The organism is Mucilaginibacter rigui (genome assembly GCF_014773275.1).
GTDB lineage: Bacteria > Bacteroidota > Bacteroidia > Sphingobacteriales > Sphingobacteriaceae > Mucilaginibacter > Mucilaginibacter rigui_A.
Genome location: NZ_JACWMW010000004.1, coordinates 57,672 through 115,342 on the forward strand (window position 1 = coordinate 57,672; position 57,671 = coordinate 115,342).

47 protein-coding genes and 1 pseudogene (2 of these 48 cut by a window edge) are annotated in these 57,671 nt (G+C 42.3%); 32 read left to right on the forward strand and 16 right to left on the reverse strand.

Features of this window, described 5'->3' with window-relative positions; all coding sequences use genetic code 11:
• Together IDJ75_RS16955 and rlmN are read right to left on the reverse strand one after the other, a co-directional pair.
• A protein-coding gene (locus IDJ75_RS16955) for a ComF family protein (RefSeq protein ID WP_191176843.1) crosses the window boundary here: on the reverse strand, window positions 1-357 show its 5' portion. The gene continues 342 nt to the left of window position 1, outside the view; only the first 357 of its 699 coding nucleotides appear in the window; the start codon lies at window positions 355-357; the stop codon falls past the left edge of the window.
• Window positions 358-525: 168 nt separating this feature from the next.
• Window positions 526-1,596: a 23S rRNA (adenine(2503)-C(2))-methyltransferase RlmN gene (rlmN, locus tag IDJ75_RS16960; RefSeq protein ID WP_191176844.1), complete on the reverse strand. Its 1,071-nt coding sequence runs from the start codon at window positions 1,594-1,596 to the stop codon at window positions 526-528.
• A 144-nt stretch (window positions 1,597-1,740) separates the two neighbouring features.
• On the opposite strand from rlmN, the gene IDJ75_RS16965 reads away from it, so the two are divergent.
• From IDJ75_RS16965 to IDJ75_RS17040, 16 genes are all read left to right on the forward strand, one after another.
• A complete protein-coding gene (locus IDJ75_RS16965) occupies window positions 1,741-2,910 on the forward strand; it encodes an amidohydrolase family protein (RefSeq protein WP_191176845.1) in 1,170 nt (389 codons plus the stop codon).
• Window positions 2,911-3,025: 115 nt separating this feature from the next.
• The gene (locus IDJ75_RS16970; protein WP_191176846.1) at window positions 3,026-3,304 is read left to right on the forward strand and encodes an acylphosphatase; all 279 of its coding nucleotides are present in this window, start codon (window positions 3,026-3,028) and stop codon (window positions 3,302-3,304) included.
• Window positions 3,305-3,325: 21 nt separating this feature from the next.
• Window positions 3,326-4,828, forward strand: coding sequence for an oligosaccharide flippase family protein (locus IDJ75_RS16975; protein WP_191176847.1), 1,503 nt, complete (start codon window positions 3,326-3,328; stop codon window positions 4,826-4,828).
• Between the two features lie 17 nt (window positions 4,829-4,845).
• Entirely contained in the window at window positions 4,846-6,582 is a 1,737-nt protein-coding gene (locus IDJ75_RS16980) for a tetratricopeptide repeat protein (RefSeq protein WP_191176848.1), read from the forward strand.
• Window positions 6,560-7,360, forward strand: a complete 801-nt coding sequence (locus tag IDJ75_RS16985) for a DUF4292 domain-containing protein (RefSeq protein WP_191176849.1) — start codon at window positions 6,560-6,562, stop codon at window positions 7,358-7,360. Before IDJ75_RS16980 ends, IDJ75_RS16985 begins: the two co-directional genes overlap by 23 nt.
• 16 nt (window positions 7,361-7,376) lie before the next feature.
• Complete coding sequence (locus IDJ75_RS16990) at window positions 7,377-8,669, forward strand: murein hydrolase activator EnvC family protein (protein ID WP_191176850.1); 1,293 nt, start codon at window positions 7,377-7,379, stop codon at window positions 8,667-8,669.
• Between the two features lie 53 nt (window positions 8,670-8,722).
• Window positions 8,723-9,220: a Sec-independent protein translocase subunit TatA/TatB gene (locus IDJ75_RS16995; protein ID WP_191176851.1), complete on the forward strand. Its 498-nt coding sequence runs from the start codon at window positions 8,723-8,725 to the stop codon at window positions 9,218-9,220.
• A 22-nt stretch (window positions 9,221-9,242) separates the two neighbouring features.
• On the forward strand, window positions 9,243-9,428 hold the full coding sequence (locus IDJ75_RS17000) for a Sec-independent protein translocase subunit TatA/TatB (RefSeq protein ID WP_191176852.1): 186 nt from the start codon (window positions 9,243-9,245) through the stop codon (window positions 9,426-9,428).
• Window positions 9,429-9,532: 104 nt separating this feature from the next.
• A complete protein-coding gene (gatA, locus tag IDJ75_RS17005) occupies window positions 9,533-10,957 on the forward strand; it encodes an Asp-tRNA(Asn)/Glu-tRNA(Gln) amidotransferase subunit GatA (RefSeq protein ID WP_191176853.1) in 1,425 nt (474 codons plus the stop codon).
• A 131-nt stretch (window positions 10,958-11,088) separates the two neighbouring features.
• The gene (locus tag IDJ75_RS17010; RefSeq protein WP_191176854.1) at window positions 11,089-12,702 is read left to right on the forward strand and encodes a hypothetical protein; all 1,614 of its coding nucleotides are present in this window, start codon (window positions 11,089-11,091) and stop codon (window positions 12,700-12,702) included.
• Window position 12,703: 1 nt separating this feature from the next.
• The gene (locus IDJ75_RS17015) at window positions 12,704-13,189 is read left to right on the forward strand and encodes a DUF6705 family protein (RefSeq protein WP_191176855.1); all 486 of its coding nucleotides are present in this window, start codon (window positions 12,704-12,706) and stop codon (window positions 13,187-13,189) included.
• A gap of 218 nt (window positions 13,190-13,407) precedes the next feature.
• The gene (locus IDJ75_RS17020; protein WP_191176856.1) at window positions 13,408-14,658 is read left to right on the forward strand and encodes a lytic transglycosylase domain-containing protein; all 1,251 of its coding nucleotides are present in this window, start codon (window positions 13,408-13,410) and stop codon (window positions 14,656-14,658) included.
• A gap of 106 nt (window positions 14,659-14,764) precedes the next feature.
• Window positions 14,765-17,065, forward strand: coding sequence for an NADP-dependent malic enzyme (locus tag IDJ75_RS17025; RefSeq protein WP_191176857.1), 2,301 nt, complete (start codon window positions 14,765-14,767; stop codon window positions 17,063-17,065).
• Between the two features lie 3 nt (window positions 17,066-17,068).
• Window positions 17,069-17,653 carry a Holliday junction branch migration protein RuvA gene (gene ruvA, locus IDJ75_RS17030; protein ID WP_191176858.1) on the forward strand — a complete coding sequence of 195 codons (585 nt, stop codon included), beginning with the start codon at window positions 17,069-17,071 and terminating at the stop codon, window positions 17,651-17,653.
• Window positions 17,654-17,739: 86 nt separating this feature from the next.
• Window positions 17,740-24,906, forward strand: a complete 7,167-nt coding sequence (gene sov, locus IDJ75_RS17035) for a T9SS outer membrane translocon Sov/SprA (RefSeq protein WP_317173792.1) — start codon at window positions 17,740-17,742, stop codon at window positions 24,904-24,906.
• Window positions 24,907-24,955: 49 nt separating this feature from the next.
• On the forward strand, window positions 24,956-25,579 hold the full coding sequence (locus tag IDJ75_RS17040; RefSeq protein ID WP_224746651.1) for an REP-associated tyrosine transposase: 624 nt from the start codon (window positions 24,956-24,958) through the stop codon (window positions 25,577-25,579).
• A 94-nt stretch (window positions 25,580-25,673) separates the two neighbouring features.
• Here IDJ75_RS17040 and IDJ75_RS17045 read toward each other — a convergent pair whose 3' ends face one another.
• Window positions 25,674-27,482: a hypothetical protein gene (locus IDJ75_RS17045; protein ID WP_191176859.1), complete on the reverse strand. Its 1,809-nt coding sequence runs from the start codon at window positions 27,480-27,482 to the stop codon at window positions 25,674-25,676.
• A 151-nt stretch (window positions 27,483-27,633) separates the two neighbouring features.
• On the opposite strand from IDJ75_RS17045, the gene miaB reads away from it, so the two are divergent.
• The 10 genes and pseudogenes from miaB to IDJ75_RS17095 all read left to right on the forward strand — a co-directional run bounded on the left by miaB (window position 27,634) and on the right by IDJ75_RS17095 (window position 38,040).
• Window positions 27,634-29,082 (forward strand): tRNA (N6-isopentenyl adenosine(37)-C2)-methylthiotransferase MiaB, encoded by a 1,449-nt coding sequence (gene miaB, locus IDJ75_RS17050; protein WP_191176860.1) that lies wholly within the window; start codon window positions 27,634-27,636, stop codon window positions 29,080-29,082.
• A gap of 60 nt (window positions 29,083-29,142) precedes the next feature.
• A pseudogene (locus IDJ75_RS17055) lies at window positions 29,143-29,481 on the forward strand (four helix bundle protein); the annotation flags it as partial.
• 34 nt (window positions 29,482-29,515) lie between these two features.
• Entirely contained in the window at window positions 29,516-30,769 is a 1,254-nt protein-coding gene (locus IDJ75_RS17060; protein ID WP_191176862.1) for a sigma-54 interaction domain-containing protein, read from the forward strand.
• 7 nt (window positions 30,770-30,776) lie between these two features.
• Window positions 30,777-31,304 carry an LPS assembly lipoprotein LptE gene (gene lptE, locus IDJ75_RS17065; RefSeq protein WP_191176863.1) on the forward strand — a complete coding sequence of 176 codons (528 nt, stop codon included), beginning with the start codon at window positions 30,777-30,779 and terminating at the stop codon, window positions 31,302-31,304.
• 21 nt (window positions 31,305-31,325) lie between these two features.
• Window positions 31,326-32,945, forward strand: a complete 1,620-nt coding sequence (locus IDJ75_RS17070) for a hypothetical protein (RefSeq protein WP_191176864.1) — start codon at window positions 31,326-31,328, stop codon at window positions 32,943-32,945.
• A gap of 12 nt (window positions 32,946-32,957) precedes the next feature.
• Window positions 32,958-33,317, forward strand: coding sequence for a preprotein translocase subunit SecG (gene secG / locus IDJ75_RS17075; RefSeq protein WP_191176865.1), 360 nt, complete (start codon window positions 32,958-32,960; stop codon window positions 33,315-33,317).
• Between the two features lie 660 nt (window positions 33,318-33,977).
• Complete coding sequence (locus IDJ75_RS17080) at window positions 33,978-34,505, forward strand: hypothetical protein (RefSeq protein ID WP_191176866.1); 528 nt, start codon at window positions 33,978-33,980, stop codon at window positions 34,503-34,505.
• Between the two features lie 336 nt (window positions 34,506-34,841).
• Window positions 34,842-35,135, forward strand: a complete 294-nt coding sequence (locus tag IDJ75_RS17085; RefSeq protein ID WP_191176867.1) for a co-chaperone GroES — start codon at window positions 34,842-34,844, stop codon at window positions 35,133-35,135.
• Between the two features lie 141 nt (window positions 35,136-35,276).
• Window positions 35,277-36,914 carry a chaperonin GroEL gene (gene groL, locus IDJ75_RS17090; RefSeq protein WP_191176868.1) on the forward strand — a complete coding sequence of 546 codons (1,638 nt, stop codon included), beginning with the start codon at window positions 35,277-35,279 and terminating at the stop codon, window positions 36,912-36,914.
• Between the two features lie 337 nt (window positions 36,915-37,251).
• Complete coding sequence (locus IDJ75_RS17095; protein WP_191176869.1) at window positions 37,252-38,040, forward strand: mechanosensitive ion channel family protein; 789 nt, start codon at window positions 37,252-37,254, stop codon at window positions 38,038-38,040.
• A gap of 67 nt (window positions 38,041-38,107) precedes the next feature.
• On the opposite strand, the gene IDJ75_RS17100 is transcribed toward IDJ75_RS17095, so the two are convergent.
• The 6 genes from IDJ75_RS17100 to IDJ75_RS17125 are packed head-to-tail and all read right to left on the reverse strand — an operon-like array spanning window position 38,108 to window position 44,197.
• Entirely contained in the window at window positions 38,108-39,454 is a 1,347-nt protein-coding gene (locus IDJ75_RS17100; protein ID WP_191176870.1) for a DUF58 domain-containing protein, read from the reverse strand.
• Between the two features lie 5 nt (window positions 39,455-39,459).
• A complete protein-coding gene (locus IDJ75_RS17105) occupies window positions 39,460-40,437 on the reverse strand; it encodes an AAA family ATPase (protein ID WP_191176871.1) in 978 nt (325 codons plus the stop codon).
• On the reverse strand, window positions 40,427-41,611 hold the full coding sequence (locus tag IDJ75_RS17110) for a DUF4350 domain-containing protein (RefSeq protein ID WP_191176872.1): 1,185 nt from the start codon (window positions 41,609-41,611) through the stop codon (window positions 40,427-40,429). Before IDJ75_RS17110 ends, IDJ75_RS17105 begins: the two co-directional genes overlap by 11 nt.
• Window positions 41,608-42,330: a hypothetical protein gene (locus IDJ75_RS17115; protein WP_191176873.1), complete on the reverse strand. Its 723-nt coding sequence runs from the start codon at window positions 42,328-42,330 to the stop codon at window positions 41,608-41,610. The genes IDJ75_RS17110 and IDJ75_RS17115 overlap by 4 nt, the downstream gene beginning before the upstream one ends.
• Before the next feature lie 30 nt (window positions 42,331-42,360).
• Window positions 42,361-43,254: a hypothetical protein gene (locus tag IDJ75_RS17120; RefSeq protein WP_191176874.1), complete on the reverse strand. Its 894-nt coding sequence runs from the start codon at window positions 43,252-43,254 to the stop codon at window positions 42,361-42,363.
• The gene (locus IDJ75_RS17125) at window positions 43,238-44,197 is read right to left on the reverse strand and encodes a stage II sporulation protein M (protein ID WP_191176875.1); all 960 of its coding nucleotides are present in this window, start codon (window positions 44,195-44,197) and stop codon (window positions 43,238-43,240) included. Before IDJ75_RS17125 ends, IDJ75_RS17120 begins: the two co-directional genes overlap by 17 nt.
• Before the next feature lie 96 nt (window positions 44,198-44,293).
• Here IDJ75_RS17125 and IDJ75_RS17130 point away from each other — a divergent pair, with 96 nt between their 5' ends.
• Window positions 44,294-45,025 (forward strand): RDD family protein, encoded by a 732-nt coding sequence (locus tag IDJ75_RS17130; protein ID WP_191176876.1) that lies wholly within the window; start codon window positions 44,294-44,296, stop codon window positions 45,023-45,025.
• A gap of 2 nt (window positions 45,026-45,027) precedes the next feature.
• On the opposite strand, the gene IDJ75_RS17135 is transcribed toward IDJ75_RS17130, so the two are convergent.
• Window positions 45,028-45,357: a DUF2752 domain-containing protein gene (locus IDJ75_RS17135; protein ID WP_191176877.1), complete on the reverse strand. Its 330-nt coding sequence runs from the start codon at window positions 45,355-45,357 to the stop codon at window positions 45,028-45,030.
• Window positions 45,357-45,821, reverse strand: a complete 465-nt coding sequence (locus IDJ75_RS17140; protein WP_191176878.1) for a DUF5684 domain-containing protein — start codon at window positions 45,819-45,821, stop codon at window positions 45,357-45,359. The genes IDJ75_RS17135 and IDJ75_RS17140 overlap by 1 nt, the downstream gene beginning before the upstream one ends.
• 104 nt (window positions 45,822-45,925) lie before the next feature.
• Here IDJ75_RS17140 and IDJ75_RS17145 point away from each other — a divergent pair, with 104 nt between their 5' ends.
• Together IDJ75_RS17145 and IDJ75_RS17150 are read left to right on the forward strand one after the other, a co-directional pair.
• Window positions 45,926-47,356 (forward strand): L-serine ammonia-lyase, encoded by a 1,431-nt coding sequence (locus IDJ75_RS17145; RefSeq protein WP_191176879.1) that lies wholly within the window; start codon window positions 45,926-45,928, stop codon window positions 47,354-47,356.
• 154 nt (window positions 47,357-47,510) lie between these two features.
• Entirely contained in the window at window positions 47,511-49,223 is a 1,713-nt protein-coding gene (locus IDJ75_RS17150; RefSeq protein WP_191176880.1) for a pentapeptide repeat-containing protein, read from the forward strand.
• Window positions 49,224-49,318: 95 nt separating this feature from the next.
• Here IDJ75_RS17150 and IDJ75_RS17155 read toward each other — a convergent pair whose 3' ends face one another.
• From IDJ75_RS17155 to IDJ75_RS17170, 4 genes are all read right to left on the reverse strand, one after another.
• A complete protein-coding gene (locus tag IDJ75_RS17155; protein WP_191176881.1) occupies window positions 49,319-49,675 on the reverse strand; it encodes a DUF488 domain-containing protein in 357 nt (118 codons plus the stop codon).
• 335 nt (window positions 49,676-50,010) lie between these two features.
• Entirely contained in the window at window positions 50,011-50,733 is a 723-nt protein-coding gene (locus IDJ75_RS17160) for an SGNH/GDSL hydrolase family protein (protein ID WP_191176882.1), read from the reverse strand.
• Window positions 50,730-51,464 carry a lipoyl(octanoyl) transferase LipB gene (lipB, locus tag IDJ75_RS17165; protein ID WP_191176883.1) on the reverse strand — a complete coding sequence of 245 codons (735 nt, stop codon included), beginning with the start codon at window positions 51,462-51,464 and terminating at the stop codon, window positions 50,730-50,732. Before lipB ends, IDJ75_RS17160 begins: the two co-directional genes overlap by 4 nt.
• Before the next feature lie 3 nt (window positions 51,465-51,467).
• A complete protein-coding gene (locus tag IDJ75_RS17170) occupies window positions 51,468-52,106 on the reverse strand; it encodes a 4'-phosphopantetheinyl transferase family protein (protein WP_191176884.1) in 639 nt (212 codons plus the stop codon).
• Window positions 52,107-52,504: 398 nt separating this feature from the next.
• Here IDJ75_RS17170 and dcd point away from each other — a divergent pair, with 398 nt between their 5' ends.
• The 3 genes from dcd (at window position 52,505) to IDJ75_RS21415 (ending at window position 57,261) form a co-directional block, all read left to right on the forward strand.
• Window positions 52,505-53,041 carry a dCTP deaminase gene (gene dcd / locus IDJ75_RS17175; protein WP_067053137.1) on the forward strand — a complete coding sequence of 179 codons (537 nt, stop codon included), beginning with the start codon at window positions 52,505-52,507 and terminating at the stop codon, window positions 53,039-53,041.
• Window positions 53,042-53,102: 61 nt separating this feature from the next.
• Complete coding sequence (locus IDJ75_RS17180) at window positions 53,103-55,796, forward strand: carboxypeptidase regulatory-like domain-containing protein (RefSeq protein WP_191176885.1); 2,694 nt, start codon at window positions 53,103-53,105, stop codon at window positions 55,794-55,796.
• A 190-nt stretch (window positions 55,797-55,986) separates the two neighbouring features.
• Entirely contained in the window at window positions 55,987-57,261 is a 1,275-nt protein-coding gene (locus IDJ75_RS21415) for a TonB-dependent receptor plug domain-containing protein (RefSeq protein ID WP_191176886.1), read from the forward strand.
• Between the two features lie 48 nt (window positions 57,262-57,309).
• On the opposite strand, the gene IDJ75_RS17190 is transcribed toward IDJ75_RS21415, so the two are convergent.
• Window positions 57,310-57,671 carry the final stretch of a hypothetical protein gene (locus tag IDJ75_RS17190; RefSeq protein ID WP_191176887.1) on the reverse strand. The gene runs 469 nt beyond the window's last position, so only the last 362 of its 831 coding nucleotides appear in the window; the start codon falls outside the window, past its right edge; the stop codon is at window positions 57,310-57,312.

The window sequence follows — 57,671 nt, forward strand, 5'->3', positions numbered from 1 at the left end:
AATGTAATCAACTGTTGTAAACACCGGGTTTTGTATGAGTTGTTTCCCTGCCATATTACCCAGCAAATTTCCAATAAGCTGCATGCCATTGTACTTAAACTCATGTACCATATTCTGTACCTTACCGCCCTTGTTAAAATAATATAAGGCATAAGCACCTTCAATATTTAATTTACCCCAAAACTGGCGGGCAACAATATTATCGGGCTGTTGATGAAAATTGGTAAATGGCAGGTTATACAGGCAATCGGTACACAAAATATCCTCATTAGCCATCAGGCTGGCGCGGCAAGCCGGGCAAAGCTGCGGGAATATCAGCGAAACAAAATCGGCCAGGTAAGTACGGAGGGCTTGCATGAGTTTAAGGTAAAGAGAAATTATGAATAGTCCACTAACTTACTTTCCCTTACTGGTCAACTTTTTTGCGCAAAGAGAAGGTGAGGAAATTAAAAAAGAAATCCCTCTATGCAGCGCAAAGAGGGGGGGCTGGGGTGAGCCAACTCACCAATATGTTCAATATGGCTTCTACTCCTGAATGCCTTCTTTTTCTTTCTCGTTTATAGCTAACTGTCCGCAAGCGGCATCAATATCTTTACCGCGGCTACGGCGCAGGTTGGTGTTTATACCATGGCTGCGCAAGTGATCGGCAAAAGCCTCTACCTTATCTTCACCGGCATTGATAAAGCTGGCCATTGATATTGGGTTGTATTCAATAATATTAACCTTGCAGGGCAGGTGCTTGCAAAATTTTGCCAGTTCCATAGCGTCCTGTATATTGTCGTTTACACCGTCAAAAATAATGTACTCGTAGGTTACAGCATTTTTGGTTTTGGCGTAGTAGTATTTTAAAGCATCGGCTAAAGCCTTTAATGAGTTTTGCTCATTTATAGGCATTATTGTGTTGCGTTTTTCGTCGTTAGCGGCGTGCAGGGAAAGTGCCAGGTTAAATTTTACCTGGTCATCGCCCAGTTTACGTATCATTTTGGCAATACCTGCTGTTGATACTGTAATGCGTTTGGGCGACATGTTAAGTCCATCCTCTGCCGTGATGCGCTCTATCGATTTCATTACGTTGGCGTAATTTAGCAAAGGTTCGCCCATACCCATGTACACAATATTTGATAGCGGGATGCCGTAATTTTCACGTGCCTGTTTGTCTATAAGCACCACCTGGTCGTAAATTTCATCGGGGTTTAGGTTGCGTTTGCGGTCCATGTATCCCGTAGCGCAAAACTTACAAGTAAGGCTGCAACCCACTTGAGACGATACACAGGCCGTCATTCTGTCGGTTGTTGGAATTAAAACACCCTCAATTAAGTGACTATCATGTAATATAAAAGAATTTTTTATAGTTTTATCAGCACTAATCTGTGAAGTATTTATTTTAACGTTGTTGATTACAAATTTTTCATCAAGTTTAGTACGAAGTTCTTTTGAAATATTGCTCATTTCATCAAACGAGATGCATGATTTTTCCCAAAGCCATTCGTAAACCTGCTTAGCCCTAAAGCCTTTTTCATCCATATCGATGAAATGCTGCTTTATTGCTTCGGGGCTTAGGCTGCGGATATCAATTTTATCTTTTTTGTTGTTCACAATACAAAAGTACTTAATTTTAAAAATTCTGTTCTTTTTTTAAAGTCATTCTTTTCTAACATTAAAAACAATAACTAAAAGTTAATTGTAATGATATAGATTATTGGATTTAAAAAAAACATTGCTGATGCTAAGTTATATTTAATGAAAAGTTTTAAAGCCGATTACGTTTTCCCTGTTTGTGCCGATCCTGTAAAGAATGGAATTGTTACTGTAGATGATTTTGGAAAGATCGTATCAGTTACTGACGACAATTCACCCCCAACACAAACACCTATCGAAACAGTAAGCGGTATAATTGTGCCGGGCTTTATAAATACACACTGCCATACTGAGCTTTCGCACATAAAAGATAAAATAAGTGCCGGTGGTGGGCTGATCAATTTTATAAAAGACATCCTCTCTTTCAGAAGCGCCGGGCCGGGCGAAATATTGGAGGCAGCACAAGCAGCCGATCAGCAGATGTTTGATAATGGGATAGTTGCCGTTGGCGATATTTCTAATAACAGTATCACGGCACCCATCAAAGCAAAAAGCAAGTTATATTATCATACTTTTATTGAAATATTGGGGTTTTTGCCTGCAAACGCCGAGGAACTTTTTAATAAAGCCCTTGCTACGGCCGAAGAGTTTAAACCGCAATCAACATCAATAACCGCGCACGCGCCCTATTCGGTATCGAAAGAATTATTTAAGCTGATCAAACAGCATAGCGAAACCGGTACTAACCTGCTAAGTATCCATAACCAGGAGTGCGAAGACGAGAATAAATTTTACCGCTATAAATTAGGCGGGTTTATTGACCTTTATAAGCATTTAGGGGTTGATATTGGTTACTTCAGGCCGCAGGCACGTAATTCCCTGCAATCAATTATCCCGTTGTTAACCAATCGGCAAAAGGTATTGCTGGTACATAATACTTGTACCAACTTAAAGGATATTTATTTTATCAAACGGTTTGATCGTAAGGTAAACTGGTGCTTTTGCCCTAATGCCAACATCTATATTGAAAAGCGTTTACCCAAAATAGAGCTTTTTATAAACCAGGGATTCAATATTACCCTGGGTACCGATAGCCTTGCATCTAACAGTAAACTGTGCATTTTAAGCGAAATGCGCACTATACAGCAGCACTTCCCGTCTATCGGTATTGATACCTTGCTAAAATGGGGTACCATTAACGGTGCGCAATTTTTAGGTATTGATGATGAAAAAGGAACTATTGAGGCTGGTAAAACGCCCGGACTTAACCTTATTACCGGTATGGACGGCTTTAAACTAACCCCCGATACAAAGGTTAAAAGGCTGGTTTAATAATTGATTAGGTTGATTGCGTTGCATTACCTTATTTTTGTATCCAATAAATATAAGGTGTGTGCGTTTTTATAATGCATTCACCGGTAAACATAATCAACCACTTTCCAGTTAAATGAAACATCTTGATATTACGGTAAAGGGCAAAGTACAGGGCGTATATTTCAGGGCCGGTGCAAAAGCCGTTGCCGACCAGCTTGGCGTAAAAGGTATTGTAGCAAACCAGCCCAACGGCGATGTATTTATTGAGGCCGAAGCTGACGATTTAATGATGGAAATGTTTTTGGATTATTGCCACGAAGGCGCCGAACATGCTGTTGTAACCGGTGTTGAAACCCGTGAAGGCGAATTGAAAAACTATCGTAATTTTGAGATAGTAAAAAAGAGTTTATAAACCATTTTATCCTCTCTCTGATTGTCAACTGCTAAAAAATTTGCCGGACAAACCGCATTATATGGTATAAGTACCATAGCCGGTAGGGTGCTTGGTTTTTTCCTAACCCCGATATATACGCGTACATACGCCACAAAAACCTACGGTATTTTTGGTAATATGTTTAGCTATGCTTCAATGCTGAACGCCCTGCTTGCATTTGGTATGGAAACTACATATTTCAGATATTTGAATAAACATGCTGATAACAAACAGGCGGTTTACAATAATACATTCGGAGCAATATTAAGTATAGCGGTAGTGTTTTTCCTGCTTACCTTCCCTTTTGCTGGCAGCATAACCAATTGGATCCGCGTTGATAATACTACGCCAGTAGATCAGTACATATTATACACCAAATATTTTATTGGCATTTTAATTTTTGATGCCCTGTGCGTGATACCTTTTGCGAAGGTACGTGCCGATGGCCGGCCGGGGCGTTATGGTCTTATAAAACTGGCTAACGTAGTAATATTTGTTGGGTTAAACCTGTTTTTTATATACGCTGTCCCTTTTATTATAAAGCATAATTTACCGGGTGTTAATCTTATTACCCCATGGTTCATAAAGGGTTGGCTGGGTTACGTTTTTCTGTCAAATTTAATTGCCAGTATTGCTACCTTTTTAATGCTGATGCCCGAGTTGTTACAGCTGAGGCCAAAATTTAACCGCGCGCTTTTTGCCGAAATGCTGATATATAGCTGGCCGGTTTTGATAGCCAACTTCTCATACCTGGTAAATGAAAATCTTGATAAAATTTTATTAGGTAAATTATTACCCGAAGATGTAAGCGCTACACAAGTTGGTATTTATACTGCCTGCGCTAAAATATCTATCTTCCTTAGCATTTTTGTAAATGCATTTAGGCTTGGAGCCGAACCTTTCTTTTTTAGCCATGCCAAAAATAAAAATGCAACGCAAACCTACGCACGTATCATGACATACTTTGTAATTGCCGTATGCCTGATCTTCGTGGCACTGGTAGCAAATATCCAACTGCTGAAATATTTTATAAAGGGTAAGGATGCAGAGCAAACTAATTTATATTGGTCAGGTATACAAGTGGTCCCTGTATTATTGTTTGGTTATGTAAGCCTGGGTATTTATATGAACTTATCTGTTTGGTATAAACTTACCGATCAGACCAAATATGGATTATACATATCTGGCATAGGTGCTTTGCTTACAATCGTGCTTAACATTATTTTTATCCCTTACTATGGCTACATAGCTTCGGCTTGGATCTCATTAGCTGCTTATGCCAGCATGATGATCATGTCGTACATCTGGGGGCAAAAAAATTATCCTATCCCGTATGATATTAAAAAGAACCTGACCTATATTATATTATCAGCTGCACTCGTTTATATATCGTTCACAGTTTTTAAGCGCAATATATTTATTGGCAATGGCTTGTTAATACTGTTTGGATTGGGCGCGTTGTACACCGAACGTAAAGAACTAAAAGCTATCTTTAACAGATAAAAGCATTGGGCAGATAAATGAAATTAGCCGCAGCCATTATATTACTTACAGGGGTATCATTTACCTGCCTGGCGCAAAACAAGCCGGGGAAGGCTAATAGTGCCATAGTAAGTGCCGCAAAACCAATGACAGCCGCCGATAGCGGTATGGTAAAACAACTCTTCTTTTCGGCCCTGCGCGAAAAAACGGTGGAGAACACCAAACTGGCTGCCGAGCTTTTTAACCGCATTTTGCAGATAGACCCCACAAATGATGCCACTATGTTTGAGTTGGCTAACCTGGAGAAAGCGCAGAATAACTACCCGGTTATGCAAAACCTGCTGGAGCGGGCAGTTACTGTAAACCCTAATAATGAATGGTACTGGATAGCCCTTGCCGGTAGCTATGAAAAAAGCAACGACCTGGATAAGCTGGAGAATGTTTTTAACGAACTTATTCGCCTTGACCCAAGTAAGCCCGACTACTATTACGATAAGGCCAACGCCCTGTTCATCCAAAAAAGGTACGACGAGGCATTGGCCATGTATGATAAAGTAGAAGAACTTGCCGGCCCAAGCGAAGACCTGCTGCTTAATCGCCAAAAAAATTATATCAGGCAGGGTAATATTAAAAAGGCCATTGCCGCGCTTGATGAATTAATATTGGTTAACCCATTACAGGTAAAATATTACCTGATGCAAGCCGAGATATACAACACCAATAATTTAAATGATAAAGCACTCGCGGTATTGCAAAAAGCAAAAGCGATCGATTCGAAAAACGGGTTGATACATCTGGCGCTTTCAGATATCTACCGCGAAAAAAACAACATTGAGGCAAGCTATGACGAATTGATAGCAGCTTTTGCTATTCCCGACCTGGACATCGATCAAAAGATCAGGATAATTTTGGGCTATGTTCCTAAATTCCCCGATGCAAATGCAAAGGCCAGCGCGCTTGAACTGAGCCGCATCCTCACCGTTGCACATCCTGCCGAAAGTAAAGCATTTGCCATATACGGCGATATGCTGCTGCAAAGCGAAAAAATAAGTGATGCCAAAACAGCCTATAAAAAAGCCATTAGTTTAGATAACCAGGCCTACAGCGTGCAGGAGCAACTGGTGAGGATAGATCTTGGCGAAAACGACCTGGACGCAGCCATTAAAGATGGTGAAAGCTCACTCTCGTTTTTTCCTAATCAGGCATGGATGAATTATATGGTAGGTGTGGCCTGGCAGCAAAAACGCGATTATAACAAAGCCATATCCTATTTACGCACAGCCACAGTTTTAGAAACGCAGGACAAAGACCTGCTTTCGCAAAGTTTTTCGGCCCTGGGCGATTGTTACCACTCACTTGGCGATAATAAAAGCTCGGATAGCGCCTATGAAAAAGCCATCGCCATAAACCCTGATAATGCGTTTACACTGAACAATTACGCCTACTATTTGTCGTTAAGGAATGAACGCTTAGAAAACGCGGCGCAAATGTCAAAGCATAGCACCGACCTGCAGCCCAACACAGCATCGTTTGAAGATACGTATGCCTGGATCCTGTTTAAGCAGAAAAAATATACCGAAGCTAAACTTTGGATAGAAAAATCACTCCTACATGATAAAGGAGCCAGCGCCACAAAAACAGAACATTATGGCGACATCCTGTTTTTTTTAGGAGATACCGACGGCGCCCTGCAAAACTGGACAAAAGCAAAAACGCAGGGTGGTAAGTCGCCGGTTTTAGAACGAAAGATAAATGAAAAGAAATATTCTGAATAAAATAGCCGTTGTTTTTTGCATCCTGGCACTGGTTGCCTGTAAATCGAAAAAGCTGGTTGTTGTAAACCGCCCTACCACCGCAGTAGATTCTGCCGCAATTAATAAAGAGAATAGTATTCATGCAAGGCTGGCTGCTATCCAGTCGCAGCAGGTTTCGTTTAATACCTTCTCGGGCAAGGCAAAAACCAAATTGGATATAAACGGCAACAGTAATGATGTTACGCTAAACATCCGCGTAGCGCGCGACCAAAAGATCTGGATCTCGGTAACCGCTATTATTGGTATAGAAGTAGCCCGTGCGCAAATCACGCCCGATAGTATTATTGTCGTGAACCGGTTGCAAAGTGTTTATCTTAAGAAACCGTTTAGCTATGTGTACACCTATGCCAGCAGGCAAATTACCTTTAAAACACTGCAAGCATTACTGGTTGGCAATGCCATCCCCGAGGTGCTGAACAGCAAGCCTGATTTTGATGCCGAGGGTAATAATACTGTACTAAGCGGCACTTTGCAGGATCTGGTATACAAGCTTTTGTTAGGCCCTGATATGAAAGTTACGCAAACCAACCTGTCAAACCAGTTTGGTGGTAAATCCTTACAGGTGGCCAATAATGTTTTTATACAGGCCGATAACCGGGTTATCCCTTCGCAGATAGATATTTCATCAACAGCGGGCGATAAAAAGATCAGGTTAAACCTGCGTTATACACAGGCCGAGTTTGATAAGCAACTCGATTATCCTTTTAGTATCCCAAAAAGTTACGAACCTGCTAATTAAATTATATTTTTGGTGAATGAAATTTTTTAGAGCCGCATTATTTCTTGTTTGCGTATTTGCAGCTACCGGTGTTTTTGCACAAAGCAGTGCCGAGCTTAAACGCAGGCGCGATAAATTAACCGATGAGTTAGAGCAACTTAACCGCGAGTACCAGGAAACGGCAAGCAATAAAAAAGTATCATTAAAACAGCTTAACATACTTAAAGCACAAATAAACCTGCGCGAAGAAAAGATAACCAATATCAATTCAGAGGTAAGAAACTTAGATAATCAAATCTCTGAGAGCAATAATACCGTACGTAGTTTACAAAGCCAGTTAGACCAGCTTAAAAAAGAATACGCAGGCATGGTTCTTTTTGCTTATCGTAACCAAAGTGCCTACAATAAACTGATGTTTATTTTTGCATCAAAAGACTTTAACCAGGCATACAGGCGTTTAAAGTATTTACAGCAGTTTGGTACTTATCGCGAGCGGCAGGCCGGTTATATACAGGGCACACAAAAAGATCTGCATGTTAAGATAGTTGAGCTGGATAAGAACAAAAAAGAAAAAAGCGACCTGCTGCAAAGCCAGGAAAAAGAGAAAGAAGAGTTAGGAAAAGCTAAAAATAACCAGGTAAAAGTAATTACCGACCTGTCTAAACATCAGGGAGAGCTAAAGCAGCAGCAAAAAGACGTACGTAAAAGGATAGCTGCGGCTAACCGCGAGATACAGAATACGATAAGGCGCGAAATTGAAGAGTTAAGGCGCAAGGCCGAAGCAGAAGAGAGGGAAAGGGCCCGCATAGCCGCCGCGAAAGCGAAAGCCGAAAACCGTGAGGTAGTAGCCCCAACCAAAAAAGCGATAACCAAAAACTCAACAACAAGTGAGATCTTGAACTCGACACCTGAAGCGGCTAAACTGTCTAACGACTTTTTAGGCAACAGGGGGCGTTTGCCATGGCCGGTAGCAACAGGCCAGTTAATTCATGGGTTTGGTAGCTATAAAGAAGATGGTATAAGCATTGATAACACCGGGTACGAGATAAGGACCAATAATGGGGCACCGGTTAGGGCCGTATTTGACGGAACGGTGAAAACCATTGTTGATTTAGGCGGCAGTTATTTGGTGATCATTATACATGGGGAGTACTTTACATCTTACCAGAATTTAAGAACGGTTAACGTTACTAAAGGGCAAAAAGTAAGTACTAAACAAACTATTGGTACTGCAGCGCTTGATCAGTTATCGGGCGATGCAACCATCATATTCTCTATCAATAAGGGCAGGGATTCGGTAGATCCTAAAATGTGGCTTGCACCAAATTGATTTTAAACCTTATAGTACTAATTGTTTATATTTGTAACCTTAATTTATAAAAGATGTTAAGTTCAGTGCTTTTATTTTTGAACATAGGTAGCGGTGAGATGATTTTGATCCTGTTTGCTGCTCTAATGCTTTTTGGTGGTAATAAGCTGCCTGAGCTTGCGCGCGGGTTGGGTAAAGGTATTCGCGATTTTAAGGATGCATCAGAAGATGTTAAACGAGAAATAAATAACCAGATAAACAATTACGAAGAAAAGAAACCCGAAAAAAAGGAAGAAGTTGCGGCTGAAATACCAGCCACTACCGAGCCTGAGCATACTTATGAACCGGTAGAAGGTACCATAGCTGCGTATAAGGGGTATATTGCCGGTGCCGATGCTATTGAAGAGCCGGAAGTGGCTAAAACAGCCGAAGATGCTACTTATGAGCATAATGCGGAAGTAGAGCATCCCGAAGCAGAAAAAGTACACAGCCCTATCAATTTAACCAAAACAGAAGAAGAACCGGTTAAAAAAACTGCTGAAGAAGAATATAATAAAAACAAAAATATTTAACATAACATAAAACTTAAAAATCATGGGTGGATTAGGCGCACCAGAAATCATTCTGATCATCGTTGCAATATTAATTATGTTCGGCGGTAAAAAAATTCCTGAACTAATGAAAGGATTAGGCAGGGGCGTTAAAGAATTTAAAGACGCGCAGAACGGTGAAAGCAATACTGCAAATACTACTACTACAGAAGATAAAACCAAGGTTTAATTTTCTGCCCTTTTATTGTACAGCTAAACTTTAGCTGTTTAAACGTGTAAACTTATCTGTTGAAATAGTTATGCTTCAACGGATAAGTTTTTTATTTTAGGCCCATGGCTAAAAACTATACCTCTTATATAGAAATTAAGAGCGGGTTGAAAAGTGGGGAGATCACGGCTGAAAGCCTGGTAAAAGGTTACCTTCAGCAGATAAAAACCAACACACATTTAAACGTGTTTAACGAGGTTTTTGAAGATGAGGCACTTGCCTCTGCAAAAAAAATTGATGCACGCATTAGCAACGGCACTGCCGGTAAGCTTGCCGGGATGGTTATCGCTATTAAAGATAACATTTGCTATAAAGGGCACAAGGTTTCCGCATCATCCAAAATTTTAGAAAATTTTACATCTATATATTCAGCAACTGTTGTTGAGCGCTTGCTTGCGCAGGATGCCATTATTATTGGCCGCTGTAACTGTGATGAATTTGCTATGGGCGCCGCTAACGAGAATTCGTTTTTTGGCCCGGTAAAAAATTATGCTGATGTAACCCGTGTTTCGGGTGGTTCATCGGGCGGCTCGGCAGTGGCGGTACAAGCCGGCATGTGCCACGCCGCTCTCGGTACAGATACAGGTGGTTCGGTAAGACAACCCGCATCGTTTTGCGGGGTTGTCGGTTTAAAACCTACTTATGGCCGTATCTCGCGCCATGGTGTAATCAGCTACGCCTCGTCATTTGACCAGGTAGGCCCGTTAACCAAATCAGTATCAGATGCGGCATTACTGCTTGAGGTTTTATCCGGGGTAGATGAATACGACAGCACGCTGTCGCAACACACCGTACCTGCTTCTGCCGATCTCAAAAAAGAAACAGGTAAAAAAAATATCGCCTATTTACAGGAAGCCTTATCAAGCCCGGGTGTTGACGCGGATGTAAAAGCCACCCTTACAACTTACATAGAAAAACTGCGTGCCGATGGCCACACGGTAAAGCCTATAACATTTGAATACCTTGAATACCTGGTACCAACTTATTATATATTGGCCATGGCCGAGGCTTCATCAAACCTTGCCCGGTACGATGGTGTACATTACGGCTATCGTAGCCCCAACGCTACCGACCTGCAATCAACCTACAAACTAAGCCGGTCCGAAGGTTTCGGTAAGGAAGTGAAACGCCGCATTATGCTGGGTACGTTTGTACTAAGCGCCGGGTATTACGATGCGTATTATGCCAAAGCCCAAAAAGTGCGCAGGCTTATCCAAAATAAAACCAACGAGATTTTAAAAGACTTTGATTTTATACTGACACCCACTGCGCCCGAACCTGCCTTTGCGCTTGGTGTAAAAGAAAAAGACCCTGTGGTTACTTACCTGCACGATATTTTTACAGTGCAGGCCTCGTTGGTGGGCATGCCTGCCATTTCGCTTCCGGCAGGCAATAACAATAAAGGTTTGCCGTTAGGGTTACAATTATTAACTAAAAGTTTCGACGAGCAGGCGCTGCTTAATTTTTCCGAATATTTTATGCAGCTATAATTTTATTGTGGTGAATTAAATTTTGTGGATAATACTAAAAAAACATAGAGTGTTTTAACCTCTTAAGTTTTACTTGTTTTCATTTGTATTTAATGATATATTCACTTCGTTAAAAATATTTACCTGTCACAATGAAAAAACTTTATCCTAAGCAACAGTGCTTTTTTAAGCTATGTATTGTATTACTTATCGCAGTTGTTGCTGTAATTTATGGTTGCCGTAAGGATATTTCCAAGCCTGGGGATAATCCCACTGCAACTATTACCGATCCTAAAATTGCCAAAGCAAAAAGCTGGTACGAAACTAACTACTCAAAACCCGGAGTAAAACCTTCATCGCAAAACACCAATGCCGTAGGCGATGACTTTGACCTGAGCCAATTTTTTAGTCCCGACTGGACAGCAGCCAAAAACTATACCCGCTTTAATGACGATGTTATAGAAATGCCGGTGGATGCCGCTTCGGCAATAGGGCTTAAAGTGGGTTCTGCATCGCAAAGTAACAGCCGTAGTTCGGTATTGATATTAAAGCGGGGCGATACTTACAAAGCCTATGTAATGACGATTGTTGGCTACCCCGAATATCTTAACGCCGATACATCAAAACTGGCGAATAACAGCTATGGCAAGCACGACGCTAACTTTAGCGGTATGGTATACTATACCACCCCGCAGGGCGAATTTGTAGACGGCTATACTTACAAAAACGGCGTTATTAAAGGGCAATTAGTAGATAACTATACTGCTACAACTACAGGGGGGCAGGCCATACAGAGCATAACCCCCAACTCGTACCAGGCAATTCAGGTTTGTACGGCATGGTACCAAAAAGTTGGCGAAGTTTGGGTATACTTAGATACACAATGCCATACAGAAGTTATTGAAGTGCCTGATCCAAGTACCCCTCTGCCACCAATTACCCCACCAAGTAGCGGTGGCGGCGGCGGCGGAGATTCACCAGGCAACCCGAATCCAGATTGTCCCCCGGGCAGTACGATACAAAGCGTAAAAGGCGGTAATGTTATCAACACCTTAAAAATAATGTTACGCCCGCCGGGCGATGGTGGTTTCCCGCCACCTGGTGGAGGAGATAATCCATGTACAATAAAACCGGTTGAAGACCCTTGTGATAAAATTAAGAGACAAAAAGCAAATGCTGATCTTAAAAGTCAATTAACAGATTTAAAAAACAAACTTAATCTTAATTATGAAGCGGGATACGTGAAATTATCTAATTCCGCTCCACAGTATATAACAGGAACACCAAACACCCTTTCATGGAATGCGCCACAATTAGCAACTATTGTAAACGGTTCAATGGAGTATATAAATCATAATCACTACACAGCCCCTCAGTCATTGTCAACCTTTAGTGAAGATGATATAAAGGCGTTTTATCAGTATATTCATTATAATAAAGTAGTTAATGAAAATACGTTTACATTTTCGGTTGTTACCAGCCAAGGAATGTCGTATTCTTTAGTATTAAATGATAAGCAAAAATTCGATTCGTTTTATAATACCTATTTTTCAGACGCTATTGGTCAAAATCTTTTTAATGGCCTTTATAATAGTTATATTAGTGCAACAAATTCGCCAACAACTAATGAAGCAAATTTACTTTCAATGGTAAACTTACTTAATATGGGAGTGTCAGTAATGAAAGGCAATACAGATTTCTCGAATTGGGTCGTTTCGTCGTATGACCCTATAACTAACACCATAACCTTTAAAAATTGTAACTAATATGAAAACCCTTTTAATAATATTATCAATCATATTTTGTGGCTGTGCAAATGCACAAATAAAAACATTAGACTTAAATCATGGTAAATATCTTGAAAATTCGTTTAAGGATGATTTTTTAGGTAAATGGAAAGCCAATAAAAATGATTTCAAGGTCAGTATCAGTAAAGAAAAAAAGCATATTAAAAGAGGAACTATGGATGTTTACATAGATTTCTTAAATATCAGGATCACACATTTTTTAAGCAACGGGGTACAAGTAGCTAATAGATTTACTTCGGAAATGTCCTTAATCTCTGTTGGAAATAGCGACAGCTTTACAGGTACTTTTAGAGATACAATATCTGGAAACAATATTAAAATAAACTTAAAACGTATAAATAGTAATGAACTTTTGTTTACTGCAAGTCTACCCGAAATAGATTTTACAAACCATCCAGAAAATGGCACTATTTTTCCAAGAAAAGTAAATTTAGTAAGGGATTAATTTACGGGGTCACAAAATGTCTCTTTTGCCGCGAGCTTTTAGCTCATGGTGCACATAACAATAACAATAAAGGTTTGCCGTTAGGGTTACAATTATTAACTAAAAGTTTCGACGAGCAGGCGCTGCTTAATTTTTCCGAATATTTTATGCAGCTATAATTATTTAATATATTAGTAAATAATTGTCAGAAAACTTTTTTTGAGAGTTTACCCTAAAATATGAAGAGACTGTTTCCTTTTATTATTTGTGCATTATTTATACAAATAGTTAAAGCAGATACCAAAGCCGTGTTTAATATGGCACCGGCAGATATAGTGCAGCAAGATACTAACGTGCTTTTGCCTGTTATACAGGCGCCGGTATCTATTTACCAAAACAATATTTTTAAACGCCGGCTCGATTCTATTCAGCACGAAGTGCCGTTAGATTATAATGGTTACGTACAAGCTTATATAGACAATTATATGCGCCGCCGCGATGAAATGGGCCGCATGTTGGGCTTATCCAGATATTACTTCCCTATTTATGAGAAAGCGTTTCACGATGCAGGTATCCCCGATGAGATCAAATACCTGTCGATAGTAGAGTCGGCGCTTAACCCGAATGCTATTTCGAGGGTAGGGGCAGCTGGTCCGTGGCAGTTCATGTCAGAAACAGCCAAGATCTACGGCCTTAGCATGACCGATTATGTTGACGACCGCCGCGACCCTATCCAGGCAAGCGCTGCCGCTGCTGCATATCTAAAAGATGCTTACCTGCAATTTGGCGATTGGCTGCTGGCCATAGCATCATACAACTGTGGTAAAAGCAACGTGTTGCACGCGCTTGAGCAAACCGGCACACACGATTACTGGTCGATCCGCGAACTGCTGCCTGCCGAAACACGCGGTTATGTGCCTGCATTTATCGCCATAAATTATGTGATGAAATATCACAAATACCATTACATAGTTCCGCAAACGGGTAATTTAGCTATTGTTACCGATACCATTATGGTAAACAAGTTTGTATCGCTAAACCGCGTAGCACAGGCACTGGGTATGCCATTAAAGGATGTTTGTACGTTGAATCCATCTTACAGGCAGCAACTGGTAAACGGTACAGCCGCCATTCCGCGCCGCATAGTTATCCCTAAAATTGATAAAGAGCGCGATAATATTTTGCGCAATGCCATAGCCGATTTAAATGCGCCTATACCGGTGCTAAGGCCAATACAATATGTGGCAATTGTACCACCACCGCCGCCAATGCCTGTTAAACCGCCGGTAATGGCCGTGCAGCAGGCCGTTGTTGAGGGTAAAGTGGTTGCCCCAACTATACATACTACAAAAAAAGGCGAAACACTTACCAGTATTGCCACCATGTATGGTGTAAAGGTTGAGCAATTGATGCAATGGAACAGGGCCTTAGGTAATAATGCAACACTGCCGCTATTGCCGGGCTTAGCTGTTAATATAGGCAGGGGATAAAGATATTTTTGTGAAGCCCGGTTTTGATGTATTTCGAGACCGGGCTTTTTTTATTAGCCACTTCAGGAAAACTAATTGTAATTTTGGGGGCTGAATTATTGAGACCATGAACAAACCCAATCGTAAACAGGACGCCTTAAACTATCACTCCAAAGGCCGCCCCGGTAAAATACAGGTAGTACCCACAAAGCCTACCAATTCTCAACGCGACTTAACTTTAGCCTATTCCCCTGGTGTTGCCGAGCCATGCCTGCGTATAGCCGATAATGTTGAAGATGTATATAAATACACCGCTAAAGGCAACCTGGTAGCGGTTATCAGCAATGGTACGGCGGTACTTGGCCTGGGCAATATTGGCCCCGAAGCCAGTAAACCGGTTATGGAGGGTAAGGGCCTTCTGTTTAAGATCTATGCGGATATTGATGTGTTCGATCTGGAGATAAACGCCAAAACGGTTGATGAATTTGTAAATATTGTAAAGGCGCTTGAGCCAACTTTCGGGGGTGTTAACCTCGAAGATATATCTGCCCCAACCTGCTTTGAAATTGAGCGCAGGTTAAAGGCCGAAATGAAGATCCCGGTGATGCACGATGACCAGCACGGTACGGCAATCATATCGGGCGCGGCGTTGATGAATGCCTGCGAGATACAGGGGAAAAAACTTGACAAAATAAAAATGGTTGTGAACGGTGCCGGCGCGGCAGCTGTGTCATGTACAAAAATGTACCTTTCTCTTGGGGTAAAAAAAGAGAACCTGGTAATGTTTGATATTAATGGGTTATTGACCCCTAATCGTACCGACCTGGATGAAATGCGCCTGCAATTTGCCACAAACCGTAAAGATATTACCACCCTTGCCGATGCAATGAAAAATGCCGACGTATTTGTTGGCCTATCGGCAGGTAATGTGGTTACACAGGCAATGCTGGTAAGCATGGCTAAAAACCCAATTGTTTTTGCCATGGCCAACCCCGAGCCGGAAATAACCTACGATTTGGCTACAGCCGCACGTAAGGATATTATTATGGCCACCGGCCGTTCCGATTATCCTAACCAGGTTAACAATGTATTGGGTTTCCCGTACATTTTCCGTGGGGCGCTTGATGTAAGGGCTACTGCCATAAACGAAGAAATGAAGATAGCGGCGGTAAAGGCAATTGCCGAGATGGCTAAAAAGCCCGTACCCGAAGCCGTTAACTTAGCATATAATATTACCAACCTAAAGTTTGGGCGCGATTACATCATCCCTAAACCTATGGATCAGCGCCTCATCACCGAGGTGTCTTCGGCAGTTGCAAAAGCGGCCATCGATTCGGGCGTTGCCCGCAAAACCATCACCGATTGGGATGCCTATAATGAGGAGTTACTATCACGCTTAGGTAACAACAATAAGTTGCTGCGCGACATTACCAATAAGGCTAAACAGAACCCTAAACGTGTAGTATTTGCAGAGGCTGATACTTATAAAATACTGCGTGCTGCACAAATTGTGAAGGATGAGGGGATTGCCACACCAATTTTATTGGGTAATGCAGAGAAGATAAGGACAATAATGCGCGAGAATGAGCTTGATTTGGGCGATGTACAGATTATCGATCCAAGAATTGAGACCGAGCGAACGCTTGAGTTTGCGCAATTCCTGTTCAAAAAACGCCAGCGTAAAGGGGTAACCTTGTTCGAAGCTAAAAAACTAATGATGGTTGACCGTAACTATTACGGCGCTTGCATGATCCACTTTGGCGAAGCAGATGCCTTAATATCGGGTTTAACCAAAGATTATGCAACCACCATTAAACCGGCCTTGCAGATAATAGGCACCGAAGCCGGTGTAAACCGTGTGGCTGGTATGTACCTGATGATAACCGAAAAGGGGCCTGTGTTTTTTGGTGATACCACGGTAAACGTAAACCCATCGGCACAGGAACTGGTAGATATTACCGTATTGATGGATCGCTCAATAAAACAATTGAACATCCAGCCGCGTATAGCAGTATTGTCATACTCTAACTTTGGTTCTAACGCCGGCGATATACCCGAAAAAACGAGGGAAACGGTACGTATCCTTCATGAAAAGTATCCGGATATGATTGTGGATGGCGAAATGCAGGCTAACTTTGCTTTAAACTCATCATTGTTAGCTGATAACTTCCCGTTCTCTACTCTAAGTGGCAAACCCGCCAATACATTAATATTCCCGGGTTTGGCATCTGGTAACATTGCTTATAAGCTATTACAGGAAATTGGCGGCGCTGAGGCTGTAGGCCCTATTTTGCTGGGTATGAAAAAGCCGGTGCACGTATTACAATTAGGCAGTTCTGTTCGCGAGATAGTGAACATGGTTACCATTGCCGTAATAGATGCGCAGGTAAAGTGCGCTGAAGCCAAACCATCAAAAGCTAAAAAATAACCAATGTACGATTATATTGATGGTAAACTTGCCTTTAAAGGCGCGGCGCATGTAGTAATAGATGCCGGCGGCGTTGGCTATCATATTAATATATCATTAAACACCTACTCGCAATTACCCGAGGGCGAGCGTTGCAAACTTTTTGTTTGGCTGCACGTAAAAGAGGATGCACACACCCTATATGGCTTTGCCAGCGAGGGCGAGCGCAGACTTTTCATGCATCTTATATCTATATCAGGCATAGGGCCAAATACCGGGCGTATGATGTTGTCGTCTATAACCCCCGCCGAGATACAGGCGGCTATTGTGCAGGGCAACGTGGCAGCCATACAAAGGATAAAAGGGATCGGCCCAAAATCGGCCCAACGTGTGATTTTAGAACTGCAAGACAAGCTTAAAAAAGAAGGCCCTGATACGCTTACCGTAATGCCAGGGTTAAAAACGGCAAAAGATGAAGCTCTTTCTGCCCTTGTAATGCTTGGATTTGTTCGTAACGTTGCAGAGAAAGTATTGGAGCTGGAAATAGCTAAAAATACCGGGGTTTTAACTGTAGAACAATTGATTAAATCTGCATTAAAAAGCTTATAATTACTTTGCAATAAATAACACGCTTGATTAAAAATTTTACTACCAGGCTTTTTGTAGTTATACTCTTTGTATCTGCTTTAAGCGGGGTGGGAAAGTTATACGCACAACAAACACCGGTTCAGCCTACGCAAACCGGTCAGCAGTTCCCTACGCAACAGCAACCGCAATTTCCAAATCAACAGCAGTCACAGTTCCCCAATCAGCAACGTACAGGGCAACAATCACAGCAAGCCACTAATCAGCAGCAAACGCAGTTCCAGCAGCCCGGCCAGCGCCCGGTAGCAACAAAGCCGCAGCAAACTGCGCCGGTTGCCGCCAAGGCAGATACCGGTAAAAAACTTGGCCCCATCAGTTTAACTGAGCCAATGAGCAAAAGGCAGCGCGAGGGGATTTTTTTTATCGACCCTCCGGGATTGATACGTACAGTTGAATATGATGCCGCTACAAATAAATATGTTTTATATGAACGGTTAGGTAACCTGCTTTACCGTGCGCCACAATATTTAACCTTTGGCGAATATTTAATGCTGATGCAAAGGGGCGTAAAGCGCGAATATTTTAAACAACTGGCAGATAACTATGCCTATGAATCACAACAGCCGGGCTTTATACCGCAGATGAAGATAAGGAGCAAAACTTTTGAACAGATCTTTGGCAGCTCAAATATCAACATACGCCCGCAAGGGTCGGCAGAGGTGATCCTGGCCGGGCAGGTCAATAAAAACGAAAACCCGCTGTTTAATACCCGCCAACGTAACCAGTTTAACTTCAATTTCGATCAGCGGATCCAACTGAACGTTACCGGTGATATTGGCGATAAATTAAAGATCACCACAAATTATAATACCGAGGCGCAGTTTCAGTTTGAGAATCAGATAAAGCTTGATTACACGGGGCATCCGGACGAGATCATCCAAAAGATAGAGGCGGGTACGGTTAGTATGCCGTTAAATACCACACTTATATCGGGCAGCCAGGCCTTGTTTGGTGTTAAAACCAAGCTAAAGTTTGGTAAGCTTGATGTAACCAGTATTTTCTCGCAACAGCGGTCGCAGGCAAAAAATATCACCATAAAAAACGGCGCGCAGGAGCAAAATATCAACATCACCGCTGCCGACTACGAAAGCAATAAACACTTTTTTTTATCGCAGTACTTCCGTAATAACTATAACAGGGCGCTGGCTAATATCCCTATTATCAGCTCTAACATCAACATTACAAAAATTGAGGTTTGGACAACCAACCGTACCAACGTCACAACCGACTCGCGCGATATACTGGCATTTTTAGATTTGGGCGAAAATAAACCCTTCAATACCTCAGTTGTAACAGGTGGTACAAGTGCTTACCCTGCAGGGTTTAAAGGCCCCGGCTTTCCGCAGCAATCAAATAACTTGTTAAATGTGTTGCCTGCCACTGCGCGTAATACTAACTCAAACGATGTGGCCAACCTTTTCAGGACCACGCGTGCTACAGATAACTACGCCAAGCTTACCTATGCCCGTAAATTAACCGATAAAGAGTTTACCCTGCACCCGCAATTGGGTTATATATCATTAAATTATCCTTTAAATAACGATGAGGTTTTGGCTGTTGCTTATCAGTACACCGTAAATGGTGTGCAGTACCAGGTGGGTGAGTTCTCGAGCGACAGGGCGGTTGACCCCGGCACCCCCACCGTTTTATTTACCAAATTATTAAAAAACGAATTACTTAAAACTGACCTGCCTACCTGGGACCTGATGATGAAGAACATCTACTCGTTAGGCGCGTACCAGATAAGCTCAACAAATTTTAAGTTGAATGTATCCCGTTTGGATGATAAATCGGGCATCGAGAAAACCATTATGGACGAGGGGCAAAACACCAAAAGTAAACGCTGGATGCAGCTTACAGGTGTAGATAACCTGGATCAACAAAATGATAAACGCCCGGATGGGTATTTTGATTTCTTGGAAGGTATCACCATCGATTCGCAAAACGGGCGCATTATGTTCCCGGTACTGGAGCCCTTTGGCAGCGACCTGGCTAAACAGTTTATCCCATCAGAAACCGACCTGGTGGCCCGGTATGTTTATCAGCCGCTTTATGATTCTACAAAAACTATCGCGCAGCAATTTTTTCCTAAACTAAACAGGTATTTAATAAAGGGTACCTACACTTCGCAAAGCGGATCGGAATACCAGTTGAATGCAGTTAACATCCCGCAAGGGTCTGTTGTGGTTACGGCCGGTTCGGTTAAACTACAGGAGGGTAATGATTATACTATTGATTACAGTGCGGGCCGTATCCGTATATTAAACCAGGCTTTGCTGGCATCGGGCCAAACCATCAATGTTAAGTTAGAGAATAACGAACTTTTTGGCGTACAGCAAAAATCATTGTTCGGCACCAGGCTTGATTATCATTTAAATGATAAATGGGCATTGGGCGCAACCATGATGCATCTTACTGAGCAGCCCATAACGCAAAATGAAATTGCCGGCGAGGAATCTATCTCAAATACCATCTGGGGTTTTGACGCTAACTATAGTTCGCAATCAAGGTTTTTAACCCGTTTGGTTGATAAGCTGCCATTTATACATACCAAGGCGCCATCAAGCATAAACTTTAGCGGCGAGTTTGCCCAGTTACTACCGGGTAGCCCCGGCGCATTGAATTTTGCCGGCTCAAAAAACGGTACTTCTTACCTGGACGACTTTGAGAACAGCCGTTCTGTTATCGATATAAAAAGTGCTATCAACTGGCAAATATCCGGCACACCGCAAATGTTTAGCGAGTCGGCCAATTTTGATGACCTAAGCTACGGCTATAACCGCGCCCGCTTGGCCTTTTACAACATCGACCCAATATTTTACACCAATTCGGGCTCTGTTAATGTATCGCGTAACGAGCTTTCTAACCATTACGTAAGGCAGGTTATAGAGCAGGAGGTGTTTCCATATAAACAATCAACCACCGGCCAGCCGTTAAGCTTATCAACCCTTAACCTTGCTTTTTACCCAACCGTGCGCGGGCCTTATAACTTTACCACTACAGGCCTTAATAATGATGGCACATTGCAGAACCCCAGGAACCGCTGGGGAGGGATGTTCCGTAAGTTAGAAACCAACGATTTTGAATCGTTAAACGTAGGATATATAGAGTTTTGGATATTAGACCCGTTTATTTATAAACCAAACTCAACAGGGGGCGATCTGTACTTTAACCTGGGGAGTGTATCTGAAGATATATTAAAGGATGGCAGGAAAAGCCTGGAGAATGCTTTACCGGTTGATGGTTTAACCGCCGATAAGGTGGATGAGACCAACTGGGGGCGCGTATCAAAATTGCAGCCGGTTATTAATGCTTTTGATAACGACCCCAATTCGCGCAGGCTGCAGGATGTTGGTTTGGACGGACTGAATGACGACGGCGAAAAAGTGAAATTTGCACCTGTTATACAACAAGTGCAAGGCCAGCTAAACCAACAAGCCGCCGCCGTTTTTGCCGCCGATCCATCATCGGATGATTACCGTTATTACCAGGGCAGGGAACTTGACCAGGCCGGTGCCGGTATATTAGAACGCTACAGCCGTTATAACGGCACGGAAGGCAACTCTAAAACGGCCGAACAATCGCAGGCAGAGCTTGGGATCCAAACGTCGGCATCAACATCATTGCCCGACGGGGAAGATATAAACCGCGATAATAACATGAGCCAAACGGATGAGTATTTTCAATACAAGGTATCTATAAGGCCGCAGGATATGGTGATAGGGCAAAATTATATTAATGATAAAATAACCACTGCTGTAAAGTTGCCAAATGGCACCACTGAGGCGGTTACCTGGTACCAGTTCAGGATCCCGATAACCGATTACCAAAGCAAAGTAGGGAACATACAGGATTTTAAAGCCATCAGGTTTATGCGGATGTTCATGACCAATTTTGCCGATACATCTGTTTTGCGTTTTGCCACACTGCAACTGGCCCGCAGCGAATGGCGTACTTTTAACATTGAGAATAACCCGCTTAACGTAATTGCCGATCCGGCCATCACCAACCCTGTAATAGATGGGTCTACCCTTGATGTGCAGGCGGTTAATATTGAAGAGAACGGTAACCGCACGCCTATACCTTATGTAGTGCCGCCGGGCATTAACCGCCAGCGCAACTACAATAACCTGCAAACAGATACCAAGCTTAACGAGCAATCGCTATCGTTAAATGTGGCCAACCTGCGCGATGGTTACTCAAGGGCGGCGTTCCGTACCTTCTTTAATGATTTGCGCGCATACAAACGCATCCAGATGTTTATACATGCTGAAGGCGAGAATTTAAAAGATAAAGACCTGAATGGTTTTGTACGCCTGGGGGTTGACTACCAGGATAACTATTACGAATACGAGGTGCCTTTAACTATAACCCAACCCGGCACCCGCGACCCCGGCGCTATATGGCCTGCAAATAACGAGCTTGACCTGCAACTTTCATTGTTGGTTGATGCCAAACTTGCGCGTAACAACGCCAAACTAAACGGGCAGCCGTGGCCGTTCACCATCCCTTTTGTGTATACAGACGGACTTAATAAAGTAACCATTAAAGGGCAGCCCGATCTGAGCCGCCTGCGTACCATTATGCTGGGTGTGCGTAACCCCCTAAAAGGTACCGGTGCAAGTAATGACGATGGTTTAAATAAAACAGGTACGGTTTGGTTTGATGAACTGCGCTTAACTGATTTTGACCAGCGTGGAGGCTGGGCCGCAACAGCAAGGGTAGATGCCGCCCTGGCCGATTTTGCAAACATAACCGTAGCGGGCAGTAAAAGCACCATTGGTTTTGGTACGCTGGATTCGAGGGTGGGCGACCGTAACCGAAGTGATAACCAGTCTATCGATGCATCTGCAAGTGTGGAGCTGGGTAAGTTTTTCCCTGAGAAAAGTGGTATTCGCATCCCTGCTTATGTAAATATCTCAACCCAGATAAGTACGCCGCAGTATGACCCCGGGTCGCCCGATGTGGAGCTGAAAAAGTCGCTTGCCAACGCGCCAACCAGCCAGGCACGCGACTCGATAAAAAATGTAACAAAGGATTTTACCACGCGCAAAAGCATCAACTTTACCAACGTACATAAAGAGCGCACCAATCAATCAGCACCGGTGCATGTGTGGGATATTGAGAACTTTGCCGCCACATATGCCTATACCGAGTACCAACACCATGATTTTAATGTTGAGAACGATTTTTCTAAAACATACAGAGTAGCGTTAAGCTATAACTATAACAAGGAGCCCAAATATTACACGCCTTTTGCCAAAATTATTAAAAGCAACTTGCTTGCCCTGGCACGCGATTTTAACTTTAGCATCCTGCCGTCGCGGTTAAACTTCAGTATTAGTTTCGATCGTTTCTACTCAGAGAACACCCTGCGTAATAACGACCCGAATAACTTTATACCGATACCAACATCGTTCAATAAAAACTTTAATATAACCCGGGTTTACGGGATAGGATGGAACCTGTCGAAAGGGTTAACGCTGGATATCGACGCGACTAACCTATCGGTTGTGGACGAGCCTGCTGGACGTTTAAACGGACTAAAGCGCGATACCCTTTGGGAAAACCTTTGGAAACTGGGCCGAACCACAAACTATAACCACACTATAAACTTAAATTATACGGCACCTATAAACAAAATACCGGGGCTTGACTGGACCGCCCTTACCGTGCGTTACAGTACCAATTTTAACTGGCAAACCCAGCCCGAATTTGCCATTAATGATCCAACTTATGATGTGGGTAACAGCATCCAGAATGCGCGCACCATACAGCTAAACCCTAACCTTAACTTTGCTAATTTTTATAATAAGTTTGGCGCGCTGCGTAAAGGCAAAAATGAAAAGACAGGCGCCGCTAAATTCTTTTTGGGAATTTTAACCGGAATAAAAAATATAAGTGGTACGTACACCCGTACCGAGGGAACTTTCCTGCCGGGTTACCTGCCGCAATCAAACTTTTTTGGGCAGGATGTTAATTACAATGCGCCAGGTATAGGCTTCCTGTTGGGCAGCCAGGCCGATCTGCGTGCCAAAGCGGTAGCAAATGGATGGATCACAAAAGACACCCTGCAAAACCAACTGTATATAAAATCATTTAATGAAGATATCCGCCTGCGTAGCATTATAGAACCAATAGCCGACCTGCGGGTAGAACTCATAGCCTTTAAAACGCAGGACCGTAACTATCAAACCAATTTTAAATACCTTGCCAGTACCAATAGTATAGAAAACCTAAGCCCGGTAACTACGGGTACTTACAGTATCTCGTACATGTCGCTTGCTACTGCGTTCGCAAAATCAGGGGGGGTAAATAACACTTCGGCTACATACCAAAAGTTTTTAGAGAATCGTGCCATTATCTCCCAAAGACTGGGGCCTAAAAACCCTAATTCGGGTGGGGCAACCGGCGGCTTTGCCGATGGGTATGGCCCTAATGCGCAAAATGTATTGGTGCCAGCTTTCCTGGCGGCTTATGCGGGCAAAGATGCAGGCTCGGCAAGTACAAACCAGTTCCCCAAAATACCCATACCAAACTGGCAAATATCATATGGTGGTTTAGGCAAGCTGCCATTCTTCACAGATCTTTTCGATTCATTCGATCTGAAGCATGGCTACCGGTCGTCATATACTGTGGGTAGTTTTACTACTTTGTTGCAATACCAGGAAGCCAACGGTGCGGCAATTTCAAGGGATGCCAATAATGATTTCCTGCCTTTTTACCAGTTTTCGCAGGTGGCCATATTTGAGCAATTTGTACCCTTGCTTGGTGCTGATGTGCGTTTCAAAAACAGCATGACGGCCAACTTTGAATACCGCAAAACCCGCTCATTAAACTTAAGCTTGTTAAATAGCCAACTGGCACAGCAGGAAGAAAATATTTTGGTTTTTGGGTTTGGCTATCGCCCTAAAAATTTCAGGATGCCATGGGGGTTATTCGGCACCGGTAACCGTACCGATAATGATATAAACTTTAAACTTGATGTAGCCGTACGTGATAACAAAACATTGATTTACCGTGCCGATGTAGCAGCGGCTGAAGTATCATCGGGTGCAAAAAATATCACCATGCGTCCCTCTATTGATTATGTGATAAATCAGCGTTTTAATCTTAACCTGTTTTACGATAGTAATATTACCAAGCCGTATACCTCGCAGTCGTTTAATACATCGTTTACCAACTTTGGTATTAATTTAAAGCTCTTGTTGCAGTAAGATAATCCGCGAACCTATACCTTGCGCTCGTCTGTGACGAGTGCTTAACATGGTTCAGCGATTATATCGCTACAATTATTATTTTATAGCTATGTCACATCAATACAGAATCAGGGATATTGAAGAGGTTTACTTTGTAACGTTTACAATAGTTGATTGGATAGACGTTTTTACAAGGCCGGCTTATAAGGAGTTAATAATTGATTCACTCAAATATTGTCAGCAAAATAAGGGCCTTGAGATATATGCGTATTGCTTAATGACCAATCATCTTCATTTATTAGTATCGGCACAACTTCCGGCAAAGCTTTCAGATATTATTCGTGATTTTAAAAAGCATACTAATAAGCAGATCATGAAATTAATGGAAACAGAAAATGAAAGCCGTAAAGATTGGATAGTTTACCGGTTTCAGTATCATGCAAAGTATAATGTCAGGATACAGGATTATAAAGTGTGGCAGGACGGTTATCACGGGATAGCTTGTGATAAGCCTAATATTTTGCTTCAAAAGTTGGATTATATTCATCATAATCCCGTTAAAGCGGGCATTGTTGCTTTACCAGAGCATTATCTATACAGTTCGGCTGTTAATTATGCAGGTGAAAAGGGCTTACTTGATGTGTTGTTATTAGATACTGGGTTTTACGTTGCAAACGTAAAACCATATTAAGCACTCGTCACAGACGAGCGCAAGTTATGTTTATCTTTCATTGCGCTCGTTATAACAAGCGCTTAACTTGTGTAAGCGATTGTATCGCTACTGTTTAACCCTTCTTGCCTCCCTTTTTCTTCTCCACCGCTTCTTTAAACTTCTTGTCCTCTTTTTCCTTTTCTTTTACGGCTTTCTTAACAATTTTTTCCTGCTCTTTTTTGTCCTCGGTATTTGTTTGCTGGTTTAGTTTTTTCTCCTGGGCAGGGCCTACGCCCGCGCAGTTTTTGATGCCGTTAAGCAGCACATGCCAAACCGTTTTAAAGAAGGGGAAATTAGCCGGGCGGATGTAAACCTCATTAGCCAGGCGTGGCGTTTTATTGCCATCATCGGGGTTATCGTGTTTTAATATCACGGCATTAGCCAGCGCGCTGATAAGCGTTTTCTTGGTGTAATCGGGCCGTAGTATATCAACCTTTAAGCCTTTATATAGAAAAGATACGGTGCCTTTTGAAAGCTTTTGCGTGCTGTGTATATCAAAATCGAAGCTGTTTAACCTGCCATCGGTTATTTTAACCATTGAGAGGGGCATCAGCACCGGGTTAACATCGCTCATGTTCATGGGCGCAAGGTGCCCCTTGTAAGCGTAGTTATAAGTAGCATCGTTAAGGTTAAACACAAAGTGCAGATCGAGTTTGGCCTTTCCCATAAAATAGCTGGTGATGTTAGCAGTAGCAATATTGTTCTTTTTTAGCTTATCCGCACGGTTGGTAAGGTTGAGGAACCGGCCTGAAATGTTGTTAAACTTTAAATGCCCAAACTTTTTTGAGGTTTTATTAAGCTGCGAATACACCACATTCATACGTTTCATATCCAGCGTATCAATATTAAGCGTTGCTTTAATAGCATGGCGAATGGCCCAATGGGGAAACGTTACCAGCCTGTCGGTAGTTTGCAAGGCGCCATTATAGTTACTGAAGACTTCGAAATATCCTTTATCAATCACAAGTTTTTTAATATCAATACTTTGCGATTTTTGATAATTGATGTAATCAAAATTTTTTAATTGTGCCGAATCAATGTGCAGGGTAAAGCGGTCCTTTTTACTTTTTTCAAAAAACGCGGCACGGTCTATTGGTTTAAGATCAATCCCGGTAATGGCAAGGTTTTTTGTTTGGGTAGATAGCTTTACCGATTTAACTTTAAAGGTATATAAGCCGCTTGCAGCTTTACTGTTGTAGTTTTTTAATTCGGTAGTAACATCTTTACAATATAAAAAGCGCGTGGTATCTGTTTGCGTTGCCGAATCTATCAGCAGGTCGGTGGCCTTTATATCCATCTCCTTAAGTTCGGATATCGCCAGCTTTGGCCCTGTATAGTTTTTTTGCTTGTAATTTATATTGGTAAAAAGGATCTCGCCTATATGCACCAGCTTAAAGCTTTTTGAGATTTTTTGGTAAAGTGTTCGTTTGTCTTTTTTGGCGGTATCGGTATCCTTATCAGCATACTTGCTTATTTGTATTTCGGGTTCGTTTAAGGTGATGCGGCCAACGTTCAGTTTCTTTTTAAAGTAGAATTCAAAAGGGTGGGCGTTTGATATCACCAGTCGTTTCACATGTAATTCGTACAAACTGCCGGGGGCGCCGCCTTGCTTTTTCATTTGGCTATATACAGCCGTATCGGGTTTAAAGGTAATATCGTATAGCACTGCTTTACCTTGCAGTATGTTCAGGTCAAGGTTGCTGTAGTTTATGGTGTATAAGCTATCAGTGCCTTTTAAAACGGCTTCTTTTACTTTGGCCGAAAGTTTCGGGGCTAAAAAACTATTGATAATTAATACCGCCACTATAGTAAGCAGTACTACAGCGCCGATAACTATCAGCAATATTTTTTGCCAGCGGTGTTTTAAAAAGGTAGTTGCCATGTTTGTTCGCTTTGCTTATGTTCCCAGCGACCTTAATGGCGGCTTGTTGCAGATATATAACAACATAAACCGAAAATTGTTAAGCGCTGACAAAGTGTCACATCATTATATAAAAATTGTGTATTTTTGTAGTTCAATTTTTTACATGACAATGGATTTGCTTATACCGGATAAAGTGCACGATGAGACAAGGCAGGGCGAGGCTTTAATTTTAGAGCCTGTTGGTAAAACAAATGGCCGTAAGCTTTATATAGAAAGCTATGGCTGCGCCATGAATTTCTCTGATAGTGAGATAGTAGCTTCGATATTGGCCGAAAAGGGCTTTGAGACCACGTCAGATTTTAACAGTGCTGATGTTGTTTTCATCAACACCTGCTCTATACGTGAGAATGCCGAAGTACGTGTGCGTAACCGCCTGAAAGAATTTGCAGGTGCTAAATTCAGGAACCCCGGTATGGTGGTTGGTGTGCTGGGCTGCATGGCCGAACGTTTAAAGGCTAAATTTTTAGAAGAAGAAAAACTGGTTGATGTTGTGGTTGGCCCCGATGCTTACCGCGACCTGCCAAACTTAATAGAACAGGTTGATGGCGGCCAGCGCGCAGTTAACGTATTGCTTAGCCGCGAGGAAACCTATGCCGATATTAGCCCCGTGCGTTTAAACAGCAATGGCATTAACGCCTTTGTATCTATTATGCGTGGCTGCGATAATATGTGCAGCTTTTGCGTAGTGCCATTTACCCGTGGCCGCGAACGCAGCCGCGACGCACACTCGGTTGTGGCCGAGTGTAAAGACCTGTTTGATAAAGGCTACCGCGAAGTTACTTTGTTAGGCCAGAACGTAGACTCATACAAATGGAGCGGGCAGTTAGCCGAAGGCGTTGAGCCTTTAGCCGTTGGCGATGAAATTACCGTTGTGAATTTTGCCAACCTGTTAGAGATGGTAGCACTGGTTAGCCCGGAGTTGCGCGTGCGTTTCTCAACATCACACCCCAAAGATATTACCGACGAAGTTTTACATACCATTGCTAAATACGAGAATATTTGCAATTATATACACCTGCCGGTACAAAGCGGTAACAGCCGGATACTGGATATCATGAACCGTACTTACGACCGTGAGTGGTATATGAACCGTATTGATGCCATTCGCAGGATAATACCTGATTGCGCGGTATCAACAGATGTGATAACAGGGTTTTGTACCGAAACAGATGAGGAGCATAACGATACTGTAACCATGATGGATTACGTGAAGTACGATTTTGCCTACATGTTTAAATATAGCGAAAGGCCGGGTACTTTAGCCGCAAAACGCTACGCCGATGATATACCCGAGGATGTAAAACAACGCCGCCTGGCACAAATTGTAGCCAAGCAACAGGAGTATTCATTTTACCGCATGCAGGCGCGGATTGGTAAAGTTGAGAAAGTGCTGATAGAAGGCTTCTCCAAGAAATCAGACAAAGACTATTGCGGCCGCAGCGACCAGAACGCTATGGTGATATTCCCGGTAAGCGAGAATTATAAACCAGGCCAGTATGTAAACGTATTGGTAGAGAGAACAACGTCGGCAACGCTGATAGGAACTATTGTAGAATAGAATCAAGAATCAAGAGACAAGACAGGAAATTGCAAGAGACATAACTTTAAGAGTTTAAAAGTATGGCAAAAAGCGATGGATCTGACAGACATGACTTTTGAATTTTGCAAAGAATTACCAGCTAATGAAAGATATAATCTTATAGATCAAATTAACAGGTGTTCTGTCCCTTCAAACATAGCAGAAGGTTCAGGTAAAAATACCAGTAAGCATTTTGCAGAGTTTTTGTCTATATCGATATCTTCATCTTTTGAACTCGAAACACACTTATTAATATGTGAGCGAAGAAAATATGGGTCTGAAGAAAAATTAAGAAATTGCCTGGAGCTTTTGTCTGAAGTTCAAAGAATGATATTCTCATTTAGAGAGTACGTTCTGAAAGCCGAAGCGATTTCTTGATTCTTGACTCTAACATCTTGACTCTTTTTTAAATATGGAAGTACAAGACATCAAACAACGCTTTGGCATCATCGGTAATTCGCCGTTGCTGAACAGGGCTATAAATATTGCAAACCAGGTTGCACCTACTGATATCTCGGTATTAATTACCGGCGAGAGCGGGAGTGGTAAAGAAGTTTTTTCGCATATCATCCACCAGATGAGTCCGCGTAAGCATGGGCCGTTCATAGCGGTTAACTGCGGGGCCATCCCCGAGGGCACGATCGATTCAGAACTATTCGGGCACGAAAAAGGCGCCTACACAGGTGCCGTTGGCGAGCGTAAAGGTTATTTTGAAACAGTTAACGGCGGTACCATATTTTTGGATGAAATAGCCGAGATGCCCCTGGGTACACAGGCGCGTTTGCTGCGCGTATTAGAATCCGGCCAGTACATCAGGGTGGGTTCATCAAAGGTTGAGAAAACCAATGTGCGTGTTATTGCTGCAACCAATGTAGATGTTTATGATGCGGTAAAAGCTGGTAAATTCCGTGAGGATCTTTACTACCGTTTAAACACCGTGCCTTTAAAGATCCCGCCATTACGCGAGAGGAAGGAAGATGTGTTCCTGCTGTTCCGCAAATTCACAGCAGACTTTACCGATAAATACCGTACCCCGCCCATTCAGTTAGATGAAGAGGCGCAGCAGGTACTTATTAATTACTCGTGGCCTGGTAACGTAAGGCAATTGAAAAATATGGCCGAGCAACTTGCCGTGTTAGAACGCGACAGGGTAATAACCGCGCAAACCCTTTTAACCTACATCCCGCATGAAGCTGGCCGTACAAATCTGCCTATGCGTTTGGATAACCAGCCAAAAGAGGATTTCTCTGAAAGGGATATCCTGTATAAGGTACTGTTTGATATGAAAAGGGATATGGTAGAGCTGAAAAAATTGGTTGCCGAAATTATTGAGCATGGCGGTGTAAGCACAAATTTCCAGAACAATTCTACAGCGTTAACACAATTGTATCGCGATATTGAATTGCCATCGGTTAATACCCACGAAACACAATTTACATTGCAGCAACCCGTTAACAATAGCGTTAGCAGCAGTAATAATAATACAGATTACAACATCACACACGATGCTGAAGAGGTGGAGGAATCGTTATCGCTGATAGAGAAAGAATCCGACCTGATACGCAAAGCACTTAAAAAGCATAAAGGCAAACGCAAATTGGCTGCTAATGAGCTGGGCATATCAGAAAGAACTTTATATCGTAAAATAAAAGAATTAGATTTATAAGTAACAAATGAGGAAGAGGCTGTTTTTAAGTTTATTGGTTTTGGGTACCGTAGTTATGTTGTTTAACTCGTGTGCCTATAAGTTATCGCTTAACGGCGCTTCTATACCGCCCGATCTGAAAACCATCGATATCCAGTTTTTTGAGAATAACGCGCAATTGGTAGTGCCTACACTAAGCCAAACATTTACCGAAGCATTAAAAAATCGTATCCGTACGCAAACAAACATCAGTATTATAAGGGGCGAAGCCAATGCTACCATGAGCGGAGCTATTACAGGTTACAGCATTGCACCGGTTTCTATACAGGCAACAAACAGCAACACCGCGCCAATTGCCGGTGCAAGCCGTTTAACTATAACAGTTCAGGTAAAATATGTTTACGATGCCGATAAAAAGCTTAGTTTTGAAGAATCGTTCACAAAATCTAAAGATTTTACCGGCGATAGTGCATCGCAGGAACAAACTTTGATACCGGAGATTGTTAAACAATTAACAGACGATATTTTTAACAGAGCCTTCGCCAATTGGAATTGATAGGATATTTTTTAAACCAGCGTGGATCAATACGTAGATAACAGGCAGAAAGAGATTTTATGGGACATATTAGCCAACCCGGCTAATAATGGCGCGGCATATACACAAAGCCTGGAGCGCCTGGTGCAGCAACACCCCCAAAGCGGATTGCTACAGGTACTATTGGCACGCACGGGCGATAAGCAACTGTTAAATAAAGCATCGGTTTACTATAAACCGCGTACACTGTACAAGTTGATAAACAACCCCGGTGATTTGCCGATAGTTGACAAGGACGCCATTAAATACTCTCCGGAGGGTATTGTTGAACATTCAACTTATTCTAATACAAACACTCCCGCCGATACAGTTATTGCTGTTATAGAAATTGCAGAAGCGGAGGCAGCTGATACGGCACAGGAAGCCATTATTGCCATAGATGATGATAACACTGAAGAGGCATTTGCCGAGCCGATAGCAGAAATTTCAGAGGAGCCGGCAACAGAAAATGAAATTGATAATAGCTATGTCCCGTTCGTTATACAACAGGAAGAAGTTAAACCTGAAGCAGTAGGTGATGGGGATGTAGCACAACAGGATATACATATTGCGCAAGAACCGGTTTCACTGCCGGAGCCGCAAGCAACAGAAGAGCCCGTTGAAAACATAACGGGCGAGACCTATACCCGCGGTTCAAGGTTCCCGAAGAGGGATGTTCCCAGCAACATTACAATACCAGAGCCCGAGTACCCGCAACAGCAGCAGGATATTGAAGATGATGTGTATGATGAAATTGTAAGTATTGAGGATATTGGTTTTGAGGCTATTGCAAGTGAACAGACCGCCGAGCCCTTAACTGAAGCCCGGTTTAGCGACCCAACAGCAGAGAGCGGCCCCGAAGAAGAGGAAGCATCTGCTGTGCTTTTCCATCAGCCGGAAGGTGTTGTTGAACCTGTTACAGATCATTCAAAAACAATAGAGCAGGAAGATCGCCTGATATTGGGTGGCATTGTAAATACCGACTACCTGAGGTTTGATAAAAAGCTCGATGAACTGCGTAATAACACGGCTGCAGAACCTGCAAAGGTAACAGAGCCGCAACAACAACCGCCACAAACAGAGCCTGCGGCAGAAACGCAGGGTGTATCGCGCTACGATGATGATAAAATGCCATATACTTTTTTGTGGTGGCTTAACAAAACCCGTAAAGAACACGCCGAAAACCTGCAGCCCTATGCAACTCATAACCGGAGTACAGAACCCGACAGGCGCCAAAAAGCAGGTAGTGCTGATGAACTGCAACAGCAGTATTACGAGAATATATTCAGCCTTACATCAGTAAGCGGGGTAGACAGGGAAGCCGACCCGGCAGCGGTAGCGTTCGATCCTAATAAAAAAGAGGATATTATTATTGAGCGGTTCATCCATACCGAGCCGCAGATAAAACCACTTTCGGCAGATAAGCTGGATAACGAGAATAAAGCCAAAAAAAGTTCGGAAGACCTGAACGATTTTGTTACCGAAACACTTGCCCGCATTTATACCGACCAGATGCTATATCATAAGGCGATAGCCACTTATAAAAAATTGATATTGAAATATCCGGAAAAAAAGCTTTACTTTGCAGCCCAGATTGAACAGTTAGAAAAGAAAACCAATTGATATAATAAAGAAATGTATTTAGTATTGATCGTCATCACGATAATTTTATGTGTCCTTTTAGGGCTTATCGTATTAATCCAAAACCCTAAAGGTGGCGGTTTAGCTTCAAATTTTTCAGGTTCGTCGCAATTAATGGGCGTGCAAAAAACCGGCGACTTTTTAGAAAAAGGTACCTGGGTGCTGGCTATCAGCATTATGGTATTATCGCTAATCATTAATGTATCTGTTAAAGGTGGTGCGCAAAAAAGCGACGACCCGGCGCAAATGGAACTGATCAAAAAAGCGTCTAAACCATCTGCAGCACCTGCAGCAGCACCATTAAATGTGCCTGCTACAACACCTGCACCGGCAAACAATACTCCTAAAAAGTAATAAAGTATTAAGCATACGTAAAAAGGCCGTATCATAATTAAATGATACGGCCTTTTTACGTATAATTTGCCAGCTTTGAATCTGCTGTATCTTAAGGGTTAATAAAATTATGATTATTTAATATTTTGTTAATAATTTAACTTTATATTTCGCATGTATTAATAATCTACCTCGACTCCTTATTACATGCGAAGATTCCTACATAAACCTTATTGGCGTAAATCTATTTTTTTATTAATTTTCTTAACAACCATCGTGTTCGGTTGTAAAAAAGATCTTTATGATTCAAAAAGTAAATACACTGTTGACAATTCTCTTTTACAAAATTTAAAAGATGAATTTGCAAAGAACAGTTTAGTAATATCGAGTTTGAACAGGCCATATTTACTGATATTGTGTATAACTACAGAACTGGGTTTGAATATGGAACACCAGCACAAAAAGTTGCTTATGAAAGTTGGCTAACGGCCCTACAAATGGATTTACCTCTTATCCTAAATTGACAGCAGGTACAGCAGCCTATAATAACTTTATTACACAATACAATAGCTTTTTAACACAATACAGCACCAATTTGGCTAATCCTTATAACGGGCCGACTATCAGCCTGAACCCTACAGCGCTAATCAATATATTAAACCAATCAAGTTGTAACTAATCATGAAAGCAAGATTTTATATTATCCTTGTCTCTTTTCTTTATAGCGTGCCAAGTTGCGCACAGGCCAAATTTACAGAAGGAGTAAATATCGTAAATAATCAAAAATTTGAGGTGGCCAGATCAACGATGGCGTTTAATGATAAAAAACCATGGTACATTTTCCCTCAAAAAAACAAATATAAAGGGCCTATCCCACGGCCTGCGGATAATTATAAGTTCCCAATGCGCAGATCTGATATCCATGTTGATAATGACATGACAAGCACCATTGTTTACCGCGTTTTAAAAGATAAAAAGGAGGCCTTACATAATAAAAATGAAAAACTCGGTATATTGTTTGTTTTCGAAACAAACGGCATATTAACAGATGCTAATTACACTTTAGCTGAAGATTCCATTATTACCTTATCAGAAATAGAGCAAATAGATACCGCCCTTAGGCAGGAAATAAAAGCAAGCTTTACCGGTCAGGATTATACACATTATGTAGCTGTAGATTATAATCTTCCAAGGAGTATAAGCTTTTAAGAAATATATAAATGTCGCCCTTCTTGCTTTGGTTTATGGCATAATGTTGTACGCCAGCAAAGTTTATTGAAGGTGAAACTACGGTGATTTTTTTAATTTTAATGTAATTCAGCAAAGGCTTTGGACTATCCTCCAAAGCCTTTTTTGCTGAAATTAGGTTAACTGCCATGATGGCACTTCGCCCCCAAATAAAAACCAATAGGTTGTACCCTTACCCCTAAAAGGTGACAATTGAACAGTAATTATGCCAATAAGGAAATATATTACTGCTTGGCATAATTGATGTGAAAACCATAAACGAAAACTTAAAATTTTAAAAATTCAATTAGTATTACTATGTCATTAAACATTAAACCCCTTGCGGATAGAGTGGTTGTTGAAGCCGCTGCTGCAGAAACCAAAACCGCTTCTGGTATTTACATTCCTGAAACTGCACAGGAGAAACCACAAAAAGGAACTATAGTGGCTGTTGGCCCTGGCAAGTATGCTGATGTATCCGGCACCCTTATCCCAATGACCACCAAAATTGGTGATGCTATACTGTACGGAAAATATGCAGGTACCGAGGTCAATATCGATGGTAAAGAATACCTGATCATGCGCGAATCTGACATCTACGCGGTCCTTTAATCAATTACTGATTTTAGTGAAGGAATGAATAAGTGAGTTATTCTTTCGCAACAATTTAAAACAAAACTTTACAAATTAAAAAACACATAGGTTATAGAGTGGTGAATTAATTACTAACTCAATAATTCAATAATTAAAAACATGGCAAAACAAGTTAAATATAATGTTGAAGCACGTGACGCTTTAAAGCGTGGTGTTGATATTTTAGCTAATGCGGTTAAAGTTACATTAGGTCCTAAAGGCCGTCACGTAATTATCGATAAAAAGTTTGGTTCACCGGCGGTTACTAAAGATGGTGTAACTGTAGCTAAAGAAATTGAACTGAAAGACCCTATTGAAAACATGGGTGCCCAAATGGTTAAAGAAGTTGCATCAAAAACTGCTGATATTGCAGGTGATGGTACTACTACTGCTACCGTTTTAGCGCAGGCTATTGTTACAGCAGGTATTAAAAACGTTGCAGCAGGTGCAAACCCAATGGATTTGAAACGCGGTATTGATAAAGCTGTTGCCGAAGTTGTTAAAAACTTAAAAGCACAGTCACAAACCGTTGGCGAAGACAACAACAAAATTAAACAGGTAGCTTCTATATCTGCTAATAACGATGAAGTTATTGGCTCATTAATAGCTGAAGCTATGGCTAAAGTTGGTACTTCAGGTGTTATCACTGTTGAAGAAGCAAAAGGTACCGAAACCGAAGTTAAAACTGTAGAAGGTATGCAGTTTGACCGTGGTTACCTTTCTCCGTACTTTGTAACCAATTCAGACAAAATGGAAGTGGAATTAGAAAACCCTTACATCTTGATCTATGATAAAAAGATCTCTTCAATGAAGGAATTACTTCCTATTCTGGAGAAACAAGTACAAACAGGCAAACCTTTATTGATCATTGCTGAAGACCTTGACGGCGAAGCTTTAGCTACTTTGGTAGTTAACAAGATCCGTGGTTCACTGAAAGTTGCTGCTGTTAAAGCACCCGGCTTTGGTGACCGCCGTAAAGCAATGTTAGAGGATATCGCTGTATTAACCGGCGGTACTGTAATATCTGAAGAGCGTGGTTATAAATTAGAGAGCGCTGACCTTTCAATGTTAGGCCAGGCAGAAAAGATCACTATCGATAAAGACAACACTACACTGGTTAACGGTGCAGGTGATGCTGAATTGATCAAAGGCCGTGTTGGTGAGATCCGCGCGCAGATCGAAACTACTACTTCTGATTACGACAAAGAAAAATTACAGGAGCGTTTAGCTAAATTATCTGGCGGTGTTGCTGTATTGTACATAGGTGCTGCATCTGAAGTAGAGATGAAAGAGAAGAAAGACCGTGTTGACGATGCTTTACATGCAACCCGTGCGGCTGTTGAAGAAGGTATTGTTGCTGGTGGTGGCGTTGCCTTCATCCGTGCGGTAGCTGCTTTGGCTGACCTTAAAGGCGCTAACGAAGATGAGAATACTGGTATCCAGATCATCCGTCGCGCTATCGAAGAGCCTCTTCGCCAGATCTGTGATAACGCAGGTATCGAAGGTTCTATCATTGTACAAAAAGTTAAAGAAGGTAGTGCCGATTTTGGTTACAACGCACGTACCGATAAATACGAAAACTTAATTGGCGCCGGTGTTATCGACCCAACTAAAGTAAGCCGTGTAGCTTTAGAAAATGCAGCGTCCATCGCTTCAATGCTGTTAACCACCGAGTGTGTGTTGGCAGATGAGCCTGAAGACGAAAAAGGCGGCGGCATGCCACCAATGGGCGGCGGCGGCATGGGCGGCATGATGTAATCATCACCGGCCACGGGCCAAATACTAAATAACAAACCCCTTGTCTGTTTTTACAGACAAGGGGTTTTGTTTTATACACTCATTGTGTACATTTTAAGCGTTTTTATACACTCCGGCCAAATGGTTTATCCCCCAAAATAACGCATTGTGTTATTTTTATGTAACATAATAGCTATTTACCCGGTTAGGCATGGCATTTGAATAATAGCCGGTATGAAACAAATAGTAAATAAAAGGAAGCATATACATAGCCGCATTGTAGAATGGGTGCTGTTTAAAGGCCCCGAGCTGTTTGTAACCCTGTACAGTTAAAAAAAAATCATAATTTTGGCCCCCTATGGAGCTAAAAGACATCTATAATACCCTGCATATTTGGCTTGTAAATTATGGGCCAAAATTCTTATTCGGTATCATCTTATTTTTTGTAGGCCTTTGGGTTATTGCGTTCATTAAAGCGCGGTTAACGCATAGGATGAGCAAGCGCGAGATCCACTCTTCGTTACAACCTTTTTTTCTTAGCCTTTCAATAACAGCGTTATACGCTATTCTTATTATTACTGTATTTAATGTTATAGGTTTCCAGCTTACATTTATTAGTACGGTTGTTGGTGCTTTGGGTGTGGCAGCGGGTTTAGCGTTATCTGGTACGCTGCAAAACTTTGCGGGCGGAGTTTTGATATTGTTACTTAAACCTTTTGAAATTGAAGACCACATCATCGCGCAGGGCCAGGATGGCCGGGTGCAGTCTATCCAGCTTTTTTACACGGAAATACTCACCGCCGATAACAAAACGGTTATCATCCCAAATGGTAAACTTTTTAATGAAGTGATAACGAATATTGGCCGCCAGGGCAAACGCCGTTTAGATATTGATTTTAAGCTTAATTATGGAGTGGATGTTGATCAGGTAAAAGGCATTTTGGTTGACGCCATAAAAAGTGTACCTAATGTTTTGGGCGAGCCTGCTACCAAAGTTGGAGTGCTTCTTTTAGAAGCAGACGGCATGCGTTTTACCGTGCGTGTATGGGTAGATCCCGCCCATTTTTTGGCTACCAAAATGGCACTGCAGGAAAAGATAATTAATGATATCAAAGCCGCCGGGATCAAATTCCCGGGGATGGCGTAAGAGAATCAAGAGTCGGGAACCAAGGCTTTTTTCTTGTATCTTGATTCTAATAGTCTTGAGTCTTCCGTTATATCCTCTGCTTCGCCTTTAATTCCAGATACCTGTTGATGGTATTGATAGTAAGGTTTTGCGGCGCGCTTAATATGGACTGTATACCATGTTTGGCCAGCTCTTTAACAATCATTTTTTTGTCGTAAGCGAACTTTTCGGCAATGGTTTTTATATAGATGCCTTCTACATCCCGGGCCGGCTGCTCGCTTAAATGCTTTAGCTCGGTATTCTCAAAAAACACAACCAGCAATAAATGGAATTTGGCTATCCGTTTTAAAAATGGCAGCTGCCTTTGCAGTGCGTTCATACTTTCGTAATTGGTAAAAAACACCACCAGGCTGCGTTGCTTCACTACATTGCGTATGGTGCTGTAAAGCGCTTCCATATTGGTTTCCAGGTAGCGTGTTTTCTCTTTATACAGTACCTCCAGTATCTTGTTCATTTGCGTAGGCCGGCGGTCGGCAGGGATAACTGCGCCAATTTTTTCGGCCACGGTGATCAGCCCGGCCTTATCCTCTTTAAGCAGGGCTATGTTTGATAGCACAAGGCTGGCGTTGATGGCATAATCCAGCAAGCTTAAGCCATCAAAGGGCATTTTCATGGCGCGCGATTTATCAACAACACAATACACTTGCTGCGATTTCTCGTCGGTGTAAAAGTTGGTCATTAAGCTGCCCTGCCTGGCGGTAGCCTTCCAGTTAATGGTACGGTAATCATCGCCGGGTACATAGGTTTTTACCTGCTCAAACTCCATACTATGGCCAAGCCGCCTTATTTTTTTGATGCCTATCTCGTTCAGCCGGTTTGATATGGCCATCAGCTCGTATTTGCGCATCTGCAGGAACGATGGATACACGGGCAATGTCTCGGCCTGCTCAAAGTTAAAACGGCGGCTAATAAGCCCTAATGGCGAACGGGCGAACACCCTTACCATCCCAAAATCATATTCACCACGTTTGGTAGGGCGCAGCATGTAGCTGATAAGCTTATGTTCGCCGGGTTTCAGGATGGTTTTAAACCACACATCCCGCTTTTGAAACTGAAACGGGATCTCGTCAATTATCCCTGCCGATATGGTAAAAGGATAGTTGCTCTCTATATAAACCCCCAGTTCATTATCGTCGCTGTTGCTTAACCGCTCGGGCGCATGGCGTTTGGCAAATATGGTTTTTGATGGGCGGTACAGCATCAGCAGGTCTGCAAACGTAAGCAACAGCAGTGCCCAGAATGCCAGCTCGGGCACTATCCCAAGCCATGGGAAAAAGAACGACAACAGGAAAAGCACGGCGCAGCCACCCAGCCCGGTAAACAACCTGCCGGTTAAAAATAAATTGGTATAAAATAGGCCGAAGAGTTTTTTCACCTGTGTTATCGTGGTACTTCAATTTTTTGGATGATCTGGCTAATCACTTCATCAGGTGTTACACCTTCCATTTCTTTATCGGGCGTAAGCATAATGCGGTGCCTTAGTACAGGTTTTGCTACGCTGATAATATCATCGGGGGTAACAAAGTCGCGGCCTTTAATAGCTGCCATTGCCTTGGCCGCATTAACAATTGCCAGCGACGCCCGTGGGGAGCCACCCAGAAACAACGATTTATTGCTCCGGCTTTCATGAATTATCTGCGCGGTAAAGGCCAATATTTTGGGTTCTACATAAAGTTCCCTAACCTGTTTACGCAGGCTTACAATATCGGCACCGGCCAAAACAGCATCAATATGGCTAAGCTGCTCGGTAGTTTTTTGCTGATGCTGTTGGGTAACAATAGCTATCTCTTCCTCCAGTGTTGGGTATTTGATCTCTATCTTAAACAGGAAACGGTCAAGCTGTGCTTCGGGCAGGCGATAGGTGCCTTCCTGCTCAACCGGGTTTTGCGTGGCCAGTACAATAAATGGCTCGTCCATTGTATAGGTCTGCCCGTCTATCGTTAGCTGGCGCTCTTCCATCACCTCAAATAAAGCCGATTGTGTTTTGGCAGGCGCACGGTTTATCTCATCAATCAGGATAATGTTTCCGAATATCGGCCCGCGCTTAAACTCAAACTCAGTGCTTTTGGGGTTAAATACCGATGTGCCCAGCACGTCAGACGGCATCAGATCCGGCGTGAACTGGATGCGCGAGTATTTGGCCTCAATGGCTTTGGCAACAAGCTTGGCGGTTAGGGTTTTGGCAACGCCGGGTACACCTTCTATCAGGATATGCCCGTCGGCCAGTATGCCGGCAATCACCAGTTCAATAACATCCTGCTGGCCCACAATTATCCGGGCAAGGGTTGCTTTTATTTTATCTACAGCCGCGCTTAATTTGCTAAGGTCTGTTCTTTGTTCAAAATTCTCATTTTCCATATGATCCGGATTGGATATAAAATTTTTCTATTAATTGGTTCAATACAATAAGTTCATGATCGCTAACGCGCGATTGCTGGCTCATGTAATTAATATGGCTCACTAAATCTCTCGCCAGCGATTCATCAACACCAGTTTTATTGATAAAGCTCACCAAAAAATCGTTGTTGTAATTGCCTGTTTTTAAGCCGAACACATTGCGCAGGTGCTCGCCAAAATACACTATTTTTTTTGCGGCTATGTTGCTGTTATCACGCTGCTCATAATATACCTGGCCCACTACGCTTACAAACTCTACGGTAGCGTTTTTTAAAGGCTCTATCACCGGGATAATGCGTTGGCGCCGTTTTATTTCGTAAATAACAAAAAGCAGCAGGCTGGCCAAACTAATATAGTAGGCCCATTGCAGGCCGGGGTTGTTAAAGAAAACCCGCATTGGCGATTGGTCGGCACTTACATCGTGGTTTTGGTATAGGTCCCAATAAATATTTTCGGTTACCGGCAGGTAAGAAAGCACTTTAGCAGGATATTCACTGCCGTTGGGTTTAAGCAGGCTATAATTGGTTAATATTTGAGGGTTTGCAAATAAAAACAGGCTGCCTTTGCCAAACTTAAACCGCAAATAATTGCTTTTGCCGTATTGGTTTTGGCTGATGGATGTGCCCCTGGCTGTATCAAATTTACTGAAGTATTGAGAGCTGATGTTGTTATCGAATTTATAACCGGCCGCTTTTTTTAGTTGCGGATTGGTGAAGTTAAGGCCCTGGTTTTTCTTATCATATTCAACGCCGGTTTCTAATTTCAGCGAGTCGCTGATGTAGCCATCAAAGTTAAAAGCCGAAATAAATACCGAGTTGCCGGCACTTATATACTTGACCATTGCCTTAAAGTCGATTTTACTGAAAGTTGCATTTTGGGCTATCACAATGTAACTGCCGCCCGTTAAATTACCGTTGGTAAACACGTCATAAGGCGATCTACTGATGTTCTTTACCTGCGCCCCGGGGAAAATATCCTTCAGCCGGTTATAAAATACATAAGTGCCATAGGGGATCTTGTCGTTATATGACAGGGTGGTGGCCCAGTTTACAGGGTTTGGCCTGTTAAATTGGGCTACCAGGTAAATGAGCAACAACGCCGAGCCAACAGAAATATAGATCTTAAAATCTTTCATGCTGTCCCCTCCTTAAAATTGTTGAACAGCAGGCTTATGTTTTTAAACACATCGCCGTTTATGGCAAAATCGCCATACCAAACATATTCAAACTTATGGGTGAGATTTTTAAAAGCTTCGCGCTGGTTAATGTCGGCAAGTTCGTTTATGTAAGTGGTGTTTGTTTTATTAAGCTGCCAGTCAATAAGCCCTTTATCACTTAATTGCTTCAGGCTTTTAAGGTACAGCATCCGTACGGCCAGCCTGTAGTTGTTTACGGCCACGGCTTTCTCTATCTCTGTATCAAAATCAATTTCGTGGATGTTCTCTTCAGATTCTGCATAGGCCAGCTTCGCTACCTGCGGGTTACGCCTAAAAGTATTCAGCACGTTTATACCGGCAAGCTTTAATACTAAAAATATAATAGCGGCAACACCCAGGGCAATAAAAAAGTATTTTAAAAATACCATAAAGTTGCTGGTTAGTTTTTTGTCTTTAAAGTCAAATAAACTCCAGAACCATCTCCAAAAGCGTGTCCATAAAGATGGGCCGCCATCATAATTTTCGCGGTAAACAAACTCGGGCCGTTTTTTGTAGGCGTTAAGGGCAGTGGTGTCAAACTGCCTTGGCGTAACCGTGGCGGTGTCTGTTACCAAAACAGCTTTTGGTTTAACTGCCATTTTTACCACAGGTTTAGGCACAGGCGTTTTACCTGCATAACCGTGGATGCAAAAAAGCATAAAAATAAACAGGCAAACAGTACGCCGCATTTAGTATTCTTCGGTAGGTAAATTGGTTTGCTCGCCAGGGGTGCTGCCAAACTTGTTGATACGATCAAGCAAGCTGGTACCTTCTTTATGTTCGGCAAGGTTAAAGTAGCACAAGCTGATGCCAACAGTTGGTATAATAAGTAAAACCTGCGCAAAGGTTTGTAGTATAACCGAAAATAGAATTGTGCCTGTTGATAACTGCGGTATTTTTTGCGGCCTCAACCAAACGCTTGCCATATTAACCGCAGATGCAGGTATTGTGATAACAATTATCATTACGTAAACAATTATCCATATTACTAAAACAGCCCCGGCAGTTGCCCACCAATTCTCTTTTATTAGTTGAAAGCTGCGATTAAAAGCATAGCCAAAAGTGGCGTTCTCCATAACCATTATCGGGAATATTAAACCCATGATAGGGAAAAGGTATATGCCTGGTATTAAGCATAATACAAAACCGCCACCTACTAGCAAACCTATTATAATGGAGCCTCCTAATATCCGCAGAAAATAGTATTTAAAATATCCCCATACCTCATCTGTAGTTGGGGCTACATTGCCCTTTTGTTTATAAAGGGCCATATAACTTAAAACTGTAACGCTGATTGCGCTCATTGTTAATAACGAAAATACCATGGTAGCTACATAGCTCACCCAAAAATCGGACATGGATGAACTAAATGTTTGCGGCCCGCCGGCGCTGGCCTCGTTAAAAACATGCATTATTTTGTATTGCTGCAAAAAAGATATAGCCGATAGCGCTATCAGGAAAAAGCCGCAAAAAATAAAAAAGCTTTTTAGCAACTCTTTAAAATTCTGGCGGATAAACTGGAAGGTGTCGCTTATAATTTCGCCAAAATCCCGCAGTTTGGCTAATTCAATTTTTGGTTCCATATAAGGTTTTTTTATAAATTCTGTTTGGATAAATAACCACGTACCACACCAGGAATATAAGCGAGCCAATTAAAATACAGCTGCTTAACCATATAGGCATTTCGGTATGGCGGGTTACAAAGCTTTCAAAAAAAGCGGCAACAATAAATATAGGCACCAGCCCAACAGCTATCTTCATGCCATCGGCAGCGCCTTTTTTTAGTGATACCATGCGAGTAAATGTTTTGGGGAATAAAAGGCTGTTACCCAGCACAAGGCCCGCCGCGCCTGCTATTACAATGGCCGAGATCTCCAGCGTGCCGTGGATCCAGATAACCAGTACCGATTTCATGCCCAGCCCTTTGCTGAAAAAGTAATACTGAAACGAACCCAGCATTAAACCGTTACGCAGCAAAAAATACACCGAGCCAACCGAAAAAATAATACCGGCAGCAAACGTTACCAGCGATACATAAATATTATTGGCTGCAATGCCAAAAAACATCACCACTTCGCCCTGGCTTTTATAAACGCCGAAGGGGTCGCCTTTGGCAATGTTGGCGTTAGTCATGTTAATATAGTCGTCGCCCATTATCAGCCTCACAAAGTTGTCGTCATATTTGGCAGATAAGGCCCCCATTAAACAAAAAACAATAAAAAAGATGAAAGAGTACATTACCTGCTTTTGGTAGGTTTTGAATAGAATGGGTAATTCAAACTGCCAGAAAGAGATAAAGCGGTTGCCTTTTTCGCTTTTGTTTTTGTAGATGGATTGATGGAATTTTGATGCCAGCCCGTTTAGGTAAGCTGTTGTTTTTGATTTTGGGTAAAAAGTTTTGGCGTAGGCCAGGTCGTCAGTTATTTGAATAAAATTATCCGCAAGCTCATCCGGGTCGTTCGTGGCAGATTGCTCAAAATATTCCCATTTTTTGGCATTCTGTTTTACAAATAAGGGCTCGCGCATTAATTATTAGTGATATATAGTTTGATGCCGTTAAAATAAAGACAAATTTTTATAATTCAACGAAAAGCTGTTAATTCAGCATATATATTTGTTAACATGCAAACCATACGGATAACCACATCCCAAAATATTGATATTGATTATGAGCTGGCCGGTTTAGGTGAACGTATTGTTGCCAGCCTTATTGATTTTGGCATTTTTATACTGATAGCCGTGCTCTGCGCAATAGCCGGGGTGTCTTTACACGCAGAGGATGTACTTGGTGTGGTTTTTATATTTGTTTACGCCGCGCTTTATGTGTTTTATGACCTTGCCTGCGAGGTTTTCATGAACGGCCAGTCGGTAGGGAAAAAGGTAATGAAGATAAAGGTGATGAGTTTAGATGGCTCGCAACCACGCCTTGGGCAATATTTATTACGATGGCTGTTCAGAATAATTGATTTTGGTGTTACCGGGGGGGCTGTGGCCCTTGTTGTAGCAGCCATAAGCGAGAAGGTGCAGCGTATAGGCGATTTGGTTGCCGGCACCATCTTAATAAAAACCGAACTGCGCACAAAAATAGAGCATGTTGCCTTTCGCCCGGCCTTTAATGATTACCAACCGGTATTTGCCAATGTTGCCGAATTAAGTGAACAGGATATAGAGCTGATAAACGAAGTGATAAACAGCTATATTAAAACCGGGAATAATGTGCTGGTATATAATATGGCCCTGCGTACCAAAGAACGCCTTGGGGTAACACCGCCCGAAAACATGAACGATATGCGTTTCCTGCAAACGGTGCTTAAAGATTATGCCTTTAAAGCCACAGAAACAGAAGATATATAGGATTACAGGCGCGCCATTTTTACAATATAACTAACCGTTATAATAAGCGCTACAACAATAAACATTGTTTTTTTTACAACATTTTTTGGGGTATCCAGCTTAAACAGGCTATCTGCAAGCCACCAAGCCGATATGATGAGCAAAGGTATGGCAGGCGGATATAATAAAAAGCTTTGGCGGATATCGCCTTTTAACAAAGCTACCATTGAGCGCTGAAAGCCGCAGCCGGGGCAATCTATCCCGGTTATATATTTAAAGGGGCAGGGGAGTAAATGATCCTGCAGCCAACTAATAAATAGCAGGCTGCAGGATGGTATATAATTTAAACCCATTATTGTTGCGGCGGTGGTGGTGGGTTAAATGGATCTTTATAGGTAGCACCGGGGTCAAACGGGTTGTGCCCGGCAAAACCCGCCCCCGCAGGGCCTAAATAACGGTAGTTGCCAAAGCCTAAAACAGGATAAAATATAAACGGCAAAAAGATAAGCCCAACGGTAAAACCTTCGCTTTGGCCGTAGCTCTTGCTCAATAAATTGATCATTACAATGCCAATGTAAATATTAACGCAAGGCACTAAAAGAAGCAACAGCCATATCATGGGCTTACCAATAATTTCGAGCATCACAATAACATTGTAAATTGGGATGATGGAAGCCCAGCCCGGTTTGCCGGCTTTTTCGTACACTTTCCACATGCCTGCAACGCTAATTATCCAAACAATTAAAGCAGGGATAGAAAAAAGCATCATAAAAATACCAACTAAATAGCCGGAGCTTGAAGAGTCGTAATTTTCCATTTTTTTTGATTTGGTTTTAAGTGTGGTTTAAATTATTAATTCTAAGTGAAATTTTAAAATATTTAACAGAAAAATAATATAGATACTATTCATTAATTTTGGGCATGCAACAACGGGAACAGATTTCAGTATTTGATATGTTTAAGATAGGCATAGGCCCGTCAAGCTCGCATACGCTTGGCCCATGGCGTGCCGCGCAACAATTTGTTGAACTGCTAAAACAAAAAGATGCACTGCCGCTCGTTGTACAGATTAAGATATTGCTGTATGGCTCGCTGGCTAAAACAGGCCGGGGCCACGGCACCGATATTGCCATACTGCTTGGCCTGAGCGGAGATGACCCGGTTACCTTTGAGGTGGATAAGATAGACAGCAAGATTGCCGGTATAACTAAAAACCACAAATTGCTTTTAGCAGGCGAAAAAGAGATCAGTTTTTTTACCGAAGACGACCTGCTTTTCCTGTTTGCCGAGAGTTTACCATATCACCCTAATGCAGTAACGTTCCAGGCGTTTCTGAGTAATGAAACTGCGGTATCGGCCACGTTCTATTCTATAGGCGGTGGTTTTGTGGTAAAAGAAGGCGCACAAACCCAGCACAAAGCCGAGGTTGACCTGCCATTCCCTATTGATACCGCCGGCGACCTGCTGCACTGGTGTATTAAAACCGGGCTCAAGGTATCTGAAGTGGTGATGGAGAATGAGCTTGCCTGGCGCAGCGAACAGGAAACCCGTAACGGCGTACTCAATATATTTAGAGTGATGCAGGAATGTATATACCGCGGCTGCCATACCGCAGGCAACCTGCCGGGGGGGCTTAATGTGGCCCGCCGTGCATCAGCATTAAATAAACGCTTGTTAAAAGGCCATACCTATACCAACTACACCGAATGGGTGCAGGCCATGCGCCAAACGGGTAACGGTTTCCAGAATATACTTGACTGGGTAAGCTGCTTCGCGCTGGCCGTGAATGAGGAGAACGCCTCATTCGGCCGCGTAGTTACGGCACCAACCAATGGCGCTGCAGGGGTTATACCTGCCGTGCTTCAATATTATATTTCATTTTGCGATGGGTTTGATGATCAAAAGATAATCCAGTTTTTGTTCACCGCATCCGAAGTGGGCAGTATCTTCAAAAAAGGGGCTACCATATCTGCCGCCATGGGTGGTTGCCAGGCCGAGATAGGCGTGTCATCGGCCATGGCAGCAGCAGCCCTTACCGAGTGTTTAGGCGGCAGCCAGCGCCAGGTATTGATGGCCGCCGAGATTGCCATGGAACACCACCTGGGCCTCACCTGCGACCCTATTGGCGGCTTAGTGCAGGTGCCCTGCATTGAGCGTAACACCATGGGCGCCATAAAAGCTATCACTGCAAGCCAGCTGGCCCTGCAAAGCAACCCCGATAAAGCCAAGGTAAGCCTTGATGCCGTGGTGCGCACCATGTGGCAAACCGCCCAGGATATGAACTCCAAATACAAGGAAACATCTGATGGCGGGCTGGCTATAAATATCCCGATTAGCTTGCCGGAGTGTTAGGGGAGATATTTGGAGGTTTACTAGGGATTAGTAAAGTGAATATTCTCGTATATAGCATCCCTAACATGCTTTGGCAATTGGTAATAATCCGATTTTCTTATTGTAATTAATGTGATAGAGAAAAGGGTATATTTAAAAAAATAATAATTATTCAATGGAGCCTATTTCTGCAATTAAGTTTCAAAGCCTATTAAGTGATGGTGAAGACTTGATAGACAAAGAAATATCTGGAGATGTTAGGATCTATGCAAACCCATTTGGAATATATTTACTTATAGAGCGATGTGTATTTAATGGTAGTTTAACTTTGAATGATGTTGAATTCAATAAAGACGTTGTGTTTAGGAATTGTGTTTTTAACGGTATTGTTTCATTCTATAATGTAACATTTTCAAAGAAACTCGAATTTGCAAACAGTCGATCAAATGATAGATTAGAAATTGCGAATTGCGTTTTTAGTGAATTGTATTTTAAAGGTGGTAAATTTAACAATGTTCAATTTAAAGGAATATTAAACGAAGTTGCAAATGTTAAAACGCTTATTGAATTTCAAAGCGGCACATATGAACGATTAGGGTTTTATTGTAAAGAAATAACTTGTCCAATCCAATTTAGTGGGGGGAGCTATGAGTTTATTTTCTTCGAAAAAACCAAATTTTATAATAGTCTTTCGATTGACGGTTTGCAATTGGTGATTAAAAGGTTTTATTTTCAATCTGTTGACTTCTTTGACAGAATTAGCTTTTCAGAATGCCTTATAGATGGGGACGTTAATTTCCATAATGTAAGTTTTAATGAACAAGTAATATTTAATAGAAACTTCACTTGTGACGCTTTATATTTTAGTAATGTAATAGCTAAACAAGACGTGTCTTTAAACTATGGAGGGAATCTCTCTTGGTTAGATATTAGCACTTGTGATTTTCAAACAAGTTTAAATTGTTACAACTATAACGCCTATGACCTAGCCCAAGGCGAGCGTAAATTGACTTGCAATATTAATGGAATAGTTCGTGGCAACATTCTATTGGAAGGTATTCCGGTATCATCATTAACAATTAGCGGAGTGAACTTTGGGAATGTAATTTTTAAAAAAATAGAAACCCATTTTATAACAATAGTAGATTTTAATAATCATAATAAGCTAACATTTAGCGGATTGAAGTTAAATGGTTTATATAATGTATTTATAATATTTGATTCTAATGTAAATTCAACTGAATTTGTAAATATCGATTTCAGAAAATTTCATGAGTTTGTTATTTCCAAAAGTGAAGTAAGTAATATTTTATTATCAAATTCTATATTACCATCCAAATTACAAATAGGGACAAAGCATCCCCAATATGGATATGTAATAAAAGCAGATGAAAAGATAAATGATAACACATATTTCAGGGAGAGTTATAGACAATTAAAGTTGGCGATGGAAAAACAGGGAAATAAATCATATGCACTTGCCTTTAAAGCTAAAGAGATGTTTTATCTTAGAAGGGAGGTTCCGTTTGGGTGGGATAAAGTATTACTTTATTTAAATTATTGGTCTAACAATAATGGTTTAAGTTGGTCAAGAGGATTAATATTTACATTTTTAATTTCTTGGATTATGTTTCTATTATATGAACACACGTTGATCCATTCAAGCTTCTATTGGTCTTTATCTATTACAAAAACAGAAGCAATTCAAGGATTCAGAAATGGGTTTGATGGCTTTTTAAATTTTTTGGCCTCATTCCCATTATTCAAGAAATTAGAAAATGATAAAAATACAGCAGCGACAAATGCTGTTTTTATTGCAAGTAGAATTTTAATTGGGTATGGTATTTACCAAACAATTACAGCCTTTCGAAAATTTGGGAGTAAATAAAACTTGTTAGGTTAATTCTCCTTTTAGGCAGTACTACCTTTCAAATAATTCTTCACATACTATGTAGTTGCCGAGTATAGTTACCTACGATATTATTATTTAAGCAACAAGTTTAAAAACTGCTGTAATACCAGTGCGTGGTTATGCTCTTCATCATGTGCTGCATACACCAGGGTAATTACCTTATGCTTTTTTATGAGCGTTAATAAAATGTCTACCGCATCATTTTTAGCAAGTTCTAAAGTATATTTTAGTTGAAACTGGTTCCACTTTTCGGGGTCGTGATCAAACCATTTCCGCAATTTATTTGATGGGGCAATGGCTGTTATCCATTCATCATAAGGTAATGGATCTTTCTTTAATCCCCGTGGCCAATAGCGGTCAATCAAAATACGGAAGCTATCTTTTTCGCCTGCCGGTTCATAGATCCGTTTGATGTTTATTTTAGCCATTATCCATTTTAAATAGGTGCTGTAAAGATAATAATTCTCCCAGGGTGGCCCGTCCCAATTTGTCCCGATCAGAACAAAAGGGAACAGGCCTTAAAAAATAATTAATCGTTAATGAGTAATATAAATAATATCCCTTTAAGCCGTTATCGACAGGTTTAAAAGCTAAAAAGGTCGGACTAAGGCCGGATTAAGGTCGAAAAAGGGCGAAAAAAGTATCATTATTTACCCGTATTGTTTCTTGTCCCATTTTCAAAAAAATAGAGGCGTTTGTTGAGATACTGAAATGGTTTTGTTTTCAAAATGGAACAAAACAGAAATAGAGTGCGGTTTACCCGCTAATATTTCACCTGTGCATCTATCAACGGTAGCAGCTGGCTTACCCACATGCTATACATATTGGCCGATGGGTGCAGGCCATCGTTAGCTATGAGGCCGCTTTCGTAACTTGCCCGGCGCGATGATGGGGTGATATCCACATAGGTTACGCCCAGTTTTTCAGTCTCTTGTTTGTTGATGGCGTTAAACTGATCTATCTGCGTGCCTACCACCTGCGCATCATATCCTCCATTTTTAGCGAAGGGGGTAACGCCCCAGTCGGGTATGGAAAGTACGAATACATGTTGCTTATTATTGCCTGCGTAGCTAATGGCGGTGTTTAAAAGTTCAATAAATTCGGTGCGGTAATCGTCCTTGCTATAGCCCCTAAACTGGTTGTTTACACCAATAAGCAGGGTTACAATGTTGTATTGGTGGTTTTTTAAATCGCGCGCTACGATGGCTTTTTTAAGGTCGCCGGTGGTCCAGCCGGTAACGGCAATAATGTCGGGTCTTTTTACAAAATGATTGGTAGCGTTGAGCCTCAATGCTAACTGGTACGGGAACGATTGATCCTGCGTCACCGCTTCGCCAATGGTGTATGAGTCGCCCAGGGCCAGGTAGGTTAATGAATCGGGGATATGCATATTGTTATATGTGGTCTTGATAACCTGTTGTGGCTCGGATGCTTTTGTGCATGCAGCCAGTGTGCCAATCAAAAATAGTATTGCAAATGCCCTCATGCTATCATCTCCATACCAAAAAGTACGGAAATATGATGCTTAAGGATTTCTTTAACTTCGTTTATGTCAACTTTGCGGCCCAGTTCAAGTTCCATAGAAGTTACAGCTTTGTCGTCTATCCCGCAGGGTACAATGTTTTTAAAGTAACCCAGGTCGGTATTTACGTTAAAAGCAAGGCCATGCATGGTAACCCAGCGGCTGCAGCGTACGCCCATGGCGCAGATCTTGCGGGCGCGTTCGTTATCGGCATCAAACCAAACACCGGTATAACCCGGGTAACGGCCTGCGGTTAAGCCATAATCTGCAAGGGTGAGTATAATGGTATCTTCCAGTGTGCGCAGGTACAGGTGGATATCGGTAAAAAAGTTATCAAGATCTAATATCGGGTAGCTCACTATCTGGCCGGGGCCGTGGTAGGTAATATCGCCGCCGCGGTTTATGGGGTAGTAAACAGCGTTTTTTTCTTTCAGGCCTTGCTCGTCTAACAACAAATGTTCGGCTTTGCCACTTTTGCCAAGGGTATAAACATGCGGGTGTTCGCAAAAAATAAGGTAATTGGGCGTAGCAATTTCCTCTTCGGGTTCGGCATCGCCGGCGGCGGCATCAAGCGAGCGGTTCCGGATCTCGGTTTTTAACTTAACGGTTTCGGCAAACAGGGCCTCCTGGCGGTCCCAGGCCACCTGGTAATCCGTTAATCCCCAATCCTGAAATATTACCTTTTTATTCTTCATTTATTATCCCTTCACGTATCCTATCATGTAATCTTCATACTGCAGGTACCCAACTTCGTAGTCAATATTTACCTCGCCTTTGTGTAGTTTGGCGTCAAGCACATCATGGTGCTGAAAGGTAAACGGGTGCAGCGTTATATTATCGGCAAAGCTAACTTCCTTTTGGCCATAGCATTTATAAACGGCTTCTTTGGCGCACCAGCATACATACAGGTGCTGAATTTTGCGTTCCTCTTCAATAAAAGCCAGTTCTTCGGGCCGCATAAATTTGGTAGCAATGCGCTCAACTTTTTCTTTTATCTGCTCAATATCAATACCAACAGGGCTGGTTTTGCTTATCATTACTGCGGCATAATCAAACGAGTGACTAAGCGAGATATGGTAGGGCAGGCTTACCAAATAAGGTTTGCCATGGCTATCAACCTTGGCGTCGATGTAATCATCGGTCCCCAGCATTTTGCGTAATAATACGCGCGTGCCCAGCCAGTGCAGATAGCGTTTGCTTTTGCTTAGTTTTTTGGTGTAGGCTTTCTCGGTTTCGTCAAGTTGAAGCTGTTTGTACAGATCGTCGGCGGTTTCTTCAATCCTCCACAGCGCAAATTCTGTATCATCATCAATCTGTTGTCGGTACGCTATAGCCATGACTGGTAAAATTGCAAAAAAGGTTGCCAATATATATCAGCTAAATATAATAATTAACCAATTTTTTTTGGTAAGTGTAACTAATGGATATAAACATACGTCATACTTATACTAAACGTTTTATGATCACAATTGGCACAAAATGAAGAAGATATACATAGCAGCCGCGGTTTTAATAGCCGTTGCCATAACAGAAGGGTGCATGAAGCAGCGCATAGCCGAAACACATGCAGCAAAAACTGTAAAGCATATTTAATGCAGGTAAGATAAGTGTGCGTTAATACTGCCCAAAAGGATGGTATAATTTAGCCGCATTGTACAATAGTACATGCGGCTTTGTTGTTTATTACTGTTGAAAGTTAGGCCAATTAATCATAATTTAGGGCAGCAATTTACTTATGATTTTATCAGACAAACGCATCCTAGAAGAGATTGAAAAAGGGACTATTATAATTGAGCCGTTTAAGCCCGAATGCCTGGGTACAAATTCGTACGATGTGCATTTAGGCAAGCACCTGGCCACATATAAGGATAGGGTTTTAGATGCCAAGCTGCATAATGAGATCATAGGGTTTGAGATCCCGAAAGAAGGGTTTGTATTACAGCCGGGTACTTTATACCTGGGGGTAACGGTAGAATATACCGAAACCCACAAGCATGTGCCTTTTTTAGAAGGGAAATCAAGCACGGGCCGCTTAGGGATTGATATACATGCAACCGCCGGTAAAGGCGATGTAGGCTTTTGCAACACCTGGACGCTGGAGATATCATGCGCACAGCCGGTAAAGATCTATGCCGGTATGCCCATTGGCCAGCTGATATATTTTGTTGTGGAAGGCGATATAGAAACCATGTATAATACCAAAAGCAACGCTAAATATAATAACCCTACAACACGCCCTGTAGAGAGCATGATGTGGAAAAATAAGTTTTAATGCGGCGGGTTTAGCACAATTGCCCCGCAGCATTGTTTATAATTTCATCTACCTGTAAATTATGGCATACAAACGTTTTATAGCGGGGCTGTTATTAGCCATTGGGGTTATCGGGGTATACAGTTTTAATTCTGATGATGATATTATTGCGCGTGTACAGCGCCAACTGGATAAATGGACAGACAGTAACCCCGTAGAAAAGGTACACCTGCACTTTGATAAGCCATACTACACCGCCGGCGACGATATCTGGTTTAAAGCCTATGTAATTACCGGCCCCTTACATCGCCTGCAGCCCGATAGCGGCATCTTAAATGTTGAACTGATAGACGAGCAGGATTCCATTAAACAAAACCTGAAACTACAACTGCATAACGGCCTTGCCTACGGCGATTTCGCCCTGCCCGATACCCTGCACGAGGGAAATTACCGTATAAGGGCATACACTCAATATATGTTAAATGCCGGCAGCGATTATATTTTCGATAAGGCCATCAGTATTGGGAATGTTATTACCAATAAGGTTTTTACAAAAACAACATTTACCACCACCACCCAAAACGGGCGAGATGTAGTAAGCGCCGATATTAATTATGCCGATGCCAGCGGTACAGCGTACTCCGGCAATGCGGTAAGCTATTCGGTTATGCTGAATAATACGGTTGTGGCCAAAGGCAGGGGCGTTACTGATGCCAAAGGCAACCTGCATATTAATTTACCTGCCGACAATGCCGTTTTATTAAAACAAGGCCGGATTGTTACCGGTATAGCCGGTACAGGAGACGGCACGGTACACAAAAGTATACCTATACATACCATGGCGGGTTATGCCGACGTGCAGTTTTTTGCCGAGGGCGGTAATATGATAAATGGGTTCCCGGCCAGGATGGCTTTTAAAGCCATTGGCACCGATGGCCTGGGCATAGCTATTAAAGGCACAGTAACCAACAGTAAAGGCGAAGAGGTAGCACAGATTGCCACCTCACATTTAGGGATGGGCGCGTTTGATTTTACACCAGAAAGCGGCGATGCTTATAAGGCAAATATGAGTTATCCTGATGGCTCAAAAGCATCGGTAGCGCTTCCAAAAGCTGCCGATAAGGGCTATGTTTTAAGGGTTATTGAACAAGGGAAAAGCCAGCTGCGGATAGCCATCGCAGCGGCAAAAGGTACAACAGGCCGGTTTGTGTTGGTTGGGCAAAGTGCCGGCAAGGTGTACTATTCGGCTAAGAGTACATCGGGCGATACATTTTCTACCATTGTTCCTAAAAATAAGTTCCCTTCGGGGATAGCGCAGTTTACGCTGTTCTCAGAATCGGGCGAGCCGCTGAACGAGCGTTTGGTATTTATCCAAAACCCGGAAGATAAATTAAACTTATTGGTAACCGCCGATAACCAAAGCTACGCGCCAAGGCAGAAGGTTAAACTTAATATTGATGCCAGGGATAACGGGGATAAGCCTGTAGTAGGTAGTTTCTCCATAGCAGTAACAGACGAAAGCAAAGTGCCGATTGATGAAAATACTGAAAACAATATTTTTGCCAACCTGCTGCTCTCGTCAGATCTAAAAGGGTATATAGAGCAACCCGCTTATTATTTTAACGGAAGCGAAGAAGCGCACGCCGACCTGGACGTTTTAATGCTTACCCAGGGCTACCACCGGTTTGAGTGGAAGAATGTGTTGAATGATACGCCATCGCCTAATCAATACGCGGTACAAAAAAGTTTTACTATTTCGGGCAGGGTAACTACACCATCGGGCGCGCCGGTTGCCAATGGCAAGGTGGAACTGATAAATTTTGATGATGGCTTGTTAAAGGTTGATACGGTAACCGACCCAAACGGCCGCTTTGCGTTTACAGATGTTATATATGCCGATAGTCTGAAATTTGTGATCCAGGCGCGTAACGCAAAAAACAAAAGGGATGTTGTGATAAAAATGGATACCGTGCCCCCACCTTCTGCATCCAATTATAAAAACATTGCAGACTTTGCTTCAAATACGGGCAGCGCTGTTACCATATATGCCCAAAACAGCAAGCAATTGTACTTTGAGCAAATAAAAGCAGGCCAGGGGAATCATGTAATCAGCCTAAGGGAAGTATTGATAAGGGAAAAGCGCATCGCATTAAAACACTCGGCAAATTTAAATGGCCCGGGTAATGCCGACCAGGTTTTGCTGAGTAAAGACCTGGTGAATTATGGCTGTGTACGATTGTCCGATTGCTTGCAGGGGCGATTGCTTGGTGTGCTATTTAACAATGGCGTACCGGTTACTACACGTGGCGGCGGCCGTATGCTTGTAGTGATTGATGGGATGTACTCTGATGCTGCGTTTATGAACAGCTTAAACATAAACGATGTGCAATCTATTGAAGTGTTGCGTAACATAGGTACAGCGGGTATTTATGGTGGCCGCGGTGCTAATGGCGTATTGGTTATTACAACCAAACGCGGTGATGAACCAACCTACTATCCGCAGCAGTTTGGCAGGGGCATAGTACCTTACCATCCAAAGGGTATTTATAAATCGCGTATATTCTACTCACCCAAATACGATGCTAAAACCAATCAAAAAATTGCCGACCTGCGCACCACCGTTTTCTGGAAGCCCGATGTTGTAACCCCGGGCGGTAAAGCATCTGTTGAATATTTTAATGCGGGTAGCCCCGGCACTTACCGTGTAGTGATTGAAGGTATTGATAGCGAAGGCAATATTGGCAGGCAAGTATTGCGATACAAAGTATTAAATTAGCGCTACACACATCTGCTTTATTAATTATGGCCTTTAAACGTTTAGGAATCGCGTTGCTTTTTGTGATCAGTGTTGTTGTTTTTTATAGCTTTAATAACGATGATGATATACTTACCAAAGTAAAGCCACAGATAACGGGGACGAACCAGCTGAAAGTAACCTGTCGGTATCGGTAATTGACGAGAGTAAGGTGCCGGTTGATGAAAACCTGGAAAATAATATTATGGCCAGTCTGTTGTTAACATCAGACATTAAAGGGTATGTTGAACAGCCAGCTTATTATTTCAATAATGTAAGCGAGAAAACCCGCGCCGACCTGGATGCGCTGATGCTTACCCAGGGTTACCGCCGTTTTGAATGGAAGAGTGTATTGAGCGGTGCAACAGTAGCAGATAAATACCCGCACCAAACAGCGTTTAATATATCGGGTACGGTCTTTTCCAAAAAAGGCAAACCGTTAGCAAACTGTAAAGTTGAATTGGTTGACTATGAAAACGCGCTAAACAATGTCGATGCACTAACCGACGAAAACGGGCATTTTAAATTTGATGAAATTGTATATCCCGATAGCAGCAGTTTTTTCATATATGCGCGGGGAGATAAATTCAATAAGGATGCCATTATAAAAATGGATCCGCATCAGGAGGAGCCGTCAGTCGCAAGGTATAAAAACGCGGCTGATTTTAATATAGTAAACATAGCTGAAAACAAAACGGCGTACGAGAAAAGTAGCAAACAGCTATTTGCCGAACAAATGAAATTTGGCCTTGGCAACCACGCTATAAAGTTAAAAGAGGTTGTTATAAAAGATAAGTTTAAAACTGTTAAATACTCCGCAAATACACACCCCGATTTAACTGACCAGGTTTTAACGGGTAAAGATATTGGTAGTGGCTGCAGATACTTTGTTGATTGCTTGCAGGGGCGCGTTGCCGGGGTTTCATTTAAAGGGGGGAAGCCTTATTCTAACCGTACAGACAGACCTATGCTTACTATTGTAGATGGGATTCCCGATCCGGAAGGAATGGTTTTGTCGAGGTTAAACAGTAACGATGTAGAGGGAGTTGAGGTGATACGCGGGGGTAAAGTTAGTATATATGGCTTTGGTAGTGGCAACGGGGTAATATTTGTAACTACCAGGCGTACGCTTACTACCGGGCGCGAGCTTACTAAAGCAAGTGCGGATGCGCCGCAGCGTATTGAAAAGGGTGTTATCCGTTATAAGCCTAAAGGGGTGTATACTGCGCGTGTGTTTTATTCGCCGCTTTATGATGCTAACACAAACCATACACTTGCCGATTTACGCACAACCATTTTTTGGCAACCAAACGTAGTAACTAATGATGGTAAAGCATCAGTTGAGTTTGCTAATGCAGGCAGTACAGGCACATATCGCGTGGTTGTTGAAGGCATCAGCAGCGAAGGTAGTATTGGCCGGCAGGTGTTTAGGTACAAGGTGGAGTAAAGTCAACAGTCAAAAGTCGCCCGGCGAACTTTGACTGTTGATAGTGTTTTATTTTTGACTTAACGAGAATTTTTCCCAAAAATCAATTGATTTAAATATCTCGCTGCGGTCGGCACTACTGCTATTGCCGCCACGGCCCATGCCGCCACTACGGCCACCTCTTCCGCCGCCACCCATACCACCGCGGCCTCCACCGCCGCCCATGCCGCCACGGCTACCCATACCACCACGGCCACCCTGTATATCGCCGCTTTGGGCGCTGCGATCAGGTTTTTGCATGCCATTGATCTTGAAATTAAAGGCCCAGTCGTTTTTTGCAATATCATCTGCATGGAAAAACTTTAAGGGGATGGCCGCTTCATAAACCAGGTTGCCATCGGCATCATAATCAATAGCTGCTTTAATGCCAT

Coding starts and splice junctions, on each gene's coding strand:
- IDJ75_RS16965 (WP_191176845.1), top strand. CDS start 1,741: ATGAAAAGTTTTAAAGCCGATTACGTTTTCCCTGTTTGTGCCGATCCT.
- IDJ75_RS16970 (WP_191176846.1), top strand. CDS start 3,026: ATGAAACATCTTGATATTACGGTAAAGGGCAAAGTACAGGGCGTATAT.
- IDJ75_RS16980 (WP_191176848.1), top strand. CDS start 4,846: ATGAAATTAGCCGCAGCCATTATATTACTTACAGGGGTATCATTTACC.
- IDJ75_RS16985 (WP_191176849.1), top strand. CDS start 6,560: ATGAAAAGAAATATTCTGAATAAAATAGCCGTTGTTTTTTGCATCCTG.
- IDJ75_RS16990 (WP_191176850.1), top strand. CDS start 7,377: ATGAAATTTTTTAGAGCCGCATTATTTCTTGTTTGCGTATTTGCAGCT.
- IDJ75_RS16995 (WP_191176851.1), top strand. CDS start 8,723: ATGTTAAGTTCAGTGCTTTTATTTTTGAACATAGGTAGCGGTGAGATG.
- IDJ75_RS17000 (WP_191176852.1), top strand. CDS start 9,243: ATGGGTGGATTAGGCGCACCAGAAATCATTCTGATCATCGTTGCAATA.
- gatA (WP_191176853.1), top strand. CDS start 9,533: ATGGCTAAAAACTATACCTCTTATATAGAAATTAAGAGCGGGTTGAAA.
- IDJ75_RS17010 (WP_191176854.1), top strand. CDS start 11,089: ATGAAAAAACTTTATCCTAAGCAACAGTGCTTTTTTAAGCTATGTATT.
- IDJ75_RS17015 (WP_191176855.1), top strand. CDS start 12,704: ATGAAAACCCTTTTAATAATATTATCAATCATATTTTGTGGCTGTGCA.
- IDJ75_RS17020 (WP_191176856.1), top strand. CDS start 13,408: ATGAAGAGACTGTTTCCTTTTATTATTTGTGCATTATTTATACAAATA.
- IDJ75_RS17025 (WP_191176857.1), top strand. CDS start 14,765: ATGAACAAACCCAATCGTAAACAGGACGCCTTAAACTATCACTCCAAA.
- ruvA (WP_191176858.1), top strand. CDS start 17,069: ATGTACGATTATATTGATGGTAAACTTGCCTTTAAAGGCGCGGCGCAT.
- IDJ75_RS17040 (WP_224746651.1), top strand. CDS start 24,956: ATGGTTCAGCGATTATATCGCTACAATTATTATTTTATAGCTATGTCA.
- IDJ75_RS17045 (WP_191176859.1), bottom strand. CDS start 27,482: ATGGCAACTACCTTTTTAAAACACCGCTGGCAAAAAATATTGCTGATA.
- miaB (WP_191176860.1), top strand. CDS start 27,634: ATGGATTTGCTTATACCGGATAAAGTGCACGATGAGACAAGGCAGGGC.
- IDJ75_RS17060 (WP_191176862.1), top strand. CDS start 29,516: ATGGAAGTACAAGACATCAAACAACGCTTTGGCATCATCGGTAATTCG.
- lptE (WP_191176863.1), top strand. CDS start 30,777: ATGAGGAAGAGGCTGTTTTTAAGTTTATTGGTTTTGGGTACCGTAGTT.
- secG (WP_191176865.1), top strand. CDS start 32,958: ATGTATTTAGTATTGATCGTCATCACGATAATTTTATGTGTCCTTTTA.
- IDJ75_RS17080 (WP_191176866.1), top strand. CDS start 33,978: ATGAAAGCAAGATTTTATATTATCCTTGTCTCTTTTCTTTATAGCGTG.
- IDJ75_RS17085 (WP_191176867.1), top strand. CDS start 34,842: ATGTCATTAAACATTAAACCCCTTGCGGATAGAGTGGTTGTTGAAGCC.
- groL (WP_191176868.1), top strand. CDS start 35,277: ATGGCAAAACAAGTTAAATATAATGTTGAAGCACGTGACGCTTTAAAG.
- IDJ75_RS17095 (WP_191176869.1), top strand. CDS start 37,252: ATGGAGCTAAAAGACATCTATAATACCCTGCATATTTGGCTTGTAAAT.
- IDJ75_RS17105 (WP_191176871.1), bottom strand. CDS start 40,437: ATGGAAAATGAGAATTTTGAACAAAGAACAGACCTTAGCAAATTAAGC.
- IDJ75_RS17110 (WP_191176872.1), bottom strand. CDS start 41,611: ATGAAAGATTTTAAGATCTATATTTCTGTTGGCTCGGCGTTGTTGCTC.
- IDJ75_RS17115 (WP_191176873.1), bottom strand. CDS start 42,330: ATGCTTTTTTGCATCCACGGTTATGCAGGTAAAACGCCTGTGCCTAAA.
- IDJ75_RS17120 (WP_191176874.1), bottom strand. CDS start 43,254: ATGGAACCAAAAATTGAATTAGCCAAACTGCGGGATTTTGGCGAAATT.
- IDJ75_RS17125 (WP_191176875.1), bottom strand. CDS start 44,197: ATGCGCGAGCCCTTATTTGTAAAACAGAATGCCAAAAAATGGGAATAT.
- IDJ75_RS17130 (WP_191176876.1), top strand. CDS start 44,294: ATGCAAACCATACGGATAACCACATCCCAAAATATTGATATTGATTAT.
- IDJ75_RS17135 (WP_191176877.1), bottom strand. CDS start 45,357: ATGGGTTTAAATTATATACCATCCTGCAGCCTGCTATTTATTAGTTGG.
- IDJ75_RS17140 (WP_191176878.1), bottom strand. CDS start 45,821: ATGGAAAATTACGACTCTTCAAGCTCCGGCTATTTAGTTGGTATTTTT.
- IDJ75_RS17145 (WP_191176879.1), top strand. CDS start 45,926: ATGCAACAACGGGAACAGATTTCAGTATTTGATATGTTTAAGATAGGC.
- IDJ75_RS17150 (WP_191176880.1), top strand. CDS start 47,511: ATGGAGCCTATTTCTGCAATTAAGTTTCAAAGCCTATTAAGTGATGGT.
- IDJ75_RS17155 (WP_191176881.1), bottom strand. CDS start 49,675: ATGGCTAAAATAAACATCAAACGGATCTATGAACCGGCAGGCGAAAAA.
- IDJ75_RS17160 (WP_191176882.1), bottom strand. CDS start 50,733: ATGAGGGCATTTGCAATACTATTTTTGATTGGCACACTGGCTGCATGC.
- lipB (WP_191176883.1), bottom strand. CDS start 51,464: ATGAAGAATAAAAAGGTAATATTTCAGGATTGGGGATTAACGGATTAC.
- IDJ75_RS17170 (WP_191176884.1), bottom strand. CDS start 52,106: ATGGCTATAGCGTACCGACAACAGATTGATGATGATACAGAATTTGCG.
- dcd (WP_067053137.1), top strand. CDS start 52,505: ATGATTTTATCAGACAAACGCATCCTAGAAGAGATTGAAAAAGGGACT.
- IDJ75_RS17180 (WP_191176885.1), top strand. CDS start 53,103: ATGGCATACAAACGTTTTATAGCGGGGCTGTTATTAGCCATTGGGGTT.